General features: G+C 61.6%; 37 protein-coding genes. 17 read left to right on the forward strand and 20 right to left on the reverse strand.

Annotation, left to right across the window (positions count from 1 at the left end):
• Positions 1 to 74: 74 nt before the first annotated feature.
• The 3 genes from ACTHNE_RS13195 to ACTHNE_RS13205 form a co-directional block, all read right to left on the reverse strand.
• A complete protein-coding gene (locus ACTHNE_RS13195; RefSeq protein ID WP_440269468.1) occupies positions 75 to 767 on the reverse strand; it encodes a YoaK family protein in 693 nt (230 codons plus the stop codon).
• Between the two features lie 255 nt (positions 768 to 1,022).
• Complete coding sequence (gene lolA / locus ACTHNE_RS13200) at positions 1,023 to 1,688, reverse strand: outer membrane lipoprotein chaperone LolA (protein WP_440269469.1); 666 nt, start codon at positions 1,686 to 1,688, stop codon at positions 1,023 to 1,025.
• A 239-nt stretch (positions 1,689 to 1,927) separates the two neighbouring features.
• Positions 1,928 to 4,258: a DNA translocase FtsK gene (locus ACTHNE_RS13205; RefSeq protein ID WP_324944147.1), complete on the reverse strand. Its 2,331-nt coding sequence runs from the start codon at positions 4,256 to 4,258 to the stop codon at positions 1,928 to 1,930.
• A gap of 249 nt (positions 4,259 to 4,507) precedes the next feature.
• Between ACTHNE_RS13205 and trxB the strand changes: the two genes are divergently transcribed.
• From trxB to aat, 3 genes are all read left to right on the forward strand, one after another.
• Positions 4,508 to 5,467 (forward strand): thioredoxin-disulfide reductase, encoded by a 960-nt coding sequence (trxB, locus tag ACTHNE_RS13210; RefSeq protein ID WP_324944144.1) that lies wholly within the window; start codon positions 4,508 to 4,510, stop codon positions 5,465 to 5,467.
• Between the two features lie 232 nt (positions 5,468 to 5,699).
• Entirely contained in the window at positions 5,700 to 6,842 is a 1,143-nt protein-coding gene (locus tag ACTHNE_RS13215; RefSeq protein ID WP_440269470.1) for a GNAT family N-acetyltransferase, read from the forward strand.
• The gene (gene aat / locus ACTHNE_RS13220; RefSeq protein ID WP_440269471.1) at positions 6,839 to 7,594 is read left to right on the forward strand and encodes a leucyl/phenylalanyl-tRNA--protein transferase; all 756 of its coding nucleotides are present in this window, start codon (positions 6,839 to 6,841) and stop codon (positions 7,592 to 7,594) included. The genes ACTHNE_RS13215 and aat overlap by 4 nt, the downstream gene beginning before the upstream one ends.
• Before the next feature lie 65 nt (positions 7,595 to 7,659).
• On the opposite strand, the gene ACTHNE_RS13225 is transcribed toward aat, so the two are convergent.
• Entirely contained in the window at positions 7,660 to 8,469 is an 810-nt protein-coding gene (locus ACTHNE_RS13225; RefSeq protein ID WP_440269472.1) for an HD-GYP domain-containing protein, read from the reverse strand.
• Between the two features lie 274 nt (positions 8,470 to 8,743).
• Positions 8,744 to 10,690 (reverse strand): acetyl-CoA hydrolase/transferase C-terminal domain-containing protein, encoded by a 1,947-nt coding sequence (locus ACTHNE_RS13230; protein WP_440269473.1) that lies wholly within the window; start codon positions 10,688 to 10,690, stop codon positions 8,744 to 8,746.
• 148 nt (positions 10,691 to 10,838) lie between these two features.
• Here ACTHNE_RS13230 and ACTHNE_RS13235 point away from each other — a divergent pair, with 148 nt between their 5' ends.
• Both ACTHNE_RS13235 and xseA read left to right on the forward strand, forming a co-directional pair.
• The gene (locus tag ACTHNE_RS13235; RefSeq protein ID WP_440269474.1) at positions 10,839 to 12,290 is read left to right on the forward strand and encodes a phospholipase D-like domain-containing protein; all 1,452 of its coding nucleotides are present in this window, start codon (positions 10,839 to 10,841) and stop codon (positions 12,288 to 12,290) included.
• Positions 12,291 to 12,438: 148 nt separating this feature from the next.
• Positions 12,439 to 13,803, forward strand: a complete 1,365-nt coding sequence (gene xseA / locus ACTHNE_RS13240) for an exodeoxyribonuclease VII large subunit (RefSeq protein ID WP_440269475.1) — start codon at positions 12,439 to 12,441, stop codon at positions 13,801 to 13,803.
• A gap of 276 nt (positions 13,804 to 14,079) precedes the next feature.
• On the opposite strand, the gene ACTHNE_RS13245 is transcribed toward xseA, so the two are convergent.
• From ACTHNE_RS13245 to ACTHNE_RS13270, 6 genes are all read right to left on the reverse strand, one after another.
• The gene (locus ACTHNE_RS13245) at positions 14,080 to 15,954 is read right to left on the reverse strand and encodes a beta-galactosidase (protein WP_440269476.1); all 1,875 of its coding nucleotides are present in this window, start codon (positions 15,952 to 15,954) and stop codon (positions 14,080 to 14,082) included.
• Between the two features lie 109 nt (positions 15,955 to 16,063).
• On the reverse strand, positions 16,064 to 18,070 hold the full coding sequence (locus tag ACTHNE_RS13250) for an enterotoxin (protein ID WP_440269477.1): 2,007 nt from the start codon (positions 18,068 to 18,070) through the stop codon (positions 16,064 to 16,066).
• Positions 18,071 to 18,295: 225 nt separating this feature from the next.
• The gene (locus tag ACTHNE_RS13255) at positions 18,296 to 21,196 is read right to left on the reverse strand and encodes a TonB-dependent receptor plug domain-containing protein (protein WP_440269478.1); all 2,901 of its coding nucleotides are present in this window, start codon (positions 21,194 to 21,196) and stop codon (positions 18,296 to 18,298) included.
• Positions 21,197 to 21,489: 293 nt separating this feature from the next.
• Positions 21,490 to 22,416: a 1-phosphofructokinase family hexose kinase gene (locus ACTHNE_RS13260; protein ID WP_440269479.1), complete on the reverse strand. Its 927-nt coding sequence runs from the start codon at positions 22,414 to 22,416 to the stop codon at positions 21,490 to 21,492.
• Positions 22,413 to 23,354, reverse strand: a complete 942-nt coding sequence (locus ACTHNE_RS13265) for a carbohydrate kinase family protein (protein WP_440269480.1) — start codon at positions 23,352 to 23,354, stop codon at positions 22,413 to 22,415. The genes ACTHNE_RS13260 and ACTHNE_RS13265 overlap by 4 nt, the downstream gene beginning before the upstream one ends.
• Positions 23,351 to 24,553 carry an SIS domain-containing protein gene (locus ACTHNE_RS13270; RefSeq protein WP_324938269.1) on the reverse strand — a complete coding sequence of 401 codons (1,203 nt, stop codon included), beginning with the start codon at positions 24,551 to 24,553 and terminating at the stop codon, positions 23,351 to 23,353. Before ACTHNE_RS13270 ends, ACTHNE_RS13265 begins: the two co-directional genes overlap by 4 nt.
• A 56-nt stretch (positions 24,554 to 24,609) precedes the next feature.
• Here ACTHNE_RS13270 and ACTHNE_RS13275 point away from each other — a divergent pair, with 56 nt between their 5' ends.
• The 4 genes from ACTHNE_RS13275 to ACTHNE_RS13290 all read left to right on the forward strand — a co-directional run bounded on the left by ACTHNE_RS13275 (position 24,610) and on the right by ACTHNE_RS13290 (position 28,277).
• Complete coding sequence (locus ACTHNE_RS13275; RefSeq protein WP_440269481.1) at positions 24,610 to 25,527, forward strand: class I fructose-bisphosphate aldolase; 918 nt, start codon at positions 24,610 to 24,612, stop codon at positions 25,525 to 25,527.
• A gap of 423 nt (positions 25,528 to 25,950) precedes the next feature.
• Positions 25,951 to 27,018: an amidohydrolase family protein gene (locus tag ACTHNE_RS13280; protein ID WP_440269482.1), complete on the forward strand. Its 1,068-nt coding sequence runs from the start codon at positions 25,951 to 25,953 to the stop codon at positions 27,016 to 27,018.
• Positions 27,015 to 27,818: a transcriptional repressor AgaR gene (gene agaR / locus ACTHNE_RS13285; protein ID WP_440269483.1), complete on the forward strand. Its 804-nt coding sequence runs from the start codon at positions 27,015 to 27,017 to the stop codon at positions 27,816 to 27,818. Before ACTHNE_RS13280 ends, agaR begins: the two co-directional genes overlap by 4 nt.
• A 165-nt stretch (positions 27,819 to 27,983) precedes the next feature.
• A complete protein-coding gene (locus ACTHNE_RS13290) occupies positions 27,984 to 28,277 on the forward strand; it encodes a GIY-YIG nuclease family protein (protein WP_324942027.1) in 294 nt (97 codons plus the stop codon).
• Between the two features lie 153 nt (positions 28,278 to 28,430).
• On the opposite strand, the gene ACTHNE_RS13295 is transcribed toward ACTHNE_RS13290, so the two are convergent.
• On the reverse strand, positions 28,431 to 29,036 hold the full coding sequence (locus tag ACTHNE_RS13295) for a class I SAM-dependent DNA methyltransferase (RefSeq protein ID WP_440269484.1): 606 nt from the start codon (positions 29,034 to 29,036) through the stop codon (positions 28,431 to 28,433).
• A gap of 157 nt (positions 29,037 to 29,193) precedes the next feature.
• Here ACTHNE_RS13295 and ACTHNE_RS13300 point away from each other — a divergent pair, with 157 nt between their 5' ends.
• From ACTHNE_RS13300 to ACTHNE_RS13310, 3 genes are all read left to right on the forward strand, one after another.
• On the forward strand, positions 29,194 to 30,744 hold the full coding sequence (locus ACTHNE_RS13300) for a DUF1800 domain-containing protein (RefSeq protein WP_440269485.1): 1,551 nt from the start codon (positions 29,194 to 29,196) through the stop codon (positions 30,742 to 30,744).
• A 20-nt stretch (positions 30,745 to 30,764) separates the two neighbouring features.
• On the forward strand, positions 30,765 to 31,964 hold the full coding sequence (locus tag ACTHNE_RS13305) for a DUF1501 domain-containing protein (protein ID WP_440269486.1): 1,200 nt from the start codon (positions 30,765 to 30,767) through the stop codon (positions 31,962 to 31,964).
• Between the two features lie 130 nt (positions 31,965 to 32,094).
• Positions 32,095 to 33,618 (forward strand): DUF1800 domain-containing protein, encoded by a 1,524-nt coding sequence (locus tag ACTHNE_RS13310; protein WP_440269487.1) that lies wholly within the window; start codon positions 32,095 to 32,097, stop codon positions 33,616 to 33,618.
• Between the two features lie 161 nt (positions 33,619 to 33,779).
• Here the strand turns inward: ACTHNE_RS13310 and ACTHNE_RS13315 are convergent, their stop codons facing one another.
• The 6 genes from ACTHNE_RS13315 to ACTHNE_RS13340 form a co-directional block, all read right to left on the reverse strand.
• Positions 33,780 to 34,244 (reverse strand): DUF1579 family protein, encoded by a 465-nt coding sequence (locus ACTHNE_RS13315; protein ID WP_440269488.1) that lies wholly within the window; start codon positions 34,242 to 34,244, stop codon positions 33,780 to 33,782.
• A gap of 6 nt (positions 34,245 to 34,250) precedes the next feature.
• A complete protein-coding gene (locus ACTHNE_RS13320; protein WP_324942011.1) occupies positions 34,251 to 35,192 on the reverse strand; it encodes a sensor domain-containing protein in 942 nt (313 codons plus the stop codon).
• Positions 35,189 to 35,557 (reverse strand): PadR family transcriptional regulator, encoded by a 369-nt coding sequence (locus ACTHNE_RS13325; protein ID WP_324942008.1) that lies wholly within the window; start codon positions 35,555 to 35,557, stop codon positions 35,189 to 35,191. The genes ACTHNE_RS13320 and ACTHNE_RS13325 overlap by 4 nt, the downstream gene beginning before the upstream one ends.
• 257 nt (positions 35,558 to 35,814) lie before the next feature.
• A complete protein-coding gene (locus ACTHNE_RS13330; protein ID WP_440269489.1) occupies positions 35,815 to 36,780 on the reverse strand; it encodes a DUF2268 domain-containing putative Zn-dependent protease in 966 nt (321 codons plus the stop codon).
• A gap of 143 nt (positions 36,781 to 36,923) precedes the next feature.
• Positions 36,924 to 37,562 (reverse strand): response regulator, encoded by a 639-nt coding sequence (locus tag ACTHNE_RS13335; protein WP_440269490.1) that lies wholly within the window; start codon positions 37,560 to 37,562, stop codon positions 36,924 to 36,926.
• On the reverse strand, positions 37,559 to 38,725 hold the full coding sequence (locus ACTHNE_RS13340) for a sensor histidine kinase (protein WP_324941998.1): 1,167 nt from the start codon (positions 38,723 to 38,725) through the stop codon (positions 37,559 to 37,561). The genes ACTHNE_RS13335 and ACTHNE_RS13340 overlap by 4 nt, the downstream gene beginning before the upstream one ends.
• Positions 38,726 to 38,785: 60 nt before the next feature.
• Between ACTHNE_RS13340 and ACTHNE_RS13345 the strand changes: the two genes are divergently transcribed.
• Positions 38,786 to 39,346, forward strand: coding sequence for a nuclear transport factor 2 family protein (locus ACTHNE_RS13345; protein ID WP_440269491.1), 561 nt, complete (start codon positions 38,786 to 38,788; stop codon positions 39,344 to 39,346).
• Positions 39,347 to 39,558: 212 nt separating this feature from the next.
• Here ACTHNE_RS13345 and ACTHNE_RS13350 read toward each other — a convergent pair whose 3' ends face one another.
• Complete coding sequence (locus ACTHNE_RS13350; protein WP_324941992.1) at positions 39,559 to 39,963, reverse strand: hypothetical protein; 405 nt, start codon at positions 39,961 to 39,963, stop codon at positions 39,559 to 39,561.
• Positions 39,933 to 40,247: a PadR family transcriptional regulator gene (locus tag ACTHNE_RS13355; protein WP_440269492.1), complete on the reverse strand. Its 315-nt coding sequence runs from the start codon at positions 40,245 to 40,247 to the stop codon at positions 39,933 to 39,935. Before ACTHNE_RS13355 ends, ACTHNE_RS13350 begins: the two co-directional genes overlap by 31 nt.
• 607 nt (positions 40,248 to 40,854) lie before the next feature.
• On the opposite strand from ACTHNE_RS13355, the gene ACTHNE_RS13360 reads away from it, so the two are divergent.
• From ACTHNE_RS13360 to ACTHNE_RS13375, 4 genes are all read left to right on the forward strand, one after another.
• A complete protein-coding gene (locus ACTHNE_RS13360; protein ID WP_324941989.1) occupies positions 40,855 to 41,307 on the forward strand; it encodes a VOC family protein in 453 nt (150 codons plus the stop codon).
• A gap of 158 nt (positions 41,308 to 41,465) precedes the next feature.
• Positions 41,466 to 42,011 (forward strand): hypothetical protein, encoded by a 546-nt coding sequence (locus ACTHNE_RS13365; RefSeq protein ID WP_324941986.1) that lies wholly within the window; start codon positions 41,466 to 41,468, stop codon positions 42,009 to 42,011.
• 38 nt (positions 42,012 to 42,049) lie between these two features.
• Positions 42,050 to 43,606, forward strand: coding sequence for a glycosyltransferase family 39 protein (locus ACTHNE_RS13370; RefSeq protein WP_440269493.1), 1,557 nt, complete (start codon positions 42,050 to 42,052; stop codon positions 43,604 to 43,606).
• 402 nt (positions 43,607 to 44,008) lie between these two features.
• Positions 44,009 to 45,865: a sensor histidine kinase gene (locus ACTHNE_RS13375; protein ID WP_440269494.1), complete on the forward strand. Its 1,857-nt coding sequence runs from the start codon at positions 44,009 to 44,011 to the stop codon at positions 45,863 to 45,865.
• Positions 45,866 to 46,004 lie beyond the last annotated feature (139 nt).

Raw genomic sequence — 46,004 nt, forward strand, 5'->3', positions numbered from 1 at the left:
TGCTTGGTGGGTGGGGGTCAAAACCCAACGTACCTCCCTTATGGAGTGGGAGTTGTGGGGTTTTCCACCCAAACCTACGTGGGGCGCGGCAGGATGAAATGACGATAGATGGCGTAGCCCAGGCCCACTACGCCGGTAAGCGCCGCGGGTATGAGCAGCACTCGCTCCTGGACATAGGTAAAACCCAACGCACCCAGCGTCGCACCGGCAATGAAAGCGCTCGCCACCAGCAGGCAGACGTGGATGCGCAGCGTATCCACTTTCTCGCCGTGCAGGCGTTGGCCGAGGTACATGCCCAGATCGGTAAAGATGCCCGATAGATGCGTGGTGCGCAGCGTTGCGCCGCTATACGTACTGACCATTGCGTTCTGCAATCCGCACGCGGCCGAGGCGAGATAAAGCCCCAGATCCTTCGCATCGTGAATCAGTGGCGTGGCCGCAAACAGCAGCAACGATTCGATCGTGAGCACCACGCCGTAGCGGCGGCCGAGCTGCAAGGTGCGCTGCTGCACGATGAATCCGCTTAGCATCGCGCCGAGCACGAAGGATGCGATGGTTCCTGCCCAGTGCAGCAACTCCATCCTGTCACCATGCGCCAATGCGATGCCCAGCATGGTGCTTGTGCCGGTGAGATGGGTCACCGGCTGATGACGAAAACACAGATAACCGACCGCATTGATGCACCCGGCGGCCAAGGCGAGCAGGCCGCCGCCGATCCACGCCCAACGTGGCAACTGGCGGATCACGCTAGGGATGCTCCGATCCATTTTGCGTGGGCGTCACCGGTCCTGTTTGTTCGCAGGCCACAGGACCATTGGCGAAGGCAGACTGGCCGTCTGTCGAGACGATGGGCCGAAGGCATGCGGACAAACAGGACCGGCCCGAAGGGTGATGTCCAGTAGGCCCGCAGGCTGCGACGCGCGGCTTGGCAAGACGGCCAGTCTTCCCTACGCCGCGCAACACACCCTGCGGGCCTACTGGGCATCATGCCGCCTACGCAAATGGATCGGAGCATCCCCAAATCAGTTTTTCAGCGGTTGCGTGGTCAGTTCCGGCAAATCGCCGATCACGTCCGCGCCCTTGGGCGGCGTGAAGTTGAAATCCTGCGGTGGAATTTGCGGATTGCGCTGCCAGTTGGAAAAGCGGATATCGGTGGTGGCGCCGAGCTGGTCCTTGAATTGCATGCGCGCCAGGCCGTTTGCGTCGAAACCGAGGTCGGCGTAGCTGAACTGCGGATCCTTCGCGGCAGAGGTCAGCCGCAACCACACCAGGCCGTCGTGCTCGCCCTGTTCGGTGACGTGAAAGGCCTTGTCCAGTTGCGAGAGATCGGTGAGCACGGTCAGCGGGCTGTGCGCTTCCTCGGTGTCCTGCCGGCGCACGGTGACCTGTTCCAGATCCGGATCGTACAGCCACACGCGGCTGCCGTCGGCGACGATGGTCTGCTTGTACGGCGCCAGCGTGTCCCAGCGGAACTGGTGTGGTGCTTCCAGCACCAGGGTGCCGCTGCTGGTCTTGCTGGTCTTGCCGTTGGGGTCGATGAGGGTTTGGCTGAAGTTGCCGGAGAGTGCATGCAGGCCTTGTGCGAAGGCGTTGAGCCGCGCGCGCGCCGGACCGGCGGCCGCCTGGGCGACGCTGCTGGCGAGCAGAAAAAGCGCGGAAAGAAAAGCGACGAGGTGAAGGCGTTTCATGGATTCCCGTTCCTGGTAAGCCTGATATGCGAAGCATAGTAGGTTGGGCCCAGGCGAAGCCGAACCCCAACACAATGGTGCATATGCAACGCCTTGCTCCCTCCCCTGCAAGCAGGGGAGGGTTGGGGTGGGGTTGTCCGAGCTCGCCGCACTGTTTGAGTTCACCGCGAGGTTGCTTCACCCCACCCCGACCCTCCCCTACTACACGTAGGGGAGGGGGCGGGCATCGGTAGTATGGTTTAGTGTTTCGGCGGCGGCGGCGCCAGCACCTCGCGGTTGCCGTTGTGCAGCGGTGCGCTCACCACGCCGTCCTGCTCCATCTGCTCGATCAGGCGCGCGGCGCGGTTGTAGCCGATGCGCAGATGACGCTGCACGCCGGAGATCGACGCACGACGGGTTTCAGTAACGATGCGCACGGCCTTGTCGTAGAGCTGCGCTTCGGCGTCGCCGCCTTCTTCGCCATCCTGCGGCAGGCCCGATTCGTTGATGAACTTGCCGTCGCCGGTGGCCTGCACTTCTTCCAGCACGCCCTCGATGTATTGCGGCGCGCCCTGCGCACGCAGCCAGTTCACCACGTTGTGCACTTCGTGGTCGTCGACGAAGGCGCCGTGCACGCGTTCGGGCGTGGCGGTGCCGGGCGGCAGGTAGAGCATGTCGCCGTGGCCGAGCAGGGTCTCGGCGCCGGACTGGTCAAGAATGGTGCGCGAGTCGATCTTGCTCGACACCTGGAACGCGATGCGCGTGGGGATGTTCGCCTTGATCAGGCCGGTGATCACGTCCACCGACGGGCGCTGCGTGGCCAGTACCAGATGTACGCCGGCGGCACGCGCCTTCTGCGCCAGGCGCGCGATGAGTTCTTCGACCTTCTTGCCGACGATCATCATCATGTCGGCGAATTCGTCGATGATCACCACGATGTACGGCAGCGTTTCCAGCGGCTCGGCCACCTGGTTGGGCAGGTCGGGATTGGCCTTGAACAGCGGGTCCAGGATCGGCTGCCCGTTGTTCTCGGCGTCCTTCACTTTCTTGTTGAAGCCGGCCAGGTTACGCACGCCCACCGCGGCCATCAGCTTGTAGCGGCGTTCCATCTCGGCCACGCACCAGCGCAGCGCGTTGGCGGCTTCCTTCATGTCGGTGACGACCGGCGCAAGCAGGTGCGGAATGCCCTCGTACACCGAGAGTTCCAGCATCTTCGGATCGATCATGATCATGCGCACGTCTTTGGCGCTGGCCTTGTACAGAAGGCTCAGCACCATCGCGTTCACCGCCACCGATTTACCCGAACCGGTGGTACCGGCCACCAGCAAATGCGGCATCTTGGCCAGATCGGCCACCATCGCGCGGCCGCCGATGTCCTTGCCCAGCGCCAGCGTGAGCGGCGATTTCATCTGATCGTATTTGTCGGAGCGCAAAATCTCCGACAGGTACACGATCTGCTTCTTGGCGTTGGGGATTTCCAGGCCGATCACGTTCTTGCCCGGAATCACGTCGACCACGCGCACGCTGACCACCGACAGGCCGCGCGCGATGTCCTTGTCCAGGCTCGACACCTGGCTGCCGCGCACGCCCGCTGCGGGCTCCAGCTCGAAGCGCGTGATCACCGGGCCGGGATACACGCCCACCACCTTGGCTTCGATCTTGAAGTCTTTCAGCTTCAGCTCGACCTGGCGCGAGAGCACTTCCAGCGTTTCTTCGGAATAGCCGGGACCCTGCTCCGGCGCTTCGTCCAGCAGCGACAGCGGCGGCAGTTCGCCCGGCTGGGCGGCGCCGACGAACAGCGGAATCTGCGTTTCCACGCGCGCGCGCTCGCTTTTCACCACCGGCGCGGCGGGCGCCTCGATGCGTACCGGCTCGCGCTTGGCCTGCTTGATCGCCTCGGTTTTCTTCACCACTTCGCGCTCGACGCGCGCCTGGTGCGCGGCGATCACTTCGGGCGCCTTGCGCAGCTTGCCGCCGAACCAGCCGGCGAGTTTCAGCACGCCCTGTCCGATCAGGTCCATCAACTTGAACCAGGACAGCCCGGTGGCGAAAGTGATGGCGACCAGGAAAATCGCCAGCAGGAACAGCGGCGCGCCCTTGTCGCCAAACGCGCTGAGCAGGCCATGGCCGACGCCGCGGCCGATCACGCCGCCCGGCCCTTCGGGCGCCATGGTGCTGTCGCGGAAGATGATCCAGCACAGCCCCGGCGCGGTGATGAAGAAAAACACCGAGCCGATCAGGCGCAGCGAAGGCTCCCACGGCTGCACGCTGCGCACGCCATGGTTGCGCAGCACCTGCACGCCCAGGAACAGCAACAACAAGGGGAAGCAATACGCCACTGCGCCGAACAGATAGCGCAGCAAGTCGGCGAAATAGGCGCCGACGGTGCCGCCGAGGTTGTGCACGTGGCCGCTGGTGTCGGCGTGCGACCAGCCCGGATCGGCCGGGTCGTAGCCGAGCAGGCATACCAGCAGGTATAGCGCCAACGGCAGCAGCAGCAGCGCGCCGGCTTCGCGCAGGCGGCGCTTGACCTCCTCGCTTAGGGCCGGCCTTTCCTTTGCTTTTCGTACGTTTGCGCTACGCGCCGCCACCGGGGTGTGTTTCCTTCAAGGTATGTATGGATATGCGCGATGCAGTGTAACAAGGCGTGCCGGCCACATAGCGAGAGCGCGGCGGATGTCGTTCATAGGTCAGGTTCAGAAACGGTACCCGCACGTCAACCTTGAATAGGCTGTGCGACTTCCCCATCCTTGCGGACTCCCCGGAGCGCCCGCCAGGACGTTTCCGCAAACCCAAGAACCACCTTACAAATTGCCAGCAAACCCTTAAGGATTATAGCAATGACCACCCCCAAGCATAGCCGCCTGCTGATCCTCGGCTCCGGTCCCGCCGGCTACACCGCTGCGGTGTACGCGGCGCGCGCCAACCTCAAGCCGACCATGATCACCGGCTTGCAACAAGGTGGACAGCTGATGACCACCACCGAAGTCGACAACTGGCCTGGCGATGTCAACGGTGTGCAAGGTCCCGAACTGATGCAGCGCATGGCCGAACACGCCGAGCGCTTCGAAACGCAGATGGTGTTCGACCACATCCACTCGGTCGACCTCAAGCAGCGTCCGTTCCGCCTGAAAGGCGACTCGGGCGAATACACCTGCGACGCGCTGATCATCGCCACCGGCGCCACCGCCAAGTACCTTGGCATTCCCAGCGAGGAACACTTCAAGGGCAAGGGCGTGTCGGCTTGCGCCACCTGCGATGGCTTCTTCTTCCGCGACCAGGATGTCGTCGTGGTCGGCGGCGGCAACACCGCCGTGGAAGAGGCGCTGTACCTGGCCAACATCGGCCGCAAGGTGTACCTGGTACATCGCCGCGACAAGCTGCGCGCGGAGAAGATCATGCAGGATAAGCTGTTCGAGAAAGCCGCCGCCGGCAAGATCGAACTGGTATGGAACCACACCATCGCCGAAGTGCTGGGCGACAACACCGGCGTGACCGGCGTACGCGTGAAGGACATCAACAGCGGCGCCACGCGCGACATCGCCGCCACCGGTTTCTTCGTGGCGATCGGCCATACGCCCAACACCGGCATCTTCGAAGGCCAGCTCGACATGCACGACGGTTACCTCAAGATCAGGAGCGGCCTGGAAGGCATGGCGACGATGACCTCGGTGTCAGGCGTGTTCGCGGCGGGCGACGTGGCGGACCATGTGTATCGCCAGGCGGTGACTTCGGCCGGCTTCGGCTGCATGGCGGCGCTGGATGCGGAGCGTTGGTTGGATCAGAGCGTGAAGGTTTGAGGTTGATGCTCCTTCTGCTCAAGAACACGCACATCGATATAACCTATCGAAATACCTGATGTGCCTCACCGTCATTCCGGCGAAAGCCGGAATCCAGTTTAGATGCGCTGTGCGAAGCACTCAAAAGCGGTTTTGTGTCCTTCGGATGCTTGTTTGACCTGGATGCCGGCCTTCGCCGGAATGACGCCGAGGCAAGGCCAAGCTCTACCTGGATTAGGTAGATCCCGATGTTTTGGGTGACGAAAAAGTGATCGAAGCCCGCTTCCACGAAAGCATCGACGACATCGCCGTCACGGCGTGGGACGCGCTGCGTCCGGACGACAATCCCTTCCTCTCGCACGCCTTTCTCGCCGGCCTCGAACGCACCGGCTGCATTCGCCCGGAATGGGGCTGGCAAGCGCATCACCTTGGGCTGTATCGCAAAGGCGTGTTGATCGCTGCGGCGCCGCTGTACCTCAAAGGCAATTCGCACGGCGAATTCGTGTTCGACTGGAGCTGGGCCAGCGCGTGGGAGCAGGCCGGCGGCGAGTATTACCCCAAGCTGCTCAACGCCGTGCCCTACTCGCCCGTGACCGGGCCGCGCCTGCTGGTCGGCAACGATCCCGCATTGCGCGAATTGCTGGTGGAAGCGATGCAACAGCAGGCGCAGCGGCTGCAGCTATCGTCCGTGCATGCGAACTTTCTTGTCGAAGAAGACCTGGCCGCATTCGGCGCGGACTGGATGGCGCGCAACGACGTGCAGTTCCATTGGCATAACCACGGCTATGCCGATTTCGATGCCTTCCTTGCCGCACTCAATCACAAGAAACGCAAGAACATCCGACATGAGCGCAAACATGTCGCGCAGCGTGGCTTGCGCATCGCCATGGCCGGAGGCGCGGAACTAGGCATGCGCGAATGGCGGCGCGTGCATGCGCTATATGCATCCACGTTTGACGCCAAAGGCAATCACGCCGCACTGACCGAAGCGTTCTTCCAATACCTGCGCAAGGAGTTCGGCAACATCGTGCAACTTGCCCTGGCCTGGCACGACGAAGAGATCGTTGCGATGGCCTTGATGTTGCGCAGCGCTACCACGCTTTACGGCCGCTACTGGGGCGCCAGCGTGGATGTGCCGGACCTGCATTTCGAGCTGTGCTATTACCAGGGCATCGAATACGCGATCGCGCAAGGTTTGCAGCGCTTCGAACCGGGTGCGCAAGGCGAGCACAAACTGGCGCGCGGCTTTTTGCCGGTGCGCACGCATTCGCGGCATTATCTGGTGCATGAGGGTTTTCGCAGCGCCGTGCGTCGCGCACTTGCGCACGAGTGCCAGAGCATGGACGCTTATGCCGAAGAATTGCTCGACCACAGCCCTTACGCCACCCGGCCATGATCCGCCTGCCCCGGCTCGACGATCAGCTTCCGGACCGCTTCCCCGATCCGCGACAGGCGCTCGCCGAACCCAATGGCTTGCTCGCCTTCGGTGGCGATCTTTCACCGCAGCGGCTGCTGGCGGCGTATGCGCAAGGCATCTTTCCGTGGTTCAACGAAGGCGAGCCGGCCCTGTGGTGGTCACCCGATCCGCGCTGTGCGTTCCTCACCGACGAACTGCGCCCGAATCGCAGCCTGCGTCGAGCATTGAAAGGCAAAGATTGGCACGTAAGCGTGGATCGCGCGTTTCGGCAGGTAATGCGGGCCTGCGCAGCACCGCGCGCCGGCCAGGTCGGCACCTGGATCAGTCCGGCCATGATCGAGGCGTATGGCACCCTGCACGACATGGGCCATGCGCACAGCGTGGAAGTGTGGGAGCAAGAGCGTCTGGTCGGCGGCGTGTACGGCGTTTCCATCGGCCGATTGTTCTGCGGGGAATCGATGTTCAGCGCGCGCAGCGGTGGCTCGAAGCTGGCGCTTTGCGCACTGGCCGCGCTGCTGCGCGAGTGGGAATGCCCGCTGATCGATGCGCAAGTGAGCAATCCGCATTTGCTGGGGCTGGGTGCGGTGGAAATACCGCGTGAGGTGTTCTTGCAGCAGGTTTCGATGCTGGTGGCTGCGCCGTTCGATGTGCGGTGTTGGAAAAACGTTGCGCCGATGTCGGCGCAATGCATCCTTGAAAACGACCATCCCTTCGCATCGGCTCAACCGTAGGCTGGGATGAAAATCCCAGCATCATGCCGGAAAGCTGGGATTGACGTTCCAGCCTACCTCGTGCGTCACGGGTTCAGCGCCAGCCCTTTCAGCTCGGCATAGTTGTCCAGAAACAACTTCACCAGATGCGGATCGAGCTGCCCGCCGGCGGCCTCGCGCAGATAATGCAGCACGTCCGGTTCGGGCCATGCGGGTTTGTAGACGCGCGGAAAGCTCAGCGCATCCCATACGTCCACCACGCTGAAGATGCGCGCAGCGATCGGAATGTCTTCGCCTTTCAACCCCTGCGGATAACCGGTGCCGTCCCAGCGCTCGTGATGGCTGTAGGGAATGGCGCTGGCGCCGTGCAAAAAATCGATCCGTTGCAACATCTCGTAACCCAGGCGGGGATGCGTGCGCATCACCAGGGTTTCGTCCTCGTCCAGCTTGCCCGGCTTGATCAGGATGACATCGGGCAAGGCCAGCTTGCCGATGTCGTGCAGCAGTGCGCCGAACTTCACATCGCGCAAGGCATCGCCTTCCAGCCCGGCCAGTTTCGCCAGGCCCAGCGCCATGCGCACCACACGCTCGGAGTGGTCGCTGGTTTCCTTGTGGCGGATGTCCATGGCGCCCACCAGCACGCGCAAAGCTTGCTCGTGGCTGTCGAGCAAGCGTTGGTTGGCGTCGGCCAGGCGGTGCACGGTGCGGCCGATCATCCAGTACAGCAACAGGCCGGTGCCCAGCACGAACAGCCAACCTTTGAGGATCTGATAGAGCACGATGCGGCGCGGATCATGCACCAGACTGCCCAGCACATGGCCGGACACCCATATGTAGATCGCCGAGACCAGCACATAGGTGCCGGCGGTGCGCAATTGCGGGCTGAGTCTTTTCACGGTTGGCGCACGCTAGGCAAACACGCCCCGCAAGCGAAAAGAGATCCATTCGCACGTCGCGAACCGCAGGCCCTGCCATGTCATTGCATGGGAGCAAATGCTGTCATGAATTGTTGCCAAGGCCACGACCTTGCTTCCCCCTGTGGTGTCGTCGAATAGGCATTCTGCCATTGCCGCAGTGAAGCATGGTGTGCGGGTTTGCGCAATTCATCATGTGGTTTGACTGTACGGCCGTTCGAAGCGGTGACGCTGGGTTACGCTGCGCTAACCCAGCCTACGGTGACGATCGACGCAATGCCGCTTGCAATAGCCTGCGTTGCAAACGATCGCCCAGTCTTGTCGCTGTCGACAGTCCCATTCGTTCCAGCGCGACGATCTCTTCGGTGGTCGCTTCGCCCGGACGGCACAACGCCTTGAGCAATTTCCACCTGCCCTTCCAATTGGCGCTGGATGATTGCAGCCATTCCAGTGCCGGCAACAGACGCAGTTCGGTTTCGGTGAAGTCGCTGCCGAACGGAAACTTCGGCAACAGCCCTTTGCGCATCGGCTTGTCCAGGGCTTCGTGCAACAGTTCGGGCCGATGCTTGCGCCAAACTTCCGGAAGCTTGAAGTCCGCAGCAAGCTTGCCGTGCGATTTCGCTTCGGCCGCCAGCGCATCGATAAAGCGCGCATCGCAGATCGCCAGCATCGCCTCGATGCATTCGCTATCGCTTTTGCCGCGCAGGTCGGCCACGCCGTATTCGCTCACCACGATGTCGCGCAGGTGACGGGGAATGGTGACTTGCCCGTATTGCCAGCGGATATTGGTTTCCACGCCGTTCTTGCCCTGGCGAGTCGCACGCTGCAGCAGCACGGATCGTCCGTCAGGCAGTTCGTGCGCCATGGCGACGAAGTTGTATTGCCCACCCACGCCGCTGACGACGTGCCCGTCATCCAGCGTCTCCGATACCGCGGCGCCGAGCAGCGTGGACATCATGCAGGTGTTGAAGAAACGCGCGCCGCGGCGCTGCAAGCTCGCCAGCGCCTGATGATCGCCATAGAGCTGGTTGACGTTGGAAACCGGGCACATGTCGATCGCATCCGCATCGCTGCCGGCGACGGTTTCCAGCCAGCCGTACAGATCGCGCGAACCCAGGAAGAACGCGCCGCGCAGGTAATGGCCACCGGGCACGTCGCCGGGCAGGCGTCCCGCGGCGGCGGCGCGCTCCAGCGCCAGGTTGTCCCAGCTGCGGCGTTTGAGCACGCCGGCCTTGGCCAGGTGCATCAGGCCATCCATGATCATTTCGCTGCAGCCGTACAAACCGGTCTTGAAACTGCCCAGGCCACCCACGCGGCCCGCCACGGTGTGCGTGTTGCCGCCTTGATCGAGCGCAAGCAAGGTCTTGCGCCAGGCGACGTTATCCTGATGCCGCCATAGCAGCCCTTTGACCAGGGCGTCGGACAAGGCGCCGATGCCGATCTGCAGGCAGCCGCCATCTTTCACCAGCGCACTGGCATGCAGGCCGAGCGCGTATTCGGCAGTATCCACCGGCAAGCGGGGCACGGCGAACAGCGCAGGCGACGACGGCGGTGTGAGCTCGATATCGAAGTATTCCTGTGGCACTTCCGCATCGCCGCCGATATACGGCAAGGCCGGATGCACCACCGCCACGCACAGCGGACGCGCCTTGCCGGCCGCCTTGACGCGATCGAGAAAATCCAGCGTGAGATCCGGATTGCACGACAGGCTGTAGCGCACGCCGGCAGGCGTTTCGCGGCGTGCGACGAGCTGCACCAGCAGGTTGATGTCCTGCACGACCAGATCACGCGCCACGTGCGTATAGTTCTGGCTGATGTAATTGCGCTGCGCACTGCCCGAATGCAGCAACGCACCCGATTGCATGTAGAACTCGTGCACCGCCACGTTAGGCGGCAGCTTGCCCTGGATCTGGTCGAGCGCGTACTGCGGATCGACATAGTCGGCGCCGAAATGCCGTTCCACGAACGGATCGAGAAAGCGCGCTTCCAGGCTGTTCTTGGGCCGCGGCCGGGTCAGCGACAAGGCGGTATACAAGGTCATCGATCGCCAGGTGTCGGCCTGCATCAGGCCATACAACGCATTGAGCAATCCATGCGGCTTGCCTAAACCCAAAGGCGCCGCGACGCGCAGGTCGGCTCCCAGCCGCTCGACGACCAGCTGCGCACAGGCATCGGTGTCCGTAAAACGCTGCTCTGGCAACATGGGGCGATCATGCCAGAAAGCGGGAGACGGGGAAGTGCGTGGGCTGGGTTGGCGCGCGCAACCCGAATCCCATCATGTTTGACGGATCGTTGGGTTACGCTGCGCTAACCCAACCTACGCGCCTACGCACCATTCCCTGTTTCTTTGCATGGCTACGCCACCGCCCACCGCCAATCGCGTACTCGCCGAGCAGGCATTGAGCCGGGCTGCCGGTGCGCCCTTGCTCGGCGGCAACCGGGTGGATCTGCTGATCGACGCGCAGCAGCACTTCGATGCCTGGCTGGCCGCGATCCGCGCGGCACGGCACCGCGTATTGCTGGAGAACTACATCGTCCGCGACGACGAGGTGGGCCGCGCATTCCGTGACGCCCTGGTCGAACGCGCGCGCAGCGGCGTGCAGGTGGCCGTGATCGTCGACTGGCTCGGTTGCCTCGGGCAATCCCGTTCCGCGCTCTGGAAACCCTTGCGTGAAGCCGGCGGTAAAGTGTGCGTGTTCAATCCGCCGCAGCTTGGGCAGGCGTTGGGCTGGATGAGCCGTGACCATCGCAAGCAGTTGGTGGTAGATGGAACGCTGGGATTTCTTTCCGGCGTATGCATCAGCGCCAAGTGGCTGGGCGATGCCGCGCGCAAGGTGCCGCCGTGGCGCGATACCGGGCTGGCCTTGCGCGGCCCGGCCGTGCTGGAACTGGAAGCCGCCTTCGCCGACAGCTGGATCGCCGCAGGGGGTTCGCATCCCATCTACGCGCCGGTGCCCGAACACATCGAAGCAGGCAGCGTTTCCTTGCGCGTCATCGCCACCCAACCGGCCACCGCCGGCATGTATCGACTCGATCAGCTGATCGCGGCGATGGCGCGCCGCACGCTGTGGCTGACCGATGCGTATTTCGTCGGCGTCGCTCCGTATGTGCAGGCGCTGTCGGCCGCCGCACGCGATGGCGTGGACGTGCGCCTGCTGGTGCCCGGCGCCAGCGACATTCCGCTGGTGGCCGGCATGTCCCGCGCCGGCTACCGGCCGCTGCTCAAGGCCGGCATCCGCGTATTCGAATGGAACGGCTCGATGCTGCACGCCAAGACTGCAGTGGCGGATGGGCAATGGGCACGCGTCGGTTCGTCCAATCTCAACCTCGCCAGCTGGTTGAACAACCGCGAGATCGACGTGGCGATCGAAGACGCGGGCTTCGCCTCGCAACTGGCCCGGCAATACGAAAAAGACCTGGAAAACGCCACCGAGATCGTACTGGCGCCACGCCGCTATCGCCGCGGCGAACGCGTGCGCAGCAGCGAAGCGCGGCCACCGCAACCCAAGCACGTCGGCGGCAGCTCCGGCCGCGCCGCCGCCGGCGCCCTGCGCATCGCCAATACCATGGGCGCGGCGCTGACCGATCGCCGTGTGCTGGGCGATACCGAAACCGGCGCGATGATGGGCGTGACCTTGCTGCTGACGGTGCTTGCGATCGCCGCCGTGCTTTGGCCTGCTGTGGTGGCGTGGCCCTTGGCCGTGATCGCGGCATGGTTTGCGATCAATACCGGCATTCGCGCGTGGCGATTGCGCAGGCGGCGTGCGCAGCGCTTGCGCGAGATGCGCGAATCGGACGAGTGAATGTAGGTTGGGGCGAACCCCAACATTGCCGTCTCCCATGCATCGCGATGTTGGGATTTGCACCCCAACCTACGAGCTGCCCGTACGCGTGATGCGTTCGGATACTGCACGAGGCCCATTGCGCCTTTCGTGCTAGTCTCCCGCCCCCATGCATGCGCCCGACGACTTCCGCGAAGGTGCCGGCCAGCCGCCCCGGCACATTCTCACGCCCAGCACGCTCAACCGGCTGGTGCGCGGCTTGCTGGAAGATGCGCTGCCGCTGGTGTGGATCGAGGGCGAACTGTCGAACGTGGCGCGTCCTGCTTCCGGTCATCTTTATTTCACGCTGAAGGACAGCGCGGCGCAGGTGCGCTGCGCGATGTTCAAGCCCAAGAGCGGATGGCTGCGTTTCAAGCCCACCGATGGCATGCACGTGCTGGTGCGCGCGCGAGTGGGCCTGTACGAACCGCGTGGCGAATTCCAGTTGGTGGCCGAGCATATGGAACCGGCCGGCGAAGGCGCGCTGCAACGCGAGTTCGAACGGCTGAAGGCGCAACTGGATGCGGAAGGTTTGTTTGCGCAGGAACGCAAGCGCCCCCTGCCCCGTTTCGCGCGCCGCATCGGCGTTATCACCTCGGCGACCGGCGCGGCCATACGCGACGTGCTGAGCGTGATGGCGCGGCGCTGGCCGCTGGTCGAGGTGGACGTGCTGCCGGTGCCGGTGCAAGGCCGCGAGGCGCCGCCGGCGATCGTGGCGATGTTGCGCAAAGCCGCCGCCTGCGGCCGCTACGACGTGCTGCTGCTGACGCGCGGCGGCGGCTCGCTGGAAGACCTAGGGGCCTTCAACGACGAGCAGGTCGCGCGCGCCATCCACGCCAGCACGACACCGGTGGTCAGCGCGGTGGGGCATGAGATCGATTTCAGCATTGCCGATTTCGTGGCCGACTTGCGCGCGCCCACGCCCTCGGCCGCGGCCGAACTGCTGGTGCCGGATATCCTCGCGTTGCGCCGGCAGTTGGAGCAGTTGCATCGCCGCGTCGCCGCCAATCACGAGCGGCGCCTGCAGGCGCGCATCCAGCGCATCGATCATTTGCTGGTGCGCCTGCAGGCGCAGCGCCCGCAGGCGCGGCTCGCGCGCGACCGTGATCGCCTGCAGCGCCTGCATCGCCAGTTGCTCGCCTGCCGTCTTGCGCAAGTCACGCGCAAGACGGTGCACCTCGATCGCGTTTATGCGCGATTGCTGGCGCAGCATCCGCGCCAACGCCTGGCGATGCTCAAGCAACAGCTTGAACAACATGCTTCACATTTGCGCCGCATGACGCTGCACAAGCTGGAGCGCGAGCGCTTGAATTTGCAGCAGACGGCGCGCGCGATGCATGCGGTGAGCCCGCTGGCCACGTTGGAGCGTGGTTACGCGATCCTGTTCGATGCCCAGGGCAAGGTGTTGCGTTCGGCGCATGGCGTGGCGGTGGATACGCCGTTGAAGGCGAAATTGGCGGACGGCGAATTGCCGTTGCGTGTCAGCAAGGAATAAGTAGGTTGGGGTGCAAACCCTGACGTATCCCCACGTTTTTTTGCTCGATGATTTCAATAAAATCAGCGAGCTATACACCTTGCACATGATCTTCCAGATTACTGGGCCGTCATTCCCGCGAAAGCGGAGGCGCTTTTCAACAGCGAATGCTGGTCAATCCATCTGCTCTGATGCAAAAGCAAAGATAGATTCCCGCTTTCGCGGGAATGACGGCATTTCGGGCACATATGCACCAAACGAAAAAACGTGGGGATATATCAGGGTTGGCACCCCAACCTACGCCAATCTGTCGCTGCAGCGTATCGCCGTGGGCATCACCTTGTGCATGTCGAACACCAGCAGCTCATTGCGTCCGCGCGACAGCCATGGCGCCGGGCAATACAAGCGCTGCTGCGGGCCGATGCGCCAGTAACGTCCCAACAGATGGCCATTGATCCACACGTAGCCTTTGTCCCAGTCGCTCATGTCGATATAACAATCGCCCGCCTTGTCGAGCATAAAAACCGCCTTGAAGAACATGCCGGGGCGCAAGCGCGAGGGTGAATCGGCCCGCATCGGCGGCAGGCCCGCGATATACGCATCGTCCAGCGGCAAGCTATGCGCCTGCCAGCCTTGCAACTCCTCGCCATCCAGCGTTACCGCGCCGACGATGCCCTTGAAGTCGTACATCGCCTGGCCGTAACCCACGTGGCCGAAACTGTCGACCAGGATCTCCACCGTCGTGCCCGCGCCGTTAGCCGGCGGTGGAATATCCACGTAGTGCTTCACGTGCAAACCGGGCTTGGTGATGCGCGAGACGTAGTCCAGATACTTGCTGTCGCTGAACACTGTGCCGTAGTCGCGCAGGCCTTCCATATTGAGCATGCCGCCGTTCAACAGCGTCTTGCGATACACCACCATGCCCTGGTTCTGCGCGAACAGGATTTCGTTCGGGTCGGGCTTCTTCACCAGCCGCGACGGCAACGGCAGGTTGTCCCAGATCGATGCGTAGGGCTGCGCGATCAATTCAGGAAAATGCGCAAGCGGCACCGGTGGCGGCAACTGGGCCGGAGCATGCGGTAAATGCTCGGCAATGGCTTTACGGAAGGCATGGTAATCGCGCGTGGGCTCGCCGCGTTCATTGATCGGCGCGCCGTAGTCGTAGCTGGTGATCACCGGCTCGAAATCGGCATAGTCATTGCGCGCATTGGCGCCAGCGTTGAAGCCGAAATTGGTGCCGCCGTGCACCATATACATATTGAAAGAGCGGCCCTCTTCCATCAGCTTGCGCAACGTCGGCAGATAGTTTCCGCGCTGGAACGTCAGATCTCCCCAGTGCGTAAGCCAGCCGGGATAGCCTTCGCTCATCCACACCGGCGCATCGCCGGCCATGGTCTGCGCGGCGACGAAATCCGTATCACCATCCAGCCCCAGCGCGGCGCCGGGCACATAGGTGCCGGCCTTCTGCAACTCGCCCAGGCCATCGGCAATCGAAAATGGACCGTCGATCCCATGCGCTTGCCACATCGTGCGCAAGCGCAAAAGATAGGGCAGGTCATGGCCAAAGGAGGCGTACTCGTTCTCGATCTGCACCATCAGAATCGGACCGCCACGGCTCGCCATCAACGGCGCGATCTTTGGCCCTACCGCATCCATATAACGCTGCACGGCCTGCATATAGCGCGCATCATCCTTGCTGCGCACGCGAATGGAAGGATCACGCAACAGATAGGCCGGCAAACCGCCCAGATCCCATTCGGCGCAAACGTAAGGGCCCGGGCGCAGATACACCCACATCCCTTCCGCCTGGCACAGCTTGATGAAGCGCACGAAATCGCGATTCTCGGTGCTGAAGTCGAACACGCCCGGTTCGCTTTCGAAGTAGTTCCACATCAGGCAGATCGCGATGGTGTTGAGGCCCATCGCCTTGGCCATGTGGATACGGTGTCGCCAGTAGTCGTTGGGGATGCGCGCGGGGTGCATCTCGCCGCTGCGGATCTGGAACGGCGCGCCGTCGAGCAGGAATTGCTTGCGGCCCAGTTCGAAGCGATGCGGCTTGCCATCCGGTAACACTTCGATGGCAGGCTTGCCGAGCGTTTCGGCGGCGAGCACCGGGCGCGCTGTCGCGAACGGCGTCAGCAGAGTGAATCGAAGAAAATCGCGTCGTTGCATGAACTCCTCACCTGAAAATGGCGAATGCGCGCTGCGACGCTTGGCTCCCTCCCCTACTACACGTAGGTGAGGGAGCAGATTGCGCAAGCGACAAGCGTATGAGCGTACCTCAAGGCGTCAGTTCCAGGGTCAATACCTCGAACGGCGCCAGCGTGATCGTGCTCACGCGGTCGGCATCCAGTTGCGTCGGCACGTCGCCACCGCGATGCCATACGTCGCGCACCATGAAGCGACGTGCCGCCCCCTTGGGCAACTCCAGCTGCCGCTGCAGATCGATCACGGCGGCCTGCGCACGTGCATCCGGATTGCGCAAGGTGATGATCGATTTGCCTGGCGACCATGCGGCCCAGCCATAGACATCCAGCCTTCCCGGATCGCCGCCGATCCAATGCGTATCGCGCAGCACCTCAGCATTCGCGCGCGACCATTTCGCAGCCTCGGCCAATACGTCCCAATCGTCTTTGCCGAGCAGCGAGGGCGTGATGTACAGCTCCTGCAACTGCGTGCCGGTGGCGAAGTAGGAGCGCACCTCATTGGCGAAATCATGGCCCGGATCGGTATTTAGCCGCTTGTTCATCTGCGCGTAGATGATGCCGTGGAGCATCAGCGAGTTGAGCGGATACAGCGGCCCCTGGATCACCACGTTTTCGTAAGTCTGCTGGTCGCGGTAGGTGATCCACTGTTCGCGTTCGGTGCCGACGCCGGCATGCCAGTCATCCTCGCCGCCGCGCCAGATCGAATCGGCGTAACGCAGCCAGAACGGCGAGGCCCAGGTCCCGGTGGTGAGGTTGATGAAGGTGTCGGGCTTGTCGGTACGGATGTCCTTGATCAGTTCGATTGCCGCGGCGAAATCGCTGTCGAAGCGGCTGCCCGGAAACACGCTGTCCGCATTGCCGGTACCGTCGAACTTGAACTGATTGATGCCGTCGTGGTTCAGCAGGCCGATCACTACGTCGTGAAAGCGCTGGTAATATTTCGGTCCCGACAGCGCCAGGCCGTCGTTGACGATCTCGTAGCCAGCGGCCTTGCCGCTCCTTACACGCTCTTCCTTGGGCTTGCTGTAACCGCCCCAAGGCGACAACCACATGCCTGGCGCTGCGCCATATTTCGCCGCAGCCTCGCGCAACGGCACGAATCCGCGCGGGAAATCCTTGCTGAAGTTCCAACTGCCGGAGCGATCGTCCCAGCCATCGTCGAACAGGAAGGAATCGAGCTTCACGCCGCGCTTCACGCTCAGCTCCTCGCCGAACGCATGGATGCGATCCAGCGCCTGGGCCTCGGTATAGGGCGTGAAGTAGCCGATGTCGTACCACGAGTTGTAGTGCAGAAACGGTCGATACGGATGCGCCCGCTCGCGTTCTACGTAGGTGGCGAAATCGCGGCGCAGTTGCCCCTCTCGCACCACACCGACAACGGCCGAATATGTGATCGACTGGCCTTTGCGCAACGGCAGCGTGCGCGGCATCGACAGCACCACATGTTTGCCACGCGCTTCGCTATCGGAAAGCGGATTTTCCAGCCCCAGATAGACATTGCCCGCCACCACCGGCGAACCTTTCACCACGCCTTCCACTTCGGCGTGGTCGATGCTCGAAGGCAGCAGCGAGACGCTGGTGAGCGGTTCGTCCTGCTTCAAGGCGGTAATGGTCACGATTTCGCGCAGGTACGGCGAACCTTCGCGCTGCAGCAGCTGCCAGTCGATGCGCAAGCGGTTGTCCGCATCGCCGAACATGGCGCTGATGGCCTTGCCCGGCAGGCGATCGGCGAGCTTGGATGCTTTCGGATCGACAGGAAGCGTGCGCTCCATTGACTGCGACAGCAGGTGCATGTCGCTCGCCTTGATGGATTGCTTGTTGGGTAGTTGCAGGGCGAAGAGGTCGTCCACCTTCAGCAACTGGCCATCGTCGCGATCGGTGATGGTGATACTGGAAAGCTTGCCGTCGGCGACGATCCAGTGGGCAACGATGGCGGCATTGCCGAAATTCGCCTCACCTTGGGCAAGTGTGTAGGTGGGCGCGCCTGGGTTGAGAACGACGGTGTCATTGGCGTGCGCCAGGCCTAGCCATGTGGATAGCAGGCTCGTAGCCAATGCTTTTTTATAGTGTTTTCGATACATGCAAAAGCCTCATGTCAAGCCTCACCGTCATTCCGGCGAAAGCCGGAATCCAGTGCAAATATGCCGTCCGAAGGACACAACATTTATTTCGAGTGCTGCGCACGACGTATTAAAACTGGATTCCGGCGTTCGCCGGAATGACGGTGAGGTCATAGCAAATATTGCAGCGAGGTTGCTTCACCCCACCCAACCCTCCCCTGCATGCAGGGGAGGGAGCAAAAAACATCAAAACCGCTGCTGATACCGCATATACACAAACCTTCCCAAGTCATACGAGGAGTTGAAGTCGAACGGTGTATCGCCGCTTGCATAGCCACCATACACATTCGGGCTTACGCGATTGAAGATATCGTTCGCTCCCAGCGAGATCGTCGCATTCCACGGCGCGTTCCAGTACACCTGCACGTCGTTGAACGTTACCGATGGAACCTGCGTCTGCGGCATCACGCCCACGCCCGGTGCGTAATAGTTCGGCAAGGTACACGGAAAGGCGGTGACGCCCAGCGACGGATCGAACGCGCAGTTGGACTTGTAGGGTGAAAAATACCGCGCCGTCCAGCTGGCACCGAAATCATGCCAGCTCCAGTTCAAGGTGACGTTCCCGCGCAGGCGCCATGCGCTGTAGAAGTTCTGCGTGTTGCCGGCCATGTAGACGATGTTGGAGCCGACCGTCGGCAGCATGTTGAACGAGGTGAGGTAGGTGCCGTTCATGCCCAGCTTGAACTTGCCGATGCGCGTTTCCGGAAAACGATAGTTGACGGAGAAGTCGTAACCGCGCTCCTTCATCCAGCCGGCATTGGTTTCCAGGTTCAACAAGTTGATGATCTGCCCGGTAGCCGGATCGCGCTGGAACTGCCCGCAAGCGGATTGAATACTGTACTGATAGCAATCGGCGATGAGCTGGTCGTTGCTGATGCCGGTGATCAGGTTGCGGATGTTGTAGCTCCACCAGTCGACGGTAGCGTCGAAACCGGGCAGCCATGAAGGACTGTAGACCAGGCCGATGTCGCCGTTGTACGAGGTCTCCGGCCGCAGCTTGGGGTTGCCGCCGGTCCAGTTGGTGCTCGGCATGTAGCCCGATCCGCTGGGCGCGTTGATCGGTACGCCGGTGTTGTCGGTCTGGCGGAAATTGGCCGGCACGCCAGGTAGGCCGCCGTAGCCGGTAAGGCAACGCTGCGCCACGATCGGGCTTTGTCCATAAGCGGAAGGACCGTACACCGCATCGCACGGATCGGTGAACGTGCCCGCCGGATAGCGGCCCTGATACAGGTCGTTGACGGTCGGCGCACGGAAGCCCGTGCCATAACTGGCGCGCACCAGCAGGTCGTCGATCGGCTTCCAGGTGAGCTTGAACGAGCTGTTGGTGGTGCTGCCGAAGTTGCTGTAGTGCGAATAGCGCGTGGCCACGTCGATGCTCACGCTTTGCGCACCGGGCAGGTCTTTCAGCAATGGCGCGTTGATTTCCGCGTACGCCTCGTTGAGGTTGTAGGCGCCACTGTTCGGCGCGACGCCGCCATCGGTGGAACTGCCGGTATAGGCGAACGGATCGGGGCTGTCGTAGCCGGATTCGTCACGATGCTGCACGCCGGTGGAAAAGGTCAGGTCGCCGCCCGGCAAGGCGAACAGATCGCCGCCGAAATCCGCCACCCACGCGCGCTCGTTGCTGCCGTAATGCTCTACGCTGTCGATCGCGATGTAGTTGAGCATTTGCGGCGTAAGGGGCGCCAGCGGATTGATCGGCACGCAGCCGGCAATCACGTTGCCCGGCGTACCGCACACCACGCTGCCGTTCTGCAGGAAAGACGGCCCCAGCGCATTGGCGACATTAACGAGATTGAAGTAACCGGTGCGCACGTTCACGCCACTGATCTTGCTGTCGTACATGTAGACGTCCCAGTTGAACTGGTGCTCGCCCAGGCTGAACACGCCATCCACGCCGAAGCTGTAGCGGTAATTCTTGGGATTGTTGTAGCTGCGGTAGCTGTCCTCGGTGATGCGCTGGGCGATGCTCAGGTCCTTCACGCCATACACCGGGTTGTAATAGCTGTACCTGGAAAGCAGCGACGGGAACGCGCTGTGCCCGCCCATGCCGGAGTAGAACAGCGGCGCGCCGGACTTGGCGTATTCGTAGTCCGCGTTGTAGCCGTAGTTGAACTTGAAGGTGATGTTGTCGGTAATTTTGTAGTGCGTATCCAGGTACAGGTTCTTGGTGCGGTCGGCAGTCAGCACCATCGTGCGGCGGTCGGCATTGTTGTTGTAGGTCTGGTCGCCGGGGTTGACGATGTCGCCATCGGGGCCGTACGTGGGATGCACGAAGGCGTGGTAATCGGCCGGATTCATCGGATCACCGCCTGGATTGAGCACCAGCCGCCCTCCTCCCGCGAATGAACTGGGCGCGTTGCGGATCTGCGGCTGCGTGCCGTACTGGCTCAAGCCGTAATACGGATGCTGCGCCGTGTACGGATAGGCGGAGAACGGCCGGTTGTTCGCCCACACCGGGCTCTGGTTCTGGTAGGAAACGCTGAAAACAATGCCGAACCGGTCGGTGCTTTTGCCGAACGTCACGCTGCTTTGCGTCTGGCGACCATCGCTGTGCGGCATGTACTGGCCGTTATAGGTATCGAGCTGCACCCCGTTGAAGTTCTTCTTGGTGATGATGTTGATCACGCCAGCGATCGCGTCCGAACCGTACACCGCCGAGGCGCCGGTGGCGAGCACGTCGATATGATCCACGATTGCGGTGGGAATCACGTTGATGTTGGTGTACCCGCCATGTGCCGCGCCGATACGCTGGCCATCCACCAGCACCAGCGTGCGCATCGCGCCCAGGCCGCGCAGGTCGATAAAGGCGCCGCCCTGGTTAGGGCCCAGGTCGCCCGGCGCTGAGCGGCTGAGATCCGGCGGCGACATCGACGAAACGTTCTGCAGCAACTGGCCGACGGTGGCGAAGCCCTGCTTCTGGATATCTTCGGAACTGATCGTCACCACCGGCTGTGCGTTTTCCACATCCACGCTGCGGATGTTGGAACCGGTCACCGTGATCGCCTGCAGGTTGACGGCCTTCTTGCGGGACGCCTGGTTGCCGTCATGGGTTTGGGTACTGCTGTCGGTCGTGCTTTGCGCCATGGCATATCCCGTGCAGGAAACGCCGGCCAAAACCAGGGCCACCTGCAGCGCCAGGTGTTTCTTGCGGCAAGCCGAGCCCGTTGTGCCGCGCATCGCTACGCGGCATCTCGTGTTGTTCGCAAACATCAGAACCATCCTCCCGTTTTGTCATGCCGCAGCGCGAGACGTGTGTGGGGTCGCGTGCGGTGTCGGTGTCCGGGCGAAAGCTCCCCTTGCGCGCCGGACTTTTTTGTCAGTGCAACAGCTCCGTTACTTCGAATGTCTTGCCAGCATGCATACCTTCGAGCGAAGGCTTACAGACGTCGAACTGTTACGCGCGGCAGCAACGCATCTACGTGGCCGCGTTTTGCAAAGCCTGTTTCTTCCGATTCCGCATTGGCGACACCGCAGGCGACAGCCAGGCGCAGCGCCTCATCGAGCGGCAGCTTGCGCAGGATCGCCACCGCCATGCCGGCGAGAAAGCAATCGCCGGAACCGACCGCGTTGCGCACCTGCGTGGATGCAAGTTGCGCATGCCACATACCGGTTTCGTCCGCCGCGACCGCACCCTGCTCGCCCAGGCTCACCACCGGCATCGTCACGCCGCGCTCGCGCAATGCTGTCACCGCCTTTTCGGCCGCGTGCAGATCGATCACCGGATAGCCGACCAGCCGGCTGATCTCGTCACGATTCGGTTTCACCAGCAAAGGCTTGGCGTCCACGGCATGGCGCAACGCTTCGCCGCTGGCGTCGACCAGGCAGCGCTTGCCCAGGCCGTGCGCGTATTCGACCAGTCCGGCATACAGGCTGTCGGCAAACCCGCGCGGCAGGCTGCCGGAGAGAATCATCAGTTCGCTGTCTTCAACACCGCGGCCGAATTCGCGCAGCAAAGCGTCCTGCTCGATCGGGTTGAGCTGCGGCCCCTGCGCCAAGATCTCGGTGATGCGGCCATCCGGCTCCTGCAGCGCCAGACACTGGCGCAACTGGCCTTCGATCGCCACGCCATGGAACAGCGCGCCGCGCGCATTCAACTGGCGCGTGATGAACGCTTCATGCGCCTGATCGACCAGACCGATCAGGCGCACGCGCTCGCCCAGTTCGGCAATGGTCTGCGCCACGTGCACGCCCTTGCCGCCAGGATAGATTTTCTCTTCCCTTACGCGATGCACTTCGCCGGGCGTCAAGGCATCGACCTGGATAAAGCGGTCGATAGCGGTATTGAAGCCGGCGACGGTAATCATGGCGCCTGTTCGATCAACGCCGCCGCTTCGCTCGCGGTGGCTTGCCGGGTGGTGCCGCCCACGCCGCGCGTGGACAGGCTTCCGCACGCGCTGCCCCAGCGCATGGCCTCGGACCATGGCAGCCGGCGCAGCCATGCGTGCAGAAAACCGGCGTCGAAGGAATCGCCGGCGCCGGTGGTGTCGACCGCTTCTACCGGGTATGCCGGCACGTTCAACCACTGCTCGTCGTACAGGCTGGTGCAACCCTGACGACCGCGTTTCACCACCGTGTGCGTGCGCCCGTTGTGTACGAAGCGAAAGGCCGCGTGCAGGTCGTTGCAAGCGGTGATCGCCAGCAGTTCCTGTTCGTTGGGCAGGAACAGATCCACTTCGGCCAGCGTTTCCAGCAGATCGCCGCCCCATTGCTGCGCGGGATCGAAACCCGGATCGAGCGACGTAGTGAGCCCGGCCGCCTTCGCGCGCGCAAACAATGCGCGGCAACCCGGGCGCAAGGCTTTTTGCAGGTAATACGAGGAAACATGCAGATGCGATGCGCCTTCCAATAGCGCATCGCCGACATCCTCGGCGCGCAACTGCGCCATCGCACCAGGAAACGTCACCAGCGCACGATCCTGTGGCGTGGAAAGCGAAGCTGTCACGCCGGTGCGCAATGCAGAACTGGGACGTAACGACGACACATCGATGCCCGCATCACGCATCGCCTCCAAGCAAAACGTGCCAGATGCATCCGCGCCCAGATGGCCATGAAACGTCACCTGGTTGCCCAGCCGCGCCAAGCCCATCGCGCAGATCATCGATGAGCTGCCGGGTGTCATCACGAAATCGTCGGCCAGCACTTCCTTGCCTGGCGCAGGCAAGGCATGGCAACCGTTGAAGACGAAATCGACGTTGATCTCGCCGACGATCAGGATGCGTACCGGATGCTCGCGCGAGGTCACGGCGCAGCTCCGTGCAGGGCAAAATCTTCGACCACGCGCGTGAGCACGCCTTCGGATGGCGCATCGGGCCTGCCGCCAAGCTGCAGACAGCGGAAGAACGCCAACAGTTGCGCCACCACCACGCCCGCCAGCACTACCGGCACATCTGGATTCGATGCGGACGCCAAGGTTTGGACGGCGACATCGCCCGGCGCAAGTACATCCTCTGGGATGCTATGCCCCACGACCACTTTCGCCATGCCCAGCTGCTTGCGCGACAACTCGCGCAGCAGATCGCATTCATAGGCATGCACGGACGGATCGGCCGACAGCATCGCAACGATCACCGTATGCGGATGGATGAAGGACATCGGCCCATGCCGCAAGCCAAGAAACGTTTCGGCCAAGGTGATGACCTTGCCGCCGGTCATCTCCAGCATCTTCAATGCACCTTCGCGCGCGGCGCCGAAGGCAGGGCCACTGCCCAGATAGACGGCCGAATGCATGTCGCGCTCCGCCAGCGCCGCGATGGCGTCGGCATGCGTATCGAACATCGCCTGTGCATTCGCCGCGGCAATCTCGACTGTGCGTGTTTCCAATCCGCTATGTGTACGCAACAACAAGCCCAGTCCACCCAGCAACAGATTGGTGAAGCTGCTGGTCATGACCAGGCTGCGGTCGTTGGTGCGCTCGTCCAGCACCAGCGCCGTCATGCGCGGCTCATTGCGGTATTGGGTGGCGAGCTTGCCTTCGGCATTGCAGGTGATCGCCAGGTGCCGCCACGCCGGCGCTTCGGCCAGCAACATGTTCACCACCGCGGCGCTTTCCGGGCTGTCGCCCGAACGCGCCAGCGATATCAGCAAACCTGGCCCTGGCGGCAATACGCTGCGCCAATGGGTGAGCAAGGTGCCCGCGGCAATCGCCTGCACCGGGATGCCCAGGCCCGATTGCAGCAACGGCGCCAGGCATTCGCCGATATAGATGGAACTGCCCGAACCGGTCAGCACGATATGCACCGGGCGCGGCTCCATCGCTTTCGCCAGCCGCTGTTGCGCTACCGTGCCGTGCAGCAGGTCCAGGGTGTCCTGCCAGGCGGCAGGCTGCTGCAGGATCTCGCGCAAGGTATCGGCGTAGCCTGCAGCCTGCTGCGTTTCCAGCGGTGCAGCACGAAGCTCACTCAGGGCAGCCTTTGTTTTCGTTTTCTTATGAAAGCTTGACATTTGGTCCAATTCGCCCGAATGTGAAACCATTCGCTGACGCCTCCAGAGTATTCGAAATGAAAGACCTGTTACAAGACCTTTCGAAACCTTCCGAAAAGTTTTCCCACCTTTCTCTTTCCCACGGCAAGCGAACCCGCCTGTGGCGCCTGATGTATGGGCACGGTCCGCGCAATGGCAGCTTGCTGGTGTTGCCGCTGGACCAGGGCCTGGAACACGGACCCACCGATTTCTTCCCCCATCCGCCGGCGATCGATCCGGAGTATCAGTTCCGGCTGGCCGTGGAGGGCAACTTTTCGGCCATCGCATTGGGCGTCGGGTTGGCCGAAAAGTACATGGGCCAGTGGTGCGGGCGTATTCCGCTGATCCTCAAGCTCAACGGCAAGACCAATATCCCCAGCGATGTGGAAGCGACCTCACCGTTGTTCGCATCTGTGGAAGATGCCGTGCGCCTCGGCGCGGATGCGGTGGGCTACACCATGTATGTCGGCTCGCCGCGCCAGCACGACGAGTTTCGCCAGTTCGAAAAAGTGCGCCAGGACTGCGAACGCTTCGGCATGCCGCTGGTGCTGTGGTCGTATCCGCGCGGCGCAGCGATCGACGCCAAGGGCGGCAAAGGCAGCCTGTATGCGCAGGATTACGCCGCGCGCGTCGCGCTGGAATTGGGTGCGGACATCGTGAAACTGCACGAGCCTGACGACAGCACCGCCAATATACCCAAGCCGTATGACACGTTGCGGGAAGACGCTTCCGCACGCACGCAGCGCGTAGTGCGTTCGGCCGGGCGCACCATGGTGCTGTTCTCCGGCGGCGAGAAGAATGACGACGATACGGCCGTGCTGCGCAAGGTGGAGTTCTACATGGCCTCCGGCGCTACCGGCGTGATGTTCGGCCGCAACATGTGGTTGCGTCCGCTCGATCAGGCGCTGGCGCTGGTGCGGGAGGTGCATCGGATCATGGTGAAGTATCCGCGGTGAGTTTCCGTGCTGCTGCCGGAATCTCTCCCACACCCTGCTTCCGGCAGCCTTGCGCGGCGCCCCTCGCTCCCCGGTGGAATGCTCCCCCCGCATTGCTTCATTCCACCGGGGAGCGGGGTGAGGCGTTTTCGCTAGCCATTTCTGCGGTGACATAACCCCATGTTCGTGCGGCATTGTTGGGTTACGCTGCGCTAACCCAACCTACGGGTGGTGCGCGGCAGCTCTCAATTTCCCTGGTCAACCATGCCGAATAAACAGCGCAAACCAGCTTGGTCCTTTCGCGCGCAAACCCGCGCCGGGTGCTTCTGTTGCGCGCCACCGAGCGGCGCGGGTGTCATTCACGCCAGCAGCAAGAATCCGCTGCAAACCGCGCCCGATCAAAGCAAAAGCGAGCTTCGCCTTAAAGACTTCAAACCGCGCAGCATGCTGCGTGTACCGAAAAGCCGCATCGAACGCCCACGCTTTCCGGTGATCGACGCGCACACGCATCTCACCTGGTCCACCCAGGTACGCAACGGCGTGTCCGTCGGCGAAGACATCACCGTATTCGCTACGCCCGATGATCTCCTCCCCGTGATGGATCGCAAAGGCGTACGCACGCTGGTCAATCTCACCGGCGGTGTCGGCAAAGGCCTGGAAAAAACCATCGAACTGTTCGACAAGACGGCGCCCGGGCGTTTCATCACGCTTACCGAACCGTCATACGAACATTTCCCTTCCGCCAACTATCCGCAGCTTCAAGCCAACGCCATTGCGCATGCGCATCGCGTCGGCGCGCGCGGTTTGAAATTGCTCAAGACGCTGGGCCTTTATCTGCGCGAACAACTCGACAGCGGCCCGCTGGTGGCGATCGACGACAAACGTTTCGATCCCATGTGGGAAGCCTGTGCGGCCTACGACATGCCGGTGTTCATGCATGTTTCCGATCCGGAAGCGTTCTTTCTGCCCACCGACGAACACAACGAGCGTTACGAAGAACTGAGCAAGCATCCGGACTGGTCGTTCTACGGTCCGGAATTTCCCAGCAACGAGGAACTGCTCGCTGCGCGCGATCGCGTTATCGCGCGCCATCCCAACACGACGTTTGCGCTGATGCACGTGGGCAACTGGGCCGAGAATCTCCAGGCCGTGGCCGATTGTCTCGATCGCTTCCCCAATACCCTGGTGGACATCAGCGCGCGCATCGGCGAGCTTGGGCGCCAGCCGCGTACGGCGCGGCAGTTCTTCGACCGCTACCAGGACCGCATCCTGTTCGGCACCGACGCGGTACCCTCCCCGCATGGCGACGATGTACCCCAGCAATTGTTCGGTGACGAACTCTATGAAATCTACTATCGCTTCCTCGAAACCGAGGACGAATACTTCGACTACGCCCCGGCCGAAACGCCCCCGCAGGGCCGCTGGTCCATCTACGGCCTGGGTTTGACAGACAGCGTGCTGCGCAAGATATACCATGACAACGCCGCTCGACTGCTCAAGCTTCCGCCATGAATGACTCCGCCCCCGTTCCGCCGCCGCGTCTGCTGGTCGAGGAACGCCGACGCCTGATCGTCGAATACGTCGAAAGCAACGGCCGCGCCACCGTGGAAGAACTGGCCACACGCTTCGGCACCTCCACCGTCACCATCCGCAACGACCTCGAATCGCTGGCACGCAGCGGCGCCCTCGCGCGCTCGCACGGTGGTGCCTTGCCTTCCACGCAAACCGTCACCAACGACGTGCCGCTGAATATCAAGGAGACACGCTCGCATCCGCAAAAGCTGCGTATCGGCCTGGCCGCCGCCAAGCTCATCAAAGACGGCGAAACCATCATCCTCGACTCCGGCTCCACCACGGTGGAGATCGCGCGCCAGATCCGGCAACTGAAATTCGAATCGCTGACCGTGGTAACCAATGCGCTCAACATCGCACTGGAGCTGTCCGGCCTGCCGAACATTCGCGTGATGATGCTCGGTGGCCTGCTGCGTCCCACCTCTTATTCGCTGGTGGGTCCGGATGCCGAACAGGCCTTGTCGCGCATTTCCGCCGACAAGCTTTTTCTCGGCGTCGACGGCCTCGATCCATTGGTTGGCGTCACCACACCCGATCCGCTCGAGGCCTCGCTCAATACGCTGATGATCCGCGTCTCCCGCGAAACCATCGCCGTGTTCGATGCCAGCAAACTGGGGCAGCGCAGCCTTTCGGTGATTACGCCGATATCGACCTTGAATACGGTGATTACCGACCACAGCGCGTCGGATGAAATGGTGGAAGCGCTACGCGATGCCGGTGTAGACGTAATGCTGGTATAACCCCTACGCCGAGCATCTCCTCGCCGTCATTCCGGCGAACGCCGGAATCCAGTACAAACGTGCTGTGCGAAGCACTCGACATATATAGGGCATGAGTGCTTCGCACGATGTATTTAAACTGGATTCCGGCGTTCGCCGGAATGACGCCTGGGAAACCTATCGTCTATGGATCGGCGACAACCTTGTGTCTACATGCTTGCAAGTCAGAAAAACGGGACACTGTATGTCGGCGTCACCAGCGATCTGATCAAACGCGTATGGCAACACAAGAACGGGGTTGTTGATGGCTTTTCTGCCAAATATCACGTGCATCTATTGGTCTGGTATGAACTTCATCCAACCATGGAATCAGCCATTACGCGAGAAAAATCATTAAAGGGCTGGAAGCGCGCGTGGAAAGCCGAACTGATCGAAGAAGCCAATCCGCAATGGGACGACCTCTATCCCGCACTGATATAGCCCGTTTCCTGCCCCACCGTCATTCCGGCGAACGCCGGAATCCAGGACAAATACGCTGTGCGCAGCACACAATTTAATGATGTGTGCTTCGCACGACGTACTTAACTGGATTCCGGCGTTCGCCGGAATGACGATGAGGTACATCCGGGCCGCTCAGCCCATCCAACCTCGTTCTAACGCCGCCACCGGCCGCTCCAACCGCGGCGCCAAATAACACTGCGATCCACACGGCAACAAACCTACCTCGCGAAACTCGCGCAGATACCACGCCGGTGAGCGCAGGCGCAGATCATGCCAATCGCCCTCCAGATCATCGCGACTGGTAAACACCTCCAGAAACGCCAAGCCCTCCAGCATTTCACCAATGCCGATCAAGCCCGCGCGTATCTCCGCGGGTTTCAGGTAATGCAGCACGTCCGTGCACACGATCACGTCGAAACGCGTATCGAAGCGCAGCTGTGCCAACTGGCCAAATCGGGCCAGCCCGATATTGCGGCTGCGTCCATAACGCTGCACCACATATTCGCTGGCATCCAGGCCGCGATATTCGATCGACGGACGCAATGCCCGCAGCGGCGCCCGCCACACGCCCTCGCCGCAGCCCACGTCCAGCACACTGCGGATCGGCCGCCCCAGGTAATGCTCGGCCAGCGCCACCACCATCGCCACCTTGCGCTTCAGGTCCGCGGTGGATTTCACCGCGTGCCTGGGATCGCGGTACCACTTGTCGAAATACGCCCGGTCGTAAGTTTTCTGCATGCTTCAACTCCCTGGAAGCGCGCATGGTAACCGGGCTTTAACGAGTTGAACGCAATTTCGTGAATCGCAGCCGAATATTCCTTACGCTGCGCCATGGCCCGGTCAGCGCCAAGGGCAACTGGGCGTTGAGGGCTTATGTGCCACAGGGGACACGCCCATGCCGACTGCTCCATTTCGATGCTCGACCTATCTGGCCTTGCTATTGCTCGCCGTGACCCCGCTTGCCCGTGCCACCGACAGCCAAGCGCTGAGCGCCGGCGATATCGCCTGGCTGCGCCGCGCCAGCTTCGGCCTGGACAGCGCCACCGTGGAGCGCTACCGCGAATTGGGCCGCACGCGCTTTCTGGATGAGCAACTGGCCGGCGGCGACGATCCCCTGCCTCCCGTCGTGGCGCCCCTGATCAACAGTTATGAGGTCTACACCACCTCGCCTGCAAAGCTGATCGCCGAGTACCGCGACGAACAGAAAAAAGTAAAAGAGGTCGATGCCGCCGACACCAACGCCAAGGAGATGGCGAAGAAGGATTTCCAGATGTACCGCCGCGATCTCTACAAGCAAAGCGCGGAAGTGGAGCTGCTACGCGCCATCTACGGCCGCAACCAGCTCAAGGAACAGATGGTGTGGTTCTGGCTCAACCACTTCAACGTCTATGCCGCCAAGGGCGGCGTGGGCCTGTTCGCCACCGACTACGAAGAAAACACCATCCGTCCGCACGCGCTGGGCAAGTTCAAGGACCTGGTGATGGCCACGCTGGAAAGCCCGGCCATGCAGCTCTACCTGGACAACGCCCACAACGTGCGCGGCAAGACCAACGAGAACTACGCGCGCGAATTGATGGAACTGCACACGCTGGGCGTCAACGCCGGTTACACCCAGCAGGACGTGCAGCAACTGGCGCTGATATTGACCGGTGCCGGCATCCTGCCCCAACGCGGTCGCAATGCGGTCGACGGCATCGACGCGCGCTTTCTCAACCAGCGCCCGGGCATGGTGCGCAACGGCCTGTTCGCGTTTCTGCCCGGGCGGCACGACTATTCCACCAAAGAGTTCCTGGGACACACCATCAAAGGCAGCGGTTTCGACGAAATCGAACAGGCCGTGGATCTGATCGTGCATCAACCGGCATGCGCCCAATTCATCTCGCGCAAGCTGGCCGCCTATTTCGTATCCGACGATCCGCCGCCCGCCCTGGTGAACGCCATGGCCGAAACCTTCCAGCGCACCGATGGCGATATCGCCGCCGTGCTGCGCACCATGTTCTTGTCCAACTCCATCGCCGCCGGCTACGGCAAGAAATTCAAGGATCCAACACAGTTCCTGGTCTCGGCGATGCGCCTGAGCTATGACGGCAAACCGATCACCAATGCCGATCCGCTGGTGAACTGGCTCAACCAGATGGCCGAGCCGATGTACGGGCACGTCACGCCAGATGGCTTCGCCAGCGACAACGCGAGCTGGTCCAGTTCCGGACAAATGGCCAAACGCTTTGATGTAGCGCGTGCCATCGGCAGCGGACGCAACCGGCTGTTCGCGACAACGGATGGCGACGTGCCGCATGCCGATCCGCCCATGTTGAACTCCGCGCTGTTCCAGCAGACGCTGGCGCCGGGCCTATCCGACGCTACGCGCGATGCGCTGGCCAAGGCCACCTCGCAAGTGGAATGGAACACGTTCCTGCTGTCTTCCCCTGATTTCAACTATCGCTGAGTCACCGAGAGGCTCACCCTATGAACCGTCGCGAATTCCTGCTTGCCGCCGCCGGCGCCGCCGCGCTTCCTGCACTGTCCTTCTCCGGCCGCCTTTTTGCCGCACCCGCCAACTCGCCACGTTTCCTGTTCGTGTTTCTACGCGGCGGCTACGATTGCAACAATTTCCTGGTGCCTTACAGCAGCGACTTCTATTACGAATCGCGTCCGACCCTCGCCATCGCCAAGCCCGGCGCCAACCATCCCGACGCCGTGATTCCATTGGATGCGAACTGGGGCTTGAACCCGGTCGTACGCGATGCGATCTATCCGCTATGGCAGAAAAAACAGATCGCCTTTATTCCATTCGCCGGCACGGACGATCTTTCGCGCAGCCATTTCGAAACGCAGGACAACATCGAGCGCGGCGAGCCTTTGAATACCAGCGGCAATTTCCGCTCCGGCTTTCTCGCTCGCCTTTCCAGCCAGCTCACCGGCGTGCCGGCCATCGCCTTCACCAACAGCCTGCCGCTCAGCTTCCAGGGCGCCAGCAAGGACATTCCCAATATTTCGCTCAAGGGCAATACCAAGGCGAATTTCGACGAACGCCAATCGGCGATCCTGGCCGGCATGTACAAGAACACGCCGCTCGCCTCCGCCGCGGCCGATGGCCTGAGCCTGCGCACCACCGTATCGATGGATCTGCAAAACGAGATGACGGCCGCCAGCCGCGGCGCGCCCAACGCATCCGGCTTCGCGCAGGAAACGCAGCGCATCGCCACCTTGATGCGCGACCAATACCGCCTTGGCTTTGTCGATGTCGGCGGCTGGGATACGCACGTCAACCAGGGCAACGTCACCGGCGGCCTCGCCAATAACCTGCGCAACCTCAGCGACGGCCTGGCCGCATATGCCGCGGCGCTCGGCAAGGATTGGGACAACACCGTGGTGGTGGTGGTCTCCGAATTCGGCCGTACCTTCCGCGAAAACGGCGACCGCGGCACCGACCACGGCCACGGCACCGTGCATTGGGTGCTGGGCGGCAAGGTCAATGGTGGCCGCATCGCCGGCGAGCAGGTGGCGGTGACGCAGCAGAATCTTTTGCAGAATCGCGATTACCATGTGCTCAATAACTATCGCGATATATACAGCGGCTTGCTGGCGCGCGTATGGGGCTTGAAAGGCAACCAGCTGCAGGCGATTTTCCCGCAGGCAAAGCCACGCGACTTGCAATTGGTCTAATGTAACCTCACGCTCCACGTAGATTGGGTTAGCGCAGCGTAAGCCAACGATGGCGCCTCGAAGCGAACACGTTGGGTTACGCTGCGCTAACCCAACCTACGAGTGTACGAGCCCCCGCGAGAGCCTCCGCATGCGCCCCATCGCCATCCTTTCGCTATCGCTAAGCTTGCTGCTCACCCCCACCCTCACCCAGGCAGCCACCGCCACCCCATTCACCCCCGACGACATCGCCTGGCTACGCCGCGACAGCTTCGGTCTCAACACCGCCGCTGTCGCGCAATACCGCTTGCTCGGCCGCAAGCAACTGCTCACCAAGCAACTCAACGACCAACTCGGCGACACGCTGCCCGCGCCGATCGCCGCGCAAATCGACAACTACGAAGCGTTCCACACACCGCTCGACCAGTTGCTCACTTCCTTGCAACAAGAACAGCAGCAACTGCGCACTATGCCGGACGGCCCGGAAAAACAGGCCGCAACCAAAGCCATCCAGGCGCACGGCAACCAGGTAGGGCTGGAAGCGCAACAAGCGGCCTTGCTGCACGCCATCTATGGGCCGAACCAGCTCAAGGAACAACTCGTCTGGTTCTGGCTCAACCATTTCAGCGTCTACGCCGGCAAGGGGCGCGTGCGTTGGGAATTAGCCGATTACGAACAAAACGCCATCCGCGCGCATGCGCTGGGCAAGTTCCGCGACCTGATGATGGCAACGCTGCAAAGCCCCGCCATGCTGGAGTTTCTCGACAATGCGCAAAACGCCAAGGGCCACGTCAACGAAAACTACGCGCGCGAGCTGATGGAGTTGCATACGCTGGGCGTCAATGCCGGCTACACCCAGCAGGACGTGCAGCAGCTTGCCTTGATCCTTACTGGCGTCGGCATCGTCCCGGTGGACGGCAAGCCTCAGAACTTCAATCCCAAGATGGCGCCGCTGGTCGTTCGCGACGGCATGTTCGAGTTCAATCCGCAACGACACGATTTCAGCGACAAGCTGCTGCTTGGCAAAACCATCAAAGGCAGCGGCTATGACGAAGTGAAGCAGGCCGTCGACCTGATAGTGCGCCAGCCGGCTTGCGCACAATTCGTCTCACGCAAATTGGCGCAATATTTCGTTACCGACAATCCGCCACCCGCGCTGGTGAACAAGATGGCGCACACCTTCCAGCGCACCGACGGAGACATCGCGCAGGTGGTGCGCGTGATGTTCGAATCGCGCGACCTGCTCGGCGGCACCGGCAAGAAATTCAAGGATCCCAGCCAGTTCATCATCTCCTCGGTACGCCTCGCCTACGAGGATGCCCCTATCGTCAACGCACAACCGCTGGTCAACTGGCTCAACCAGTTGGATCAACCGCTGTTCGGCCGCATCACCCCCGACGGCTGGCCGCTCGATGGCGACGCCTGGTCCAGTTCCGGCCAGATGGCCAAACGCTTCGACATCGCGCACGCGATCGGCACCGGCAACAACCAGCTATTCACGCCGCTGGGTAGCACATCACGCGCTGCAGGCTTTCCCATGCTGACCACGCGCCTGTATTACGACACCATCGATCCGTATTTGTCGCAGGCAACGCGCGATGCGTTGGCAAAGGCGACCTCGCAACAGGAATGGAACACCTTCCTGCTTTCGTCACCGGATCTCAATTACCGCTAATAACCGCTTCTACTCCCTCTCCCCTACGTGGAGAGGGACGGGGTGAGGGGACAACCTAGCCATAAACCGCACGTTTTTTTGCCGCTCTCGCGTAGGTTGGGGTGCAAACCCCAACATCGCGATCTACCCGTACATGGTCACGTTGGGGTTTGCACCCCAACCTACGCGGCATCTCCAACGCGCCGGTACTCCCCTTCCATCACCCGCTCCCAATTCACACCACCATCAAAGGAGCTTTCCAATACCAGGCGATAAAGGCCATCCGCCACCCATTCATAGATATGCCGTGTCTGCCCGCGCACTGACGTACGCAGAAACACCAGCCGCGTGCCGTCCCAGTGTCCGGTTGCCGGTTGCGACGGCGTGAAGCCGTAACTGTCGAACCAATACATCGCATATTCGCCAGGCTCCTGCCCCATCGCGAACACGGCATGGGCCTGCAACGACGCTTTGCCGTCCCGTTCTTCGCGATAATCCAGCAACAACACCTTCCCGCCCAGATCGAAGCGCGCGTGCACGCGCCCAACTGCCGAACCACCCTGGCCCCAGCGCGTGGTCGCGATCGCCTCCTCGCCCACCCATTCGCCTGCCAGGGACGCCAGTACATTTGCATCCAACACATTCATGCCCATTCACTCCCGGACCGAACCGGCTACCAGCAAATGCTTGGCGATCTGTCCATGCAAATAACCAAGCCCACGTACGATATGCAACGTGGCGAACAACATCGCGATGCCGCACACGCTCATGCAGAACGTGCCGGGCCAGCTCGACCACCAGTGCACCCAACCGCACACCACGGCAGGACCATCGCAGCTACCGTAGGGAATATCGTTGGCCTCGAGGATCACCTTCACCAGAGGCGCGGCAACGAAGGCAATCGATGTGGTAAGCAAGGTCACCGCAAGCGTGAAATAAACAATGCCCAGTGGCAGCATCAGGAACATGTAGAACAGCGCGCTCCATGTGCGAGGATCACTGAACATCGCGCCTACCCGCTGCCAGAACGACATGCCGCGCGTGGAAAACGCCGGCCGGCGCGGCATGCGCACTCCAAGCATGGTCTCCACGATGCGCCCTTCCACCAGCGACAGCACGCGCACGGAGCCCAGGAACAACACCGCGAACGGAATGCCGATGATCAGCACCGCCAAACCCAGCGACAACGAAATACCCGTCGTGGCCCAGGTGAAATAGAAAATGCCGGTGGCCAGCGACAGCACCATGTAGAACAGTGCGCCGTAGGTATGCGGGTCCGCCGCGACGCCAAAAAACTGGCCGGCCAAGGAACGCTGCTTCGCCGGCCGCGGCGTGCGCAGCGCGCGCTGGATCTTCACCTCTTGATCGCGGTAGATCTCCGCCACTTCTTCCGGTGCGCCATAGCTGCCCACCACTTTCGCCAACATCTGCGCTTCGCTACGCCCGGGCTGCTCGGCCAGCTCCGCACGAAGATGCTCTTCGGCGTCGTACAACGCATCCTGGATCAACGCCGGGTCCGCGCCACGCAGCGCCGCCCGCAATTGCTCCAGATATTCGGCAATCGTCCTTGGCATTTTCGGTGCATCTGCATTCATCGCCAGTCTCCTTGCAGAACTTTATCGACGGATTCGCGCGTAGCCTCCCACGCCGCCATCCACTCACGCAGCACGTCACGTCCAAATTTGGTGATGCGGTAATAACGCCGCGGCGGCCCGCTTACCGAGGGCTCCACCTCGCTGGCCAACAAACCGCTCGCCTCCAGATTGCGCAGCACCGGGTAAAGCGCACTCTGCTTTCCCGCCAGCGCCCCTTCATCCCCCAGCTCTTCCAGGCGTTTGGCGATCTGATAGCCATACAACGGCTGCCGCGACTGCCCCAGCACCGCCAGCAACACCAGCGACACCGTGCCCGTGGACAACTCCTTCTGGAACTTCTTGATCTGGGCCGCAATGTCTTCCACGGCTGCCCTGTCCTTCCACTTATGATGGAGGGAACAGTAGTGCGAAGTTCGTACTAGTGCATGGGTATGAAGTCATGGGGTATGCCTTCGCTCAGCAATCGATACTGGTTTGAGCGCGCAGACTCCCTCAGGGTACGGCCCATCGCAAAACTGTATTGGCTGTTTCGGTCGGGGCTACCGACTTCTAGCACTCAATCCGCGATGCATGTACCAGGACGTACGCGGAGCCTAATACGAATTGCCTCCACCTCCAGCTGCTACTTCAGCACGATCCCCGGATACCAGCCGCTCTTGGCCAGAAATGCGTGCGGGTCGTTCATCTGGATAATTTCGCGGATCGCGACGTGTTTATCGACCGCATGCTGGTAGTAGGACTTTACGATGCGATAACCCACCCAGTAGCCAAGATCGCCGAGTTTGTCGGCGGTTGTGTTATCCAGCCAGGCGGACAAATCAGTCTTATCCATGTCGGTAACGAACCTGCTCTCAATCTCTTTCTCCCGCCCCTTGGTTGAGGCCCTGAATGCCCCATAGGCGACGTCGCCAGACGTCATCTCGCTCATGAATTCGGCGACGCCTTCAAGTAAAGACCGCTCCAGCACGGTGGGATGTTCATCATTGGAGAGCGCCAGGTTTTGCTGGGAGTGAATGTACTCGTGTGCGATCACATGCACGAAACGGTCGTCGATATCAGGATTGAGGAAGCGCCCGGCCGGCGAGCAAATGGCCTCAAGACCGATCTGCACGCCATCTCCGGGACCGGAGATGGCCAAGGGTCGTCCACGGCCGACGACGATCGTTACCGGAGGTTTCTGGGACTCAGGATAGAGGGCAACAAGCCTCCTGAAGGTGATGTTGAGCCGCTCGCGCACCCTCGGCAGGGCAGCCATACAAGCCTTGGCCCCTGTATAAAGCCCAGGCTGCATCGCGATACTTTGCGCAATACGTGCGGCAGTGACGTTGCGCGCTTTCATGAGATGGTGCAGCCCCTCGGTGCCAGGATCGAGATAGTCCTGTTGCAGTTGCTCTATTGTCGGGTGGCCACCCGTCGCGTCATAGAGTTTGTAGAAACGCGTGACGTCCTCGGTCTGAATCTCGATATCTGTGACTGGCGAATGCGACGTGTTCCAAACCGCGGGTTCCATGGAGCGGTCGGCAGCGCGAGCAAGGGGAAGTGCAAGACAGCAGGCCAAGGTGAGGCCGATGGACCAACGTGGAGGCATGTCTGATTCCTTAGCGTGGTGTGCGGCGGATAACCATTGTGGGTGCTTCGAGTCTGCGTGAAAAAGGGCCGTAGGCAGTTAAGGCAACGGCGGCACGCACTGACACGCTTAACTTCCTCGGGCCCGTTATCGATAGCGGCCAATCAAACCAGCCGTCGCTCCAACGCTCGAAGCACCGCACGTGTGCGATCGCTTACGCCAAGCTTCGACAGAATATTGGAGACGTGGTTGCGTACCGTACCTTCGCTGAGGCGCAGCGCTTCGGCGATCTCGCCGTTGGAGATGCCGCTGGTCATCAGCTTGAGCACCTCGCGCTCGCGCGGCGTGAGCGCGTCGGGTGTTTCGAACGCATCATCGCGCCATGCGCCAATGCGCGCAGTATCCAAACTCTCCGCAAGCGGAGCGAACAGATAGGCGCCGCCGCTGGCGACGGTGCGAATCGCCTCTACGAGGGTTTCTGCAGTGACGGCTTTGAGCAGGAAGCCGCGCGCGCCCGCGCGCACGCCCGCGACCAGGGCCGCATCGTCTTCGAAGGTCGTGAGCAATAGCGTGGGCGGAAGCTCACCTCGCGCGGCGAGGGCCTCGATGACCTCCACGCCGGTCAGCTTGGGCATGCGCACGTCCAGTAGCAGTACGTCCGGCCGATCGCTGGTGACCGCGGCGATTGCGGCTTCGCCATCGGCGGCCTCAGTGCAGACGACAATACCTTCGAACAGGCTCAACAGGGCTTTGAGGCCGCTGCGAATCAGTGCCTGGTCATCGGCGATGCAGACACGAATCATGGTCGCACGCCCACTGGCGGAATCGCGCCGCTGACCTGGAAGCCCTCGCCGCTGCGACTGAACACCGCCAGCCAGCCGCCCAGAGCTTCAAAGCGCTCGCGCATGCCAGCCAGACCCTGCCCTTCGGCGACGTCTGCGTTTGTTCCCACGCCGTCATCCTTGGCCATCAACCGGACCTCCCCGTTTGGAGCCTGCGCGAGTTCTATGCTGAGCTGACGTGCACCTGCGTGCCGACGGGTATTGGTGATCAGCTCCTGGACACACCGTAAAAGGGCATCCGCCCGAGGTGCGTCCAATGCGTCAATGGCCTCGGGCAGGACGAGCCGAACGTCGAGGTCGGCTGCTCCTTCGGCCAACGCCAGCAGGGTTGCGTGCAAGTCCACGGGCAGGACGCGCACTTGCCTCACGACGGTGCGCACTTCGGCCAGCAGCTCGCCGGCGATGTCGCGCGCTTGGGTCAGATGGAATGCTGACTGGCCCTCTGCGGTACGTGCGGCCACATCGAGGTGTACGTGCAAGCTGGTCAAGTGGTGGCCCATGACATCGTGGAGATCGCGCGAAATGCGCAGTCGCTCGCCCATCAGGGCGCTCTGGGTAAGCAGGGCCTGGGTGGCATGGAGCTCCGCGTTCGCATGGGCCAGGCGTTCGCGCGCTGAAGCCTCGCTGCGGGCAAGGTGGGCGGCGCTGATGGCGAAGAGTTGGAAGCCACAGCTGGAGACCAGGATCACTGCCGACATGCCTTGCCCGCCAATGGCGCACTTCTGCGCGACAAGTGCTGCGGTCAAGACGGCCGCCGCCAATAGCGCCGTGCGCAGATTGGCGATCCAGGCCACCTGCCACGCGATCACCACGATCATGCTCGTCACCAGGAAGCTCGGGTAGAGCCAGACCAGATACTGAGCGGCGAAACCCTCGAGGAAGAACAGGACGGCCCTGCGCCGCGTCAGCCCTGGGCGCCCGTCCAGCTCGGCCGCGATATAGGTCGCGATCAACACCCCATAAACAACCGGCCATTGAAGGTCCCAATGCGGATGGGCAACAAAGGCTTCCGGCCGTAGCAGACGGGTGACAAGCGCCTGTCCCCCGCCTGCGACCAGCATCAGGCCGCAGGCGACGTGCACGAGCAAACGTATGCGAGCTAGAGGTGTGCGCGGCCAGGGCATGGACGCACCTTAACTCCCGGGTGCGATCCTGTCCCATGACGCCTGTCACGGGCAACGGGCATGACAGCGTTCACTTATCGGACCGGAAGCGCTGCCCGATCCTGCGCAACGTCATCCACCAAGGAGCCCATGATGCTTTGCCTACCCTTGCCTCGCCGGTCGACTCTCAGCGTATTCGTCGGCGCCATGCTGCTTTGTGCTTTCCCTTTCCACGCCCGCGCCACTGATCCGTCCGCAACGGAATGCGCGCGAATCGCCACGCCGGATCAGAAACATGACGCTGCGACGATCCAGCGCATCGAGCAAGCATGGTTGACCGCGGAATACCACGGCCACCGGGAATATCTGGCCTGCCTCTTGGAGCCTGATTACCGGACCTCCAGCCGATCCGGCCTGGTTCGGTCGCGCCAGGACGTGATCGATCGCGTACCGCAGGTCGCCAACGACGCGCGCGAGGTTCCCAAGCTCGAGACCATTGTGGTGATCCACGGAGATTCCGCAACGGCCCACTCCATTCTCAAGACTACCGACAAGGCGGGCAATCCGAAGGAGGTGCACTTCGTGGACGGCTATACGTTCCACGATGGCCGCTGGTTTGCCTTCAGCGGTGCGGATCTTTAGTCACTTGGCGATACAAGGTCGCGATCCCCATTTGGCGTCAATGTCCACACGAGGTGGTGAGCAATCGCCACCTCATTTCGACGAAAGACATCTCTATCCACCTCTGCCCCGCTTTCGCTCGAATACTGCAAAAAAGCTTGACCGGTCGCCCCATCGTTGTTGGGCAGCTAGCGTTTTCACACAGCCTGGACCCAAAGCGGATGTCAACAGAATTACCGGCCAGATCGAGCAGGCTGCATTGACGAGCCTTCAACGTGTTGAAGAATGACGAGCTTGATGCGCTCGCGCTGATAGGGCTTTTGCATGGCGTACACGCCGCCCATGGCTACGACCATGACGGTGCACAGCGCAAGAAATGTCTTGAGGATTCCGCGACTCATAAACGTTCTCTCCATCTCGTATGAAACTCTCACTTTCATGGCGCTCAGAACGGAGCCAGCAATCCACCGCAGCATGTGCTGCGACGATTCAACGTACTCAACTTCGTTGAGCATGGCTGCGGCCCACTCTTTACGATTCGGCGGCAATACCCAGGTCGCAAAGCGAGTTGCGATCGACAGAATCTTCGCCAGGACATTGCTCGCCATCAGGCTTTGCTCGGCGACAAGGGTTGCCATTTCGCCTGGCCGGGCCGTGAATGCTCCTTTGCGTAAGCCACACCATTAGCTGTCAGCCTATACAACCTTCTAGGCGGCCGGCCTTGATGCGGCGATGGCTCCCATTTCGACTCGAGCAAACCTCTATCGCTCAGCCGCATCAGGATCGGGTAGAGCGTTCCCGACGGCAATCCCGTTTGATCCGACAGGTCGTATCCATGCAGCCAATGAGCTCGCTGCAATAGCAGCGCAGCCAGGAGGTTTCTGGTTTGTTCCGAAGGGGTGCGAGTCTGTGGCATGCGCATAAGTCTACATAAGTAGATTTATGAAAAGCAAGCTATGGCGAACCGGAAGATAGGTACTGGCATTAAGGATGCTCTGATCTATTCCACGCACCCGGCATGACGTCCAGAAGGCCCGCAGGGTGTGTTGCGCGGCGCAGGGCAGACTGGCCGTCTGTTCCTCGCTCCTCAAAGCCGGGCACATCCATGTGCCCTCCCCGCGTGCAAGCCGCGCGGCGCAGCCTGCGGGCCTTCTGGACGTCACCCCGTCATTTAAATTCAACATGTTGGGGCCGCACGGTATGCGCGCCTCGCTGCACCCCAGCGTCTCGACAGACGGCCAGTCTTCCTTCGCCTCTGGAGCACAGCGTGGCGCGCATGCCGTGCGGTGACGGGTACGTGGAACAGATCAGAGCATCCTTAAGATGCTTAGCGGCCGAAATGAGGCACTTTTAATCTGCCCGCTTTTGACCTGAGGGCATGCACGCTCACCTCATTGGTGCATTAACGTCTGGCACCGTGACATTAGGCGGGCTACGTGGGGAACTCATTCCGTCTTACGAACCAAAAGCGGACGGTTTAGGGGAATCATCTGATATTCGCATTCAGACAAAAAAATCGGAGCGGACCAATGAAAGCAAAGTCGATTACCACGTTGTGCCTAGGCCTCCTGCTATTAGCCAACCTCGGCAGAGCTGCTCCCGCCCCTGATGCCGGACATATCACCGGCGTAGGCGGCATCTTTTTCAAGGCGAAAAATCCAAAGGCGCTTGCCGCGCGGTATCGCGATGTCCTTGGGCTGCCCGTGGAAGCATGGGGTGGCGCGGCGCTCCATTACGATGCACCGAAACATCCTCCGGTAATAGCCTGGAATGCATTTCCGGCGTCGACAAAGTATTTTGCGCCATCGACGGCTGGTTTCATGATCAACTACGCAGTCGACGATATGGACGCCTTGCTCGCTCGGCTGCATGCAAAGGGCGTCACCGTTCTCAAGCGCGATGACAACGACCCGAACGGCCGCTTCGCCTGGATATTGGATCCTGAAGGAAACAAGATCGAACTCTGGGAGCCGAAACGTTAGGTCGCATACCTGACAGGATTGCGAAAACCCGCCATCTCGCACAAGATTCGCCTGCGCAACCAAGCACGAGTCGTGGCCTTGGGTTGTACAAGCCATGGCTCGCACAGGAAGCGAAAGAGACAAACTTACGGAAACCAGGCTCATACAGGGGAAAAAACATGTCATTACGCAGACTCTGGCTTCTGCCGCTGATCATGCTGCTTGCCAGTTGCAAGTCCGATCCGATCCTCAAAGACACCGCGGCGCTTCCACCCGATACCGGCATCATGGTCGCCAACGTCATGGTGTGGTCGGCAGGCAACGTGGCCTATCCACCTGTCAGCATCAAAGTCGACAAAGTCCATGGCCTGTCGTCGGCGACGACGCTCAACCTTCCCCAACGGGTCAACCTCATCGTGATTCCGCTGCCAGCAGGGGAATACAGTTGGACCGATCTGGAGCTGGGTACCGTTGCGGGAGGTTCGACCTCGTATCGTTTGCCCTTCACGATCGAGCCCGGAAAAATCAACTACGTCGGCGACGTGCTGATTATGCTGAACAATTTCTACCGACCGGCCGGCATGCCAACATTCAACTTCAAGATTGCCGATGAGTCCAGGCACTGGCTCCCGATCGTCGCGAACAAATATCCCCTGCTGTCGCGCACCTACCCCACCGTGGTCCACTTGACGGAAGATCGGCGGCCGGTCAAAAAGCTGCATTAGCGATGGGTGCGCGATTGAAATAAAGGCAAGTCATAAAGTTGGCGATCACCGACCTGTTTAAAGAAACGCCCATGAATAACTCGGACGTTACCGCTCAAAGGGCTACCCCGGCGTATCTCGGAGATATCACGCCGGTGCTCGCCATCGCCGTACTGTCCGGCATCGCCCACATGCTGACCAACGGCCAATACGGTTTTCATCGGGACGAGTGGCAATTCCTGAGCGATGCCCAGCATCTGGATTGGGGCTTTGTGCCTTACCCGCCGCTGACCGCTGCACTGGAATACCTGGGCCTTAAGCTGTTTGGCTTGTCGCTCATGGGGCTGCGGCTGTTTTCGGTGCTTGCACAAGTGTTGGTCGTTCTGGCCAGCGGCCTCATGGCTCGCGACTTGGGAGGTGGCCGGCAGGCTCAGATTTTTACGGCCGTCGCGGTCGCTCTATCGCCACTGCCCATATTCGAGGCGACGGAATTCCAGTATTCCTCTTTCGATCTGCTGTGGTGGGTACTTATCGCCTGGTGCGTGATTCGTTTGCTGCGTGACGATGAGCCACGCTGGTGGGTGGCCATTGGCGTAATCGCTGGCCTTGGTTTGCAAACCAAGTATTCCATCGCATTCGAGCTCGCCGGCGTACTGGCGGGGGTACTGCTTACCGATGCGCGGCGATATCTCGCGAATGGTTGGTTCTGGGCCGGCGGAGTCATCGCGCTGCTTCTATTTGTGCCTAACCTTGTCTGGCTCATCCGGCACGACTTCGTTTCCTACCATTTCCTGCAAGCCATCCATGCCCGTGACGTACGTATACGCCGTACGGACGGCTTCCTGCGCGATCAGTTCGTGTTGAATGCGAATCTGTTTGCCGCACCTGTCTGGGTGGCGGGTTTGTTCGCCTACTTCAATAACCGCCGCTATCGCATGCTTGCCTGGATGTATGCGGTGCCGCTGCTGCTGTTCCTGTTTGCGCAGGGGCGTGGCTATTACACCTGCGGGGCTTATCCCATGCTGTTGGCAATGGGGTCGGTGGTGGGGGAACAATGGTTGCGCACCCTGCGCCCCACATGGCGCGCGGGGATTGCCGCATTGCTATTCATGGGCGTCTTCGCCATCGGCTTCTATGCTGTGCTTCGCATCGTCCCTATCGCGGCAAGCGGTCCATTGCGCGACTATGCGCTCAAAAACAATGGCGACCTCCGCGAGGAAATCGGCTGGAACGAACTTGTCGCACGCGTGGCAGCCATTCGCGATTCCCTGCCTGCGGAACAGCAAGCCAACCTCCTCATTGGCGTGGGAAACTACGGCGAGTATGGCGCTATCGCCCTGCTCGGCCCGCGCTATCACTTGCCCATGCCAATCACCACCATCAACTCCGGATGGCTACGCGGCTATCCGCAAACACCAGCCAGCGCCGTTATCTTGCTGGGTAATTCCAAGGAGAGCGCCGATCGGCTTTTCTTCGATTGCCGCCTCGCTGGCCACAACACCAATACGTGGGGCGTGGCCAATGAGGAAAGCCAGGATCATCCGGATATTTTTGTGTGCGGACCCGCGCGCAGGCCACTAAGAGAACTTTGGAAGCATGGGCCAGAGTTCGGATAGGTCGCCAGCCGCGCCCAAGACAGCTCCACTAGGCACCATTTAAGGATGCCCTGATCTATTTCACGCACCCGGCATGACGTCCAGACGGCTCGCAGGGTGTGTTGCGCGGCGCAGGGCAGACTGGCCGTCTGTTCCTCGCTCCTCAAAGCCGGGCGCAGCCTGCGGGCCTTCTGGACGTCACCCGTCATTTAAATTCAATCAGTTGGGGCCGCACTGTATGCGCGGTGACGGGTACGTGGAATAGATCAGAGCATCCTTAACTTAAGTAATATTGGCGCAGAACAGTCACGAGTTAAGGGATATGACCTCTACTGGGGGGTGTATTAGGTTCGATCGCTTGTTGATCGTCGAGGATGACGAGTGCGCAGCTGCCGTATTCGAAGCCAAGTCCATCGGGCTGCCATGAGCATGCGCGCATGGCTGGCCGCCTTGTTGATGGCATATGCATGCCTCGCCGATCCCGCCATGGCCGAGCAGACACTGTCGACCCATGCGGCGATCATCGATCTTCGCACTGCCGAGGCCGTGCCTGACGGTTGGGATTCGCAAACCCCTCCGGCCGATGGCTGGACCAATGTGACCTTGAGGGATTCGTGGGACAGCCGCTGGCCGCATCACGACGGCGTGGTGTGGTATCGGCTGCATTGGCAGCAAACGGACGCCAATGCGCCGGTAGGCCTGCTGCTCGATTATGCCTGCCTTGCCGACGAGGTCTGGGTCAACGGCAGTCTGGTCCATCGCGATTCAAGCCTGGTCGAACCTCTATCGCGGAGTTCCACCGCGCCACAGCGCATCCTGCTCGACCGCCGCACGTTGCACGCGGGTGACAACACCCTGCTGGTGCGCGTTTCGGGCCTGGCCGCCTATCAGCCAGGCCTGGGCACGGTCAGCGTGGGTACGCCCGAAGTGATCGAGGCCATCTACCAGCAAAAGATGTTCGTTCGCGTCAACATCCAGCTGATCAACTTCGCGATGGAAGCTGTGCTCGGTTTGCTGTTCCTGATGTTCTGGTTGCTGCGCCGGAATGAATCGATCTTCGGCTGGTACGCGCTTTCATCCCTGTTCGGATGCGTAAATGCCTGGAATTTCGTGCCATCCAATCCACTACCGTTCGCCAGCACCGATGCCTGGGAGTCCATGATCGTTGCGTGCTACACGGCGCTGACGGTCACTTTCTGCGTGTTTTTGCTGCGTTTCTGTGAGCAGCGCTGGCGGCGTACCGAAACCGTGCTGCTTCTGGCCGCAGCGTCAGCCCTGCTAATGGCTCTGCTGGCGCCGCACGTCATGGGACCGTGGCGGAATCTCTGGGAGCTACCCACGGCCGCGCTGTCTTACGTAGCCGTGCTGATCTTCCTGTGGCACGCCGTGCGCACGCCACGAGCCGACCTGCGTGTCATGGCGGCGTGCTTGCTGATACCTCTGGTGGTATCGCTGATCGACTTATTGGTTTACCTGCAGATCATTCCGGGCACCAACTCTGAGCTGCAAGCGCTGACCTCGCCCCTGACCCTGATCGGCATGAGTTTCACCGTCGCCTGGCGATTTTCCGCTGCCATGCGCCGCGCGGAGAATTTCAACGTTGAACTGCAACAAGAGGTGGATGTCGCCACCAGTCGGCTGTCTGACACCCTGTCTCGCGAACACATGCTTGCGCTGGCCAACACCCGCATCGGCGAGCGACTCAACCTCGTTCGCGATCTGCATGACGGCTTCGGCGGCAGCCTGCTCGGCGCCATCAGCGCGCTGGAAGATCCACGATGCCAGCAGGAACCTGCGCAAGTCGTTGCCGTGCTGAAAGAGCTTCGCGATGATCTTCGCCTAGTCATCGACACCACCACGCACGAGCAAGATACCAACCTGGGCAGCCAGATCGCTCCGCTGCGGCATCGCTGGAGCCAGCGTCTTGAGGCAGCCGACATCGATAGTCGTTGGTCGGTGGAAGGTGTTGAGCACCTGAACCTTGGCGCCGCGCGCGCACTGGAGCTGTTGCGCTTTTTGCAGGAGGCCTTGACCAACGTACTCAAGCACAGTCGAGCTTCACTGGTTCAGATACGCATCCATTGCGAGGACGACAAACTCAGTGTGGATGTTCATGACAATGGGCAAGGGTTTCTTCCGAACGCATCTGGGACACAAGGCGCCGGCTTGCCCAGCCTGCGCGCCCGCGTTACCCGTTTGGGCGCGGCGCTATGCGTCACATCGCCACCGGGTAGCGGTACGCATCTGAGTTTTATCGCGCCGCTCGATCCGACCATCTAGGGATGCTCTGATCTATTCCACGTACCCGTCACCGCACTGTATGCGCGCCTCGCTGTGCTCCAGTGGCGAAGGCAGTCGTGCGCATAGTCGAGAAGCTGGGGGGCAGCGAGGCGCGCATACAGTGCCGCCCCCACAGGTT

Origin of the sequence: Dyella sp., assembly GCF_051954575.1 — a bacterium.
In the GTDB taxonomy this organism is placed as follows: Bacteria; Pseudomonadota; Gammaproteobacteria; order Xanthomonadales; family Rhodanobacteraceae; genus Dyella_B.

Coding starts and splice junctions, on each gene's coding strand:
- ACTHNE_RS13335 (WP_440269490.1), bottom strand. CDS start 37,562: ATGATTCGTGTCTGCATCGCCGATGACCAGGCACTGATTCGCAGCGGC.
- lolA (WP_440269469.1), bottom strand. CDS start 1,688: ATGAAACGCCTTCACCTCGTCGCTTTTCTTTCCGCGCTTTTTCTGCTC.
- ACTHNE_RS13280 (WP_440269482.1), top strand. CDS start 25,951: ATGCTGCGTGTACCGAAAAGCCGCATCGAACGCCCACGCTTTCCGGTG.
- aat (WP_440269471.1), top strand. CDS start 6,839: ATGATCCGCCTGCCCCGGCTCGACGATCAGCTTCCGGACCGCTTCCCC.
- ACTHNE_RS13315 (WP_440269488.1), bottom strand. CDS start 34,244: ATGAATGTGTTGGATGCAAATGTACTGGCGTCCCTGGCAGGCGAATGG.
- ACTHNE_RS13235 (WP_440269474.1), top strand. CDS start 10,839: ATGGCTACGCCACCGCCCACCGCCAATCGCGTACTCGCCGAGCAGGCA.
- ACTHNE_RS13340 (WP_324941998.1), bottom strand. CDS start 38,725: ATGCCCTGGCCGCGCACACCTCTAGCTCGCATACGTTTGCTCGTGCAC.
- ACTHNE_RS13355 (WP_440269492.1), bottom strand. CDS start 40,247: ATGCGCATGCCACAGACTCGCACCCCTTCGGAACAAACCAGAAACCTC.
- ACTHNE_RS13290 (WP_324942027.1), top strand. CDS start 27,984: ATGGATCGGCGACAACCTTGTGTCTACATGCTTGCAAGTCAGAAAAAC.
- ACTHNE_RS13350 (WP_324941992.1), bottom strand. CDS start 39,963: ATGGCAACCCTTGTCGCCGAGCAAAGCCTGATGGCGAGCAATGTCCTG.
- ACTHNE_RS13255 (WP_440269478.1), bottom strand. CDS start 21,196: ATGGCGCAAAGCACGACCGACAGCAGTACCCAAACCCATGACGGCAAC.
- ACTHNE_RS13305 (WP_440269486.1), top strand. CDS start 30,765: ATGAACCGTCGCGAATTCCTGCTTGCCGCCGCCGGCGCCGCCGCGCTT.
- agaR (WP_440269483.1), top strand. CDS start 27,015: ATGAATGACTCCGCCCCCGTTCCGCCGCCGCGTCTGCTGGTCGAGGAA.
- ACTHNE_RS13330 (WP_440269489.1), bottom strand. CDS start 36,780: ATGCCTCCACGTTGGTCCATCGGCCTCACCTTGGCCTGCTGTCTTGCA.
- ACTHNE_RS13310 (WP_440269487.1), top strand. CDS start 32,095: ATGCGCCCCATCGCCATCCTTTCGCTATCGCTAAGCTTGCTGCTCACC.
- ACTHNE_RS13230 (WP_440269473.1), bottom strand. CDS start 10,690: ATGTTGCCAGAGCAGCGTTTTACGGACACCGATGCCTGTGCGCAGCTG.
- ACTHNE_RS13195 (WP_440269468.1), bottom strand. CDS start 767: ATGGATCGGAGCATCCCTAGCGTGATCCGCCAGTTGCCACGTTGGGCG.
- ACTHNE_RS13260 (WP_440269479.1), bottom strand. CDS start 22,416: ATGATTACCGTCGCCGGCTTCAATACCGCTATCGACCGCTTTATCCAG.
- ACTHNE_RS13300 (WP_440269485.1), top strand. CDS start 29,194: ATGCCGACTGCTCCATTTCGATGCTCGACCTATCTGGCCTTGCTATTG.
- ACTHNE_RS13360 (WP_324941989.1), top strand. CDS start 40,855: ATGAAAGCAAAGTCGATTACCACGTTGTGCCTAGGCCTCCTGCTATTA.
- ACTHNE_RS13250 (WP_440269477.1), bottom strand. CDS start 18,070: ATGTATCGAAAACACTATAAAAAAGCATTGGCTACGAGCCTGCTATCC.
- xseA (WP_440269475.1), top strand. CDS start 12,439: ATGCATGCGCCCGACGACTTCCGCGAAGGTGCCGGCCAGCCGCCCCGG.
- ACTHNE_RS13375 (WP_440269494.1), top strand. CDS start 44,009: ATGAGCATGCGCGCATGGCTGGCCGCCTTGTTGATGGCATATGCATGC.
- ACTHNE_RS13275 (WP_440269481.1), top strand. CDS start 24,610: ATGAAAGACCTGTTACAAGACCTTTCGAAACCTTCCGAAAAGTTTTCC.
- ACTHNE_RS13295 (WP_440269484.1), bottom strand. CDS start 29,036: ATGCAGAAAACTTACGACCGGGCGTATTTCGACAAGTGGTACCGCGAT.
- ACTHNE_RS13320 (WP_324942011.1), bottom strand. CDS start 35,192: ATGAATGCAGATGCACCGAAAATGCCAAGGACGATTGCCGAATATCTG.
- ACTHNE_RS13245 (WP_440269476.1), bottom strand. CDS start 15,954: ATGCAACGACGCGATTTTCTTCGATTCACTCTGCTGACGCCGTTCGCG.
- trxB (WP_324944144.1), top strand. CDS start 4,508: ATGACCACCCCCAAGCATAGCCGCCTGCTGATCCTCGGCTCCGGTCCC.
- ACTHNE_RS13270 (WP_324938269.1), bottom strand. CDS start 24,553: ATGTCAAGCTTTCATAAGAAAACGAAAACAAAGGCTGCCCTGAGTGAG.
- ACTHNE_RS13345 (WP_440269491.1), top strand. CDS start 38,786: ATGACAGCGTTCACTTATCGGACCGGAAGCGCTGCCCGATCCTGCGCA.
- ACTHNE_RS13365 (WP_324941986.1), top strand. CDS start 41,466: ATGTCATTACGCAGACTCTGGCTTCTGCCGCTGATCATGCTGCTTGCC.